42 protein-coding genes and 5 tRNA genes are annotated in these 42,957 nt (G+C 33.8%); 20 read left to right on the top strand and 27 right to left on the bottom strand.

The genetic code is table 11. The annotated features are described in order from the left end of the window. The 22 genes from CCZ01_RS07105 to CCZ01_RS07000 all read right to left on the bottom strand — a co-directional run. Positions 1-713: hypothetical protein (locus CCZ01_RS07105; RefSeq protein ID WP_112052524.1), on the bottom strand; the 713-nt coding region annotated here is incomplete at its 3' end. After that, positions 706-1,419 carry a hypothetical protein gene (locus CCZ01_RS07100; RefSeq protein WP_112052523.1) on the bottom strand — a complete coding sequence of 238 codons (714 nt, stop codon included), beginning with the start codon at positions 1,417-1,419 and terminating at the stop codon, positions 706-708. The genes CCZ01_RS07100 and CCZ01_RS07105, both read right to left, overlap by 8 nt. 93 nt (positions 1,420-1,512) lie before the next feature. Continuing rightward, the gene (locus CCZ01_RS07095; protein ID WP_112052522.1) at positions 1,513-2,187 is read right to left on the bottom strand and encodes a hypothetical protein; all 675 of its coding nucleotides are present in this window, start codon (positions 2,185-2,187) and stop codon (positions 1,513-1,515) included. Next, complete coding sequence (locus CCZ01_RS07090; protein ID WP_112052521.1) at positions 2,180-3,319, bottom strand: bacteriophage T4 gp5 trimerisation domain-containing protein; 1,140 nt, start codon at positions 3,317-3,319, stop codon at positions 2,180-2,182. The genes CCZ01_RS07095 and CCZ01_RS07090 overlap by 8 nt, the downstream gene beginning before the upstream one ends. Beyond that, positions 3,320-4,243 carry a hypothetical protein gene (locus CCZ01_RS07085; protein WP_112052520.1) on the bottom strand — a complete coding sequence of 308 codons (924 nt, stop codon included), beginning with the start codon at positions 4,241-4,243 and terminating at the stop codon, positions 3,320-3,322. It abuts the gene before it with no gap. Positions 4,244-4,551: 308 nt separating this feature from the next. After that, positions 4,552-5,400, bottom strand: coding sequence for a hypothetical protein (locus tag CCZ01_RS10850; protein WP_112052519.1), 849 nt, complete (start codon positions 5,398-5,400; stop codon positions 4,552-4,554). A 2-nt stretch (positions 5,401-5,402) separates the two neighbouring features. After that, on the bottom strand, positions 5,403-6,488 hold the full coding sequence (locus CCZ01_RS07075) for a hypothetical protein (RefSeq protein ID WP_258436967.1): 1,086 nt from the start codon (positions 6,486-6,488) through the stop codon (positions 5,403-5,405). Between the two features lie 156 nt (positions 6,489-6,644). Then, positions 6,645-6,965, bottom strand: a complete 321-nt coding sequence (locus CCZ01_RS07070) for a hypothetical protein (RefSeq protein WP_181566360.1) — start codon at positions 6,963-6,965, stop codon at positions 6,645-6,647. 14 nt (positions 6,966-6,979) lie between these two features. Further along, positions 6,980-7,351: a hypothetical protein gene (locus tag CCZ01_RS07065; RefSeq protein WP_112052517.1), complete on the bottom strand. Its 372-nt coding sequence runs from the start codon at positions 7,349-7,351 to the stop codon at positions 6,980-6,982. Positions 7,352-7,379: 28 nt separating this feature from the next. Continuing rightward, positions 7,380-7,967, bottom strand: a complete 588-nt coding sequence (locus tag CCZ01_RS07060; protein WP_112052516.1) for a hypothetical protein — start codon at positions 7,965-7,967, stop codon at positions 7,380-7,382. Between the two features lie 22 nt (positions 7,968-7,989). Then, positions 7,990-8,595 carry a hypothetical protein gene (locus CCZ01_RS07055; RefSeq protein WP_112052515.1) on the bottom strand — a complete coding sequence of 202 codons (606 nt, stop codon included), beginning with the start codon at positions 8,593-8,595 and terminating at the stop codon, positions 7,990-7,992. A 208-nt stretch (positions 8,596-8,803) separates the two neighbouring features. After that, positions 8,804-10,609: a hypothetical protein gene (locus tag CCZ01_RS10435; protein ID WP_181566359.1), complete on the bottom strand. Its 1,806-nt coding sequence runs from the start codon at positions 10,607-10,609 to the stop codon at positions 8,804-8,806. Positions 10,610-10,773: 164 nt separating this feature from the next. Beyond that, entirely contained in the window at positions 10,774-11,349 is a 576-nt protein-coding gene (locus CCZ01_RS10430; RefSeq protein ID WP_181566358.1) for a hypothetical protein, read from the bottom strand. Then, on the bottom strand, positions 11,350-12,060 hold the full coding sequence (locus CCZ01_RS10425) for a lysozyme inhibitor LprI family protein (protein ID WP_181566357.1): 711 nt from the start codon (positions 12,058-12,060) through the stop codon (positions 11,350-11,352). Positions 12,061-12,203: 143 nt separating this feature from the next. Beyond that, positions 12,204-12,932 (bottom strand): lysozyme inhibitor LprI family protein, encoded by a 729-nt coding sequence (locus CCZ01_RS07040; protein ID WP_112052514.1) that lies wholly within the window; start codon positions 12,930-12,932, stop codon positions 12,204-12,206. Positions 12,933-13,016: 84 nt separating this feature from the next. Continuing rightward, on the bottom strand, positions 13,017-13,580 hold the full coding sequence (locus tag CCZ01_RS07035) for a hypothetical protein (RefSeq protein ID WP_112052513.1): 564 nt from the start codon (positions 13,578-13,580) through the stop codon (positions 13,017-13,019). 80 nt (positions 13,581-13,660) lie between these two features. Then, positions 13,661-14,326 (bottom strand): hypothetical protein, encoded by a 666-nt coding sequence (locus tag CCZ01_RS07030; RefSeq protein WP_112052512.1) that lies wholly within the window; start codon positions 14,324-14,326, stop codon positions 13,661-13,663. A 396-nt stretch (positions 14,327-14,722) separates the two neighbouring features. After that, positions 14,723-15,100, bottom strand: a complete 378-nt coding sequence (locus tag CCZ01_RS07025) for a hypothetical protein (protein ID WP_146745229.1) — start codon at positions 15,098-15,100, stop codon at positions 14,723-14,725. Positions 15,101-15,450: 350 nt separating this feature from the next. Then, entirely contained in the window at positions 15,451-15,879 is a 429-nt protein-coding gene (locus CCZ01_RS07015) for a hypothetical protein (protein ID WP_112052510.1), read from the bottom strand. Next, positions 15,879-16,019 carry a T6SS effector amidase Tae4 family protein gene (locus CCZ01_RS07010; protein WP_112052509.1) on the bottom strand — a complete coding sequence of 47 codons (141 nt, stop codon included), beginning with the start codon at positions 16,017-16,019 and terminating at the stop codon, positions 15,879-15,881. Before CCZ01_RS07010 ends, CCZ01_RS07015 begins: the two co-directional genes overlap by 1 nt. 2 nt (positions 16,020-16,021) lie before the next feature. Then, on the bottom strand, positions 16,022-16,264 hold the full coding sequence (locus CCZ01_RS07005; protein WP_112052508.1) for a hypothetical protein: 243 nt from the start codon (positions 16,262-16,264) through the stop codon (positions 16,022-16,024). Between the two features lie 14 nt (positions 16,265-16,278). Continuing rightward, a complete protein-coding gene (locus tag CCZ01_RS07000; RefSeq protein ID WP_112052507.1) occupies positions 16,279-16,857 on the bottom strand; it encodes a hypothetical protein in 579 nt (192 codons plus the stop codon). A gap of 317 nt (positions 16,858-17,174) precedes the next feature. On the opposite strand from CCZ01_RS07000, the gene CCZ01_RS06995 reads away from it, so the two are divergent. Further along, positions 17,175-18,023 carry a peptidylprolyl isomerase gene (locus CCZ01_RS06995; RefSeq protein ID WP_181566356.1) on the top strand — a complete coding sequence of 283 codons (849 nt, stop codon included), beginning with the start codon at positions 17,175-17,177 and terminating at the stop codon, positions 18,021-18,023. A gap of 56 nt (positions 18,024-18,079) precedes the next feature. On the opposite strand, the gene CCZ01_RS06990 is transcribed toward CCZ01_RS06995, so the two are convergent. Beyond that, the gene (locus tag CCZ01_RS06990) at positions 18,080-19,318 is read right to left on the bottom strand and encodes a TolC family protein (RefSeq protein ID WP_112052505.1); all 1,239 of its coding nucleotides are present in this window, start codon (positions 19,316-19,318) and stop codon (positions 18,080-18,082) included. 137 nt (positions 19,319-19,455) lie between these two features. On the opposite strand from CCZ01_RS06990, the gene glmS reads away from it, so the two are divergent. From glmS to yaaA, 9 genes are all read left to right on the top strand, one after another. After that, a complete protein-coding gene (gene glmS, locus CCZ01_RS06985; protein WP_112052504.1) occupies positions 19,456-21,243 on the top strand; it encodes a glutamine--fructose-6-phosphate transaminase (isomerizing) in 1,788 nt (595 codons plus the stop codon). A gap of 18 nt (positions 21,244-21,261) precedes the next feature. Continuing rightward, a complete protein-coding gene (locus CCZ01_RS06980; protein WP_112052503.1) occupies positions 21,262-23,025 on the top strand; it encodes a GGDEF domain-containing protein in 1,764 nt (587 codons plus the stop codon). 72 nt (positions 23,026-23,097) lie between these two features. Beyond that, positions 23,098-24,510 (top strand): DUF3373 family protein, encoded by a 1,413-nt coding sequence (locus CCZ01_RS06975; RefSeq protein ID WP_112052502.1) that lies wholly within the window; start codon positions 23,098-23,100, stop codon positions 24,508-24,510. 8 nt (positions 24,511-24,518) lie between these two features. Continuing rightward, positions 24,519-24,758 (top strand): hypothetical protein, encoded by a 240-nt coding sequence (locus CCZ01_RS06970; RefSeq protein ID WP_112052501.1) that lies wholly within the window; start codon positions 24,519-24,521, stop codon positions 24,756-24,758. A gap of 68 nt (positions 24,759-24,826) precedes the next feature. Then, positions 24,827-25,513, top strand: coding sequence for an MqnA/MqnD/SBP family protein (locus CCZ01_RS06965; RefSeq protein WP_112052500.1), 687 nt, complete (start codon positions 24,827-24,829; stop codon positions 25,511-25,513). A 131-nt stretch (positions 25,514-25,644) separates the two neighbouring features. Further along, positions 25,645-25,878, top strand: coding sequence for a YdcH family protein (locus tag CCZ01_RS06960; protein WP_112052499.1), 234 nt, complete (start codon positions 25,645-25,647; stop codon positions 25,876-25,878). 27 nt (positions 25,879-25,905) lie between these two features. Further along, positions 25,906-26,760, top strand: coding sequence for a Fic/DOC family protein (locus tag CCZ01_RS06955; protein ID WP_112052498.1), 855 nt, complete (start codon positions 25,906-25,908; stop codon positions 26,758-26,760). Then, positions 26,761-27,132 (top strand): hypothetical protein, encoded by a 372-nt coding sequence (locus tag CCZ01_RS06950; RefSeq protein WP_112052497.1) that lies wholly within the window; start codon positions 26,761-26,763, stop codon positions 27,130-27,132. Continuing rightward, a complete protein-coding gene (yaaA, locus tag CCZ01_RS06945) occupies positions 27,129-27,890 on the top strand; it encodes a peroxide stress protein YaaA (protein ID WP_112052496.1) in 762 nt (253 codons plus the stop codon). The genes CCZ01_RS06950 and yaaA overlap by 4 nt, the downstream gene beginning before the upstream one ends. On the opposite strand, the gene CCZ01_RS06940 is transcribed toward yaaA, so the two are convergent. Further along, positions 27,891-27,975: transfer RNA gene (locus tag CCZ01_RS06940), tRNA-Leu, on the bottom strand. Between the two features lie 141 nt (positions 27,976-28,116). Between CCZ01_RS06940 and glnA the strand changes: the two genes are divergently transcribed. After that, positions 28,117-29,571, top strand: coding sequence for a type I glutamate--ammonia ligase (glnA, locus tag CCZ01_RS06935; protein WP_112052495.1), 1,455 nt, complete (start codon positions 28,117-28,119; stop codon positions 29,569-29,571). A 420-nt stretch (positions 29,572-29,991) separates the two neighbouring features. On the opposite strand, the gene truA is transcribed toward glnA, so the two are convergent. The 3 genes from truA to CCZ01_RS06920 are packed head-to-tail and all read right to left on the bottom strand — an operon-like array spanning position 29,992 to position 32,504. Then, positions 29,992-30,726 carry a tRNA pseudouridine(38-40) synthase TruA gene (truA, locus tag CCZ01_RS06930; RefSeq protein ID WP_112052494.1) on the bottom strand — a complete coding sequence of 245 codons (735 nt, stop codon included), beginning with the start codon at positions 30,724-30,726 and terminating at the stop codon, positions 29,992-29,994. Then, positions 30,727-31,791 carry an LptF/LptG family permease gene (locus CCZ01_RS06925; protein ID WP_112052493.1) on the bottom strand — a complete coding sequence of 355 codons (1,065 nt, stop codon included), beginning with the start codon at positions 31,789-31,791 and terminating at the stop codon, positions 30,727-30,729. Continuing rightward, entirely contained in the window at positions 31,788-32,504 is a 717-nt protein-coding gene (locus CCZ01_RS06920) for a prepilin peptidase (protein WP_112052492.1), read from the bottom strand. The genes CCZ01_RS06925 and CCZ01_RS06920 overlap by 4 nt, the downstream gene beginning before the upstream one ends. 1,115 nt (positions 32,505-33,619) lie before the next feature. On the opposite strand from CCZ01_RS06920, the gene CCZ01_RS06915 reads away from it, so the two are divergent. The 9 genes from CCZ01_RS06915 (at position 33,620) to CCZ01_RS06875 (ending at position 42,503) form a co-directional block, all read left to right on the top strand. After that, positions 33,620-35,317, top strand: a complete 1,698-nt coding sequence (locus CCZ01_RS06915) for an alkaline phosphatase (RefSeq protein ID WP_112052491.1) — start codon at positions 33,620-33,622, stop codon at positions 35,315-35,317. 75 nt (positions 35,318-35,392) lie between these two features. Then, entirely contained in the window at positions 35,393-36,874 is a 1,482-nt protein-coding gene (locus tag CCZ01_RS06910) for a coiled-coil domain-containing protein (protein WP_146745228.1), read from the top strand. Between the two features lie 77 nt (positions 36,875-36,951). Then, the gene (locus tag CCZ01_RS06905; protein WP_112052489.1) at positions 36,952-38,043 is read left to right on the top strand and encodes an NAD(P)-dependent alcohol dehydrogenase; all 1,092 of its coding nucleotides are present in this window, start codon (positions 36,952-36,954) and stop codon (positions 38,041-38,043) included. A gap of 10 nt (positions 38,044-38,053) precedes the next feature. Further along, positions 38,054-38,848 carry a pyridoxine 5'-phosphate synthase gene (locus CCZ01_RS06900; protein ID WP_112052488.1) on the top strand — a complete coding sequence of 265 codons (795 nt, stop codon included), beginning with the start codon at positions 38,054-38,056 and terminating at the stop codon, positions 38,846-38,848. Positions 38,849-38,860: 12 nt separating this feature from the next. After that, complete coding sequence (locus tag CCZ01_RS06895) at positions 38,861-41,992, top strand: efflux RND transporter permease subunit (protein ID WP_112052487.1); 3,132 nt, start codon at positions 38,861-38,863, stop codon at positions 41,990-41,992. Positions 41,993-42,081: 89 nt separating this feature from the next. Continuing rightward, positions 42,082-42,156 (top strand) — tRNA-Gly (locus tag CCZ01_RS06890). A gap of 60 nt (positions 42,157-42,216) precedes the next feature. After that, a tRNA-Leu gene (locus tag CCZ01_RS06885) sits at positions 42,217-42,303 on the top strand. Between the two features lie 11 nt (positions 42,304-42,314). Next, positions 42,315-42,389, top strand: a tRNA-Cys gene (locus CCZ01_RS06880). Between the two features lie 26 nt (positions 42,390-42,415). After that, positions 42,416-42,503, top strand: a tRNA-Ser gene (locus tag CCZ01_RS06875). The last annotated feature ends 454 nt before the right edge of the window (positions 42,504-42,957 follow it).

Below are 42,957 nucleotides of genomic sequence, written 5' to 3'. Positions count from 1 at the left end.
TATGTGAGCTTTTCTATATTTTTTAAGGGTTTTCTAGCCTTGATATATTCTTCATCATCTAAACTAAGCATATATTCTATCAAATGTGGTTTCATAAGTTCATAGATTTTATGAAAAAAAGGATAGTGCTCCATATCTATAAGCATATCGGGGATAGAAAAAATTCCTGTTTGAATCTCTAATCCTTCAAAATATACAATATCGCCAAACAAACTCAAAATACCAAGAACTTTGATTTTACTATATGTGTAAAATTTTCCTAGTGGCAGAGTGATGTTTTTAGTCAAATAGTGTTTGATGATGAGCTTATCTTTGGTAACACAAAGTCCCTTATAATTCAAAGCAATAAATATATTTTTAAGGTCCAAAACAATACTAAGAATGCAAACTATAATAGCAAGAAATTTGCCAAAGGAATTATCTAAGGGTAAAACTAATGGAAACATTATATATATAACAAACCATAACATTGCGATATTTACAATATAATATAATATTCTTTCAAATCTTGCACCTATACTATTTGATTTATTCAACTCCCAAATAATCTCATCATCATTAGAATCTAGCTTGATAAAATCTTGATTGATGAAATCTTGCTTTTTAGATTCTGTATTATTTTGAGATTCTATTTTATTGGATTTTGCATTATCTTTAGAAATTATTTGAGATTCTATGCGTAAGCCTCTATCAATATTCTCTTCATCAGTCATTTTTTGCCTCTTTTCTTAAAGAATCTATTTCATCAAGATATGTGAGCTTTTCTATATTTTTTAAGGGTTTTCTAGCCTTGATATATTCTTCATCATCTAAACTAAGCATATATTCTATCAAATGTGGTTTCATAAGTTCATAGATTTTCTCAAAAAAAGGACCTACATCTATATTACCTATAAGTATATCTGGCACATAAAGGGTATTATTACGATTCCAAGTCGTAAAACCATAATCACAACTAATCACTACAAATGGTGAATTGGCTGGTATATAATAATAAACATAAAAACTTCCAAATTTCCAAATAGTATCTTTGGTAAAGTGATATGTAACAACTATCTTATCTTTTGTTAGATATAACCCCTTATAATTAAAACCAAAGAAAACATCTTTAATTACAAGAAGATAATAAAGAATGAACACTGCTATACCAAGAAATTTACCAAAAGAATTATCTATGGTGAAGATTTTTGGGATAACGAAATATGAGATAAATAGTGTAGCTATAATTCTAATCCCACAATATAAGATTAAACCAATTTTTGACTTTTTTGATTCCCAAACTATCTCATCATCATTAGAATCTAGTTTTTTGGAATCTTGATTGATAGATTCTGTATTGTTAAAATCTTGTTTTATTTCTTTAGGATTAGTGCTAGATTTTATATCTTTAGATTCTAACTCTTGTTTATTTTCATTCATTCATTACTCCTTGTTTATAAATCCTAATTCTCTTCTATAGGAATCCTCTCAAATGCAGGAGAGCAAATACATAAACTTTTGTATATCGCAGTATCACATTGCTTTATCTTGCAAGTTTGATTTGACATCTCTTTCCTCCCTAAGTTTATCTATTTCGTTAAAAGGAATGACTATAAGATATACTTTTTTCTTAAGCTCTAAATAATTTTCTTGTGCTAAGTTTAATAAATATTTTGTATAGTGTTGCTTGATAATTACTTGAAATTCTTTTAAAACATTATCTTCAAATTCGTGTTGAAAAATATCATATTTAATCATTCCATTAAAATCTAAAAAAACTATTGTATCATTCACAAAAAGTGCACCTTGTAAATTATCATTACTTTCATATGTGCAAAAAGTCCCTAAAGTCAATACAATATCATCTCCTCTATTTCTCTCAATAATAAGTTTGTCTTTTGTAATATATATTCTTTTAAAATTTATCGATACAAATATACCTCTTAAAAGTAAAGATATTACAAGAGAAAGAAATAATATTACCATTATCATACCCCAACGAAAAGAAGCGTATTTAAATAATACATAGATATAAAATATTATAAACACAATTCGAGAGATATAAAACCATATTTTTAAAAAACTTATACCTTTCTTTTTTCTCAACTCCCAAATAATCTTATCATCATCAGAATCTAGCTTTGTTGAATCTGCATTTGCTTTGTCTTTTTGAGATTCCCTATCATTATCTTTTATTATCTCACTCACTTTTCACCTCTCCACCTTTGACTACTAAACCATTAGCATCTAATATTGCTTCTACTCCTCCAGCCTTTAAGACTATTTTATCACCTGAAATTGTGATAGTAGCTTCGCCTACTTTATGGGTGATTTCATTTCCTGCTTGTGTGATACAATCACTTTGTAATTCTAGCGTAGCATTGTCAGCTTGAAGCGAATATTGCTCCTCTACATTGTGCTGCATAGATTTTGAGCTAAAGGCTGTATTGTCTTTGACATTAGTTGAAAGATTTTGTTGCACATCTATAAATATTTCCTTTTCCACATTCTGTGTGAAACTTCCTTGTATGTGAATCTGTGATTCTCCTCTCACATTCTCTATTCTTTCTCCATGAATAGATTCTATTGTATTGCCTTGTATAGTAGTCTCTTTATCCCCTCCTACATATTCACTACTATTCTTTGCTACTCTTAATTTATTATCTATTCCTATATTAAGAGTATGACTTCCTCCTACTATGGTATCTTTAGAGAGTGCTACATTGGTGAGATATTCTGCTCCTACTCTTATATCTTTTACTCCTAGTATTTCTTGTTTATGATATTTGTTGATAGATTCTGTGTAGTTGCCTTTGACTTGAGAGTCTTTATTATGTTTAATCCTTTGAGTAAAGTTATGCTCTATTATCTCATCATAATCTCTTTGTGCATGAAGATAGATTTGTTCTTTGTCTTTGATATTAGAGAGAGTAAGTTCATTGATACCAGATTCTATGGTGTAATTATGAGATGATGTGAGAGATGATGTAGGGGTATTAGAATCTGTCTTATTATTTATCTCTTCTTTTGTGGAAGTTGTATTATTTATAGATTGCCACGAATCTTGAGATTCTTGCAATGATATTTGAGTAGTATGAGAATCTCCACTATTGTTTAATGATGAAGTATTATTCTCTTGTGTATTATGAGATTGCAGTGATGAAGTAGGATTATTGATAGTCCTTGCACTCAAACTTGTCTTATGCTCATCTCCCTTAGGATTTATAAGAGGAGGATTACTCACATTATACAAACTAGAACTAATATAGGGCTTATCTATATCATTTTCTAAATAGCTTATAATCACTTCATCTCCTACTCTTAGAGCATGAAAACTCATTCAAAATCCCCAAGAAAGTTGAGATTTGTGGATATATCCTTCTACCCTCTTGCCTATTTTTTCTGTAAAATATACTTGATACCAGCCATTTATTGGCAAACCTTTTGTGTAGAGTTTTTCTATAAATTTTACTTGTGTATTATTGTCAAGATATATTTGTCTTTGATTAATCCAAGATTCGCTTGGAATATATTTATCTTCTAACTTGTCATATTCCCAATACATAGAATCTGCAAGCTTAGCATTAGGATATTGTATTGCTATTTGTTTGATAATGTGAGATTCATTATTTGGCTTTTCTCTCACATTTACATACATATCTTTTGAATAAGTGTAGATTCTATCATCACTTGGATTATCAGAACAATATTTTGGTTGATATTGTGCTTTATATTCTGCACATATATTTTTGCGTTCCTTTGCAATCTCTTCATCTTCTTTATGGGTGGTTGCGAGTGCTTTTGATATTGTGATAATCTGCATTGAAATAGGTTTATCTATCCTTGCAGCCGTCCTTATTTGTATCTTTATAGGCAAAATAAGATAAGATTTGTCTTGTAGCCACTCTTTTATGTTTGGATATATGGCTTCAATCTTGTTGTATTCTATGGGTAAAATATGATTCATGCCATTATTGATATGCAGAGTTAAGAATCCTTTATCAGTGTCTCCACCCTGCATTTCATCATCATGGGTAATATAAAAAGCTACACCATAATCAACATTAGAGCAATTTATAGCAAAAGAATGAATCCCGCAAGGTTTTTTTGTAATATATAAAAATCCTTTCACCATTTGATAAATATAAGGCTGATTGATAGGTTCAAATAAAGTGATATAGTTTATTTCATGTGGATAAATATTTTTAATATATCTGGGTATTACTTTTTGCAAATTTTGCTTTTGAGATAAACTAGAATTCATAGTATATGCTCGTAAATATATTACCTTTATTTCCTTGTTGATACCATATCTTTCTACCCAGCCACTATCAAAAATAGAATATTTTTCTCCCATGTTAGAATTGGCAGTATTACTATCTTTTTAAAAAGATTTTTTCTCATAAAATTCTATATTTCTATACATAAAGCTATCATCTCTAGCATAAAGATTTACAACTATAACACATAATAAACATAATAATAAAGATTTCATAATCACTCCTTGTCTTTTGTGATTTGCTCTGTGATTTTGATGATAAAGTTTTTCATCGCATTCCTTTATCATTTCTCTTATCTCGCACAGCCATAGCTCACTTGGCTTTCATGTATCACGCCATAGATTGTCTTGCTTGTGTCTTTAGATTCTGGTGGGATATAGGCGACTTTTAGCCATTTAGGATTTTTAGTATCCCGCCCTAATTCTAAAATCAAACCCTTGTTCTCTGCACTTTCTATTGATTTACACAAGTCTCCCATTTCATCTTTTTGTATCGCTCTTAGTATCTTACCATTTGGGGATTCTCGTAGGTTGATATAAGAATCTTTGGAAGCGTAGGATAATATATATTCGCTTGGAAGAAATTGCTTAGCTATATACCACTTTCTTATACTGCTTAAAACCTTTACATCATTGGCAATGGTCGCATAATATGGCGTATCAGCTTCACTATCTAAAGATTTGTGAGTAATATAGTAATTTTCCAAAGTTAATATTGCGCGTATTGCTATCCCACCTAAGATATATTCATCTATTGGATTTAATTGATTTGGTAAAATATTATAGATTTGCAAGAAACTATTTTTTTGAAATGAGACATCTTTTTTGAGTGTATCATTTAAAAATATAGCTGTATTAATAGCTGTATTATCATTTGCAAAAAGTCTAGGTAAATCATTTGGAATATCTGGAAAAAATACCAAACGCCAATAAAAATCGACTTCATCTTGATACATTTGCCATTCAAGTATTCCACTTAGTGTTACTTTCCCTCCATAATATATTTTTCCCTCTGTTTCTTTGTCTTTATATAAGGTGCTATTATAAGAAATTTGACTTGATAGCATATCTTGAAAGTGTGCCTGATACACACTAGCATACATAATACTAACAATAAAAAATATAGAAACCACTAAACGCATTGTTACTCCTTTTCTGGTGGGTAAGACTCAATTTTATCTTTTTCTTGAATCTTGATAATAAAATTCTTAATTGTGCTTTTTGATGGATTGTTTGTGCCAAGAGCATAGTTTTTAAAAGATTCTGTATCATGTTCAATAAGAGTTATATACAATTTTGCAACGGCATTGACTGTGCTATTCCTATCTTTTGCTATCCATCTTTCTTTTTTCCATTTCAACTCATTTGTTGGCAAAAGACAACCTGTACTCCACTCGCCTGTATCACCATAATGAATTAAAATTCCATTTCTGCTTGTCCCTATCACACTATTTTTACTATTTTTAGGTTTGAGTTGTGGGACGATATGAATATGTTTTGTCCCAAAAGTTTTCCTATTATCTTTATTGTGTTTGCAAGTTGCAATATTGCAATATAACTGCTCTATGTTTATATTTAAATTTTTCATTGTCTTTTGCAAATCGTCCAAATATCTTTCTTTATTGTTCGGATTTTCTGCCATCAGGGCTGGACTATCAATATTTGATTTTTTCCAAAATACCTCATATTCTCCCGCTGGTATCCTTATGTCTCCACCAGCTATTTTTTGTTGCTCTTCTGCTGTCCTGCTTTTCTTTGGATTATAACCCGCTGGTTCTATAATATAGCCTTTTATATCTTTACCTTCTGAATCTTTAACTATTTCATCATCTAACTTTAAACTAAACTCACTTATAGTAGCCCAATACTTAAAATCTTCATTGTTTGGACTATACTCCCATTTCCTCACAACCTCTAGCACCATTAGTCCTGTGCCACCCTCCACCTCCAATCTCACCCTATCAAACCCAAAGCTTTGTTTGTATTGTAATAGTATATCAGCAAATTGAGAGAATCTATCATCAAGAAGTATTTCGGGATTAATGATATTTTGTGTATTGTGGTTTGTGATAGTAGCTACAATATCATTTTTAGAATCTAATACATTGAGTGTATAGTGTTGTTGTGCTAAAGGTATGGGTGGGAGAGAATCTATTTCTATTCTATACTCTTTAGATTCTTTAATCATTTCTTTTGGATTACTAAGGCTTAGAGAATCTAACTTAAACACTTTATCTCTCTTTCTCTCCCCATACTCTACTATCATTAATTCTTTGCCATTAAATCTTAAAGATATAGGAAGGCTACCCTAAGACATTGATATATTTTAGAGCTAGGATTATTCTTACAAGATAGAATCTTTGGGTATGCAAACAAAATTCTTTTATCATTTTGCCTCATATTCCCTCAAAATCTCTATAATTTTCTCATAGTTTGCTATCGCTTCTTTGTCATTTTTAGCTTTAGCTTCATTGAGTTTTTTGGTGGCGTATTCAAGGGGTTTGTATTCATTATCACTATTTTCATCGCTTACCCAGCCATTTGTAGCCGAGCTTATATTGTTCTTTAAGAGAAATTCCAACACTTGTGGCAAAGCCCTTTTGATAGATTCGTCTTCAAATGTTGGAGAACCAATGATACCATTAAAAAACTTCATTTTATGGTCGCGAGTTTCTAACTCATCAAATATCTGTTGCAATCCTACCATATCGCATTTGGCAATCATATCGATAATAGCATAGGAAGTGTAAATGAGTATGCTTTGTTTATCGCACCATTATCGCTCCAAGTATAGCCACTATAGCGTCTTGCCCATTCATTATAAAGCGTAGATTCGCCATTGATATTACATTGAGAATCTTTGCCATCAACAATTTCTATCTGTGCAGTTTCTAGCTTTGAAGTAGTATTGCGAGATTCTGCACTTTTAGGTTTCATATTTATAGATTCTATAGAATCTAGCGTTGTGGTTTGGGAAATCGCATTATTAGATTCTACCTTTTGTGTTTCTGTGGCGTTGTGTGAATCCTTATCACACGCTATAAATCCTAATGCGATAAATCCCACACACAAACTTAATGCTAATCTTTTCATAGAATCCCCTTAAATAAAGACTTAAAAATTAATATTTGCTTTCCTTATATTTTATCAATAATTCATAAAAACTATACTCATCATTTGATATTTTTCCCTTGTGTCGCGCAACCTCGCTATGCAATAATTCCAAATCTTTGCTACTTGCTTGATTATCCAAGCTAAGGGCGTAGATTCCCAGCAGGGCAAAGGGCAAATGATGGCGCATATCCTCAAAATACGCCACACCCTCCGTATGCTCTGCAAAAAGCATATCTTTGATAGTCGCAAATGCTCTAAAATCCTTTGCAAATACTAGCCCAAGTGCCTTGATAGTCGCAAAATGTGGAGCTAATTGCTCAAGCTCAAATTCATCATCGATTAACGCATTAAGCTTATCTCGCACCGCCTTATGCCTAGCCTCATCGCGCAACAATCGCCCCTCATAAGCTTCATTAAGAAGCGAAGTGTAGTGCTCGCATTTGCTTTGATAAAAGTCTGCTTGCATATCATCTAGTCCGCAAGTTGTGGCAATGAGAGATTTTAAAATCTGCGAAGCGATTAAATCTTTATCTTTTGCGTGAGATACGCTGATAGCCAAAAGAAATATGATAAAGATTCTAGTTAAAATATTCATCGATAGCCTCCTTAAGAAGGCATTACTTACAATGCCCTGCATTGCGAGAGATTATGTTTTTAAGCCCTTGTGGGAATGCGTTTGGATTCTGTGCTATCTCATTTTTAGCCACGCAGATAGTATCCAAATAACCGCTATTGACATAATCCGCAAGGAGCGATACTATCATTTTGCCATCTCTATTTTCATTATTATCGCCCTTTGGCAACGCCCAATTTGTCCTCACAAAATATCGCATACTCTCGCGCCCCTCACTCTTAGTAATAAAGATAAAACTAAGATTGAGTATATCCTCGATAAATCTAAAATGCGGGTCATACCAGCCTTCCTCCTCTTCAGGCACATATCCAGCAGAATCTACGCGATATTGCGTGTGAAGCGTGGTATTTTTCGCACTCTCGCATTCTTTGGTATCGTTTGACTTATAGCATTGATAGGATTTCTTAAGTGCGTGGAAGCTTGAGCTGCAAGTATCCAAATCAATAATGCGATTGGCGCATTCTCGCTCTTTTGCGCTAAGGTTCGCGATAAGATAATCTATATCGCTTTGTGTGAGCTTAGATTCTGTAGCGTATAGCACACTATGACATAGAAATAGAATTGCAAACAATGCGAGTAGATTTTTCATAAGATCTCCTTTTAGGCGAAATATTTATTGATAGAATTTTTAATGGCATTTGCTAATTTATCCTGATAATCTTGTGAAATTAATAATTCTCTATAGATATTAGGAAGGTTTATCTTGCTTGAAGTTGATAGATTGTATGCTAGTGGTTGTTTTAAATCTTTGTCTTGATAGAGAGTATAAGAATACCCTCCTATACCTTTTCTTTTGTCTAGTCTATATAATAGATTCTATCGTGTATATTCTTGTCGATACGAAGAGCTTGTATATTGTATTGTCCTTGTATTTCTCCATATTCTATGATATGAAATGTATTGTTATGACTATATTTTAAAGATAAAGGATAGGCTATCCTAAGACATTGACATACTTTAGGGCTAGGACTACCCATATAGGCATAGATATAGAGATAGTTTGTCTTAGTTATATTAAAGTATTCTTTTAGAATCTTTACTTGATAGGTTTCTCCTGTAATGCCTTTATCTATCTTAAACATTTTATGACTACTTGGATTTTGTGGTGGATTTTGAGAATCTGTAAGGATATAAGCCCACTTGGTTTCATCTTTATCTTCTTTGCTTGGATTATCTTTATTATGCTTAGCTTTAAGCATGACTTCATCATTAGGTTTATAATACATAGCCTTGCCTGCTTCATATACTATTTCTTTGACACGAAGTGTTGTTGGTTTTGTTTGCAAGGGTGTTTTGCTCGTTTTAAGCTTAGCATCAGTTATGATGTATCGTTTAGCAAGTTTAGCTAACTTGTTGATTTGGAAATTTGCATTAGCATTATGTGTGCATTCTGCTATGCTTTCATTATCATTCTTTATAGCTTCAGAATCTATCACTATGTGAGAGCTTAGATTTCTTTGAGAGACTTCATCTTGTTGTGGGAGATTGAGTGTGAGAGAAAAAGTAGCACTATAATCATCTTTGATGATTCGCTCTAGTTGTTGTTTGTTTTCACAATCATAGAGATAGAGTTTGTCATCTTTATTTAACCCATAGAGATTGAGATTTTGCACGATAACTTCAAAGTTACCCTCATGAGAACAATCTGTATTATGCGGAGTGGTATCATCTGCTAGGTGGAGGCTTATTCCAAAGTATCTTTGTTTGCAATCACTACCTAAGATATAGTTGATATTATCCTCTCCTATCTCATCTTTGGCAAAGTTATGTATTTCTATGAAATCATTGGTATTATTTATTTTGTCATTATAGATTCTAAGTATCGGGGATATGAGATGAGAATTATCATCACTATGAGGAGCTTTCTCAAATATATATGTTTCTTTGGTATCACCCATATCACCTATGGCTTTAAGTGTATTATCGTTTTCTTTTTTCATTGATTGTTTTGAGCCAAGCAAGAGATGAACTATGATATTATTTGTTGTATCACTCTTTGCATAGAGTATTTCGCTATTGCGTGTATCTATACCACTGACATCAAGCTTTGCCCCTTCAAATACGACAATACTTAAGAATGTATTACTTGGTTGTTTGAAGCTATAAGTGGGAGTGTTATTGCTAGAATCCCTATTTGACTTAAGGCAAATGATAAGAAGTGCTGTAAGTTTTCTTGTATCACCTCTTTCTTGAAGGGCGATAGTTAGGTTTTCACAATCTCTCGTATCTGCTAAGACATAGATATTCTCTAGTGCGTATTGAGATATAGTGCCTTTAGCAAAGGTGAAGTTGATATAGTCGAGGTAGGGGGAGAGGGTAGTGGTGATATTTGTAAATTCCTCATTGCTCACATACGAATAATAATTTTCTGCGGTAGTGTGGTATTTATTGTATTCGCCTGATAGTGTTGTAGCAATTCTATCAATCGCTGTGCATTCACTATAAGTTTGCAAAAAAGATAGATAAGTATAGCGATTAGGTAAATTTAATCCTCTAGCAGTATTTGCTTCTTTGAAATTAAAATTAAGATAAGAAAATATATCTATACTTGTAGAAAAATATTCTATATTATTATTTTCATCTTTGTTGTTTAATCTAAACATGGCGGCTTCTTGAATTCTGCGACGATAGTAGGTATATGTTCGTTTATGAATATAATATCTGCATATATCAGCATAATATCGTATAGAAAACCATGCTAAAAACCTATTCTTTTTTTGCAAGGCTTTTTTTAACAAAATAAGGTCTTTGGTTGATGTCGATTTGTCTAATTGAGTAAATCTTGCTGGGCTTTGATAATAAATTGAAAGCAAAGGGATAAATTCTTGCGGATTGATTGCTTGTGTTTGACTAGTTGATTATTTCGATTTTCTGCATTATTATTATAAATAGCGATATTGTTTTGCAAAATAGTGTTTATATCATTTTGTAAATTTTGAATTATCACCACATTGCGTCTAGGGGATTCTTGAGAACTATTGGCTTGCAGATTATTATCCCTTTTATATTCATCAATCTTGTTTTTTATTTCTTGAGAGGCTGTATTGATAAGAGTTTGCATTGACTGGCTTGCATGGGTGAGTAATGAATTGATATAGCGTTTTACTTGCGGTTCTGTATTAAGATTTGTTTGAGTTTCTAGCATGCTTGGTGTAAGAATACCGCATTTATACATTAAAATTACTTTTCTCCATTCTATTACTTCAATATTGAATCCTATACCAATGGTTGCAATCGTTTTACTATCAGTATAAATATATTTCCTTGCTCCTTCCACTAACCTTACCAAAGTAAGCAATCTTATTTCAAAATCATTATAGCTTTGATTAGTCGTTTTTAGCATTTATTTTCCTAGTAGTTTGTTGAGCTTCGTATCCACTCTAAAAGCTTTGTCAAGTTTATTGTAATATTCTCTATGCTCTAGCGCAACCTCATTATAATCTGAATCTACAGACATTCCACCTGTGGTAACCCAATTAAATCTTTCTGCACTAAAATTAAAAAATTCTAAAATAATATTTTTATGTTTAGCATCAAAAAATCTATCATAGAGATTATAATAAGCAAGATTTGCTATGATGTCATATCTCCCGCTACTATAATAAGGATTGCCATCTGGATAATCCTTTTCTATAAACTCTAATAACTTTTGCTCCCCTAGCATATTATAGGCGATATACACTAAGGCTTCCAAATAAATATCTTTTATGCAAATAGGAAGCTCTTTATTCTCGATATATTCTGTATTTCTCAAAGATGAATAATAACAAGCTTTTGAGTTTCTAGCTTCCATCACTTGCCTATTAAAAGCCTTGAGATTCTCTCTTGTCTCTTTCCCTTGTGGCGTATCCTTTAGGATAGCTTTGAGTGTGGTAAAATAAAGCTTAGAATACAATCTATCTAGCCTCGCTAATTCACTATCGCTACAAATCATCTTTTCTATCTTTGTGGTGGCTTTAGTGCAATCAAAGCTAGGCTTTGCTTCATTTGGGCTTTGTGCAAAGGCTAGATTCACACATAGGCTTAATATCGCAACAATCATAAAGTATCTCATACAATCTCCTTGTTTGTAGTAGTAATTTTCTTAAGTATTTCTAAAATATCTTGTTTTGTGATTTAGATATTCAAAAGCAATTAAAACTCTAGCACATTCTTTGAGATAATCATTATAACTTAAAATTTGCGTATCATAAAGCATTATTTTTTCCTACGATATGGCTTATTGATGACAGGCTCTGCACCTACGCCACAACCAAAATCACAATCACTTGGTGTTTGCGTGATAAGCTTCATTGTATTGCCATTTATTTGTGCTTCAATTTGGCATTTGTTATCGCTACCCTCAAAATATAGTGTCGCTACATTTTTTACCCCTCTTTTTAGTGTCATATTAGACTCGCAAATATGCAAATCATTAAACTCGCTTTGTTTAAGCTCCGCATAATACGCAACCTCACAATCACCACTTTTATCACAATATCCAATATCAAATTCCCCTTCATAAAGATTATATGATAAGCTCCAGATTCCAGCCCACGCATTGCTCTTCGTATCGATATAACGCTCTAAGAATCTAATTCTATCCTGCAGACTTTTAGCGATACACTCTTTATCATCTCTGCAATCTTGATACGCCTTTATCCACGCTCTTTGAGTATTAAGAAGCTCTTTTCTAGCTACTTTATCAAGGCTTTTTCTAAGCTTTGCATACTCCTTTGCCATTGCAGAATCTAGCCTAGATAATTCACTATCGCTACAAATCATCTTTTCTATCTTACTCTTCGCCTTAGCACAATCAAAGCTAGGCTTTGCTTCATTTGGGCTTTGTGCAAAGGCTAGATTCACACATAGGCTTAGTGTTGTAAAAATCAATAGAATCCCTCTCGCTTTCTCTCTTGTAAAAGTGTGTATTTGTCTATTATCCATTGTTACCTTTCTGCTTTAGTATATTGTTATTTAATCATTTGATGATATATGCCATTTTGTAGCATCTTGATAGGCTTTTTAAGTTTACCCACTCTTCACCTCTCCACCCTTGACTACAAGTCCATTACTATCTATCACTACTTCTACACCACCTGCTTTTATGATGACAGAGTCTCCTTTGGCTATGATTTGGGTTTCGCCCACTTGGTGTATAATTTGATTTCCTGCACTTACATTACAATCAGATTCAAAGAGTTGTTCTGTATTATCTGCACTTATAGATAATTGTTCTTTGCTTTGTATGTGAGTGTTTGTATCGGAGCGTATATCAACAGCACCATTGCCTGTTAGGGTGTAGTTTGATTGGATAAAGGTATTTATATCTTTATTGACACTTATATCCAAACTTCCCTCCACTACCTCTACCTTATTACCTCTCACATTCTCTATTCTCTCTCCATGAATAGATTCTATTGTATTGCCTTGTATAGTAGTCTCTTTGTCCCCACCTATATATTCACTACTATTCTTTAATACTCTTAGTTTATTATCTATCCCTATATTAAGAGTATGGCTTCCTCCTACTATGGTATCTTTAGAGAGTGCTACATTGGTCAGATATTCTGCTCCTACTCTCACATCTTTCATACCTAGTATTTCTTGTTAAGGATTATTGATACTCCTTGCAATTAAGCTTGTCTTATGCTCATCTCCCTTAGGTGTTACACTCATCTATTTATCTCCCCAATCCACCTTATAATATTCCCTTTATCATCTATCTCTACACTTAAATCTTTATATTTCTTATAGAATCTAGGGGATAGAATCTCATTGAAGTATTTTGTGCCTTTTTCTGTCCTTGCGACTAAAATATTGTATTCACTCCAAGATTCTGGATTGTCCCAAGAAGCATAATCTATTGTATGATAATTATCATCAAATTTTCTTAAAAATTTTTCTTTATAAAAGAAATTATCCCTAAAATATATCCAAGCTTGATATTTGTCTTCTTTGTAATAGGATAAATTAGTAGGATAATCTATTCTGCTTCTATCATCGTCCCATTCACACAAAAAATCAATATATCCTGCTAAGAAGAGTTGCCCAATGATATGGATATATTCGCTTGCAAGAGTTGGCTTATACAAGTTTAAATCGACTTCTGGAATCTCCCAAAAAAGTTCATCGCATTCAAATCTATCTCCATAGCCATAAGAATCACAATAATAACACAGTCCACTAAGCTCAAAAAAATCTAAAATATCTATTTTTGTGATATATGGAAACTTTAAAAGTAACTCAATTTGTGTTCGGTATTTTCCTAGAGTGAAATTATAGTTTGGAAACAACTCCACACAATTAGTTTTGAAATCTTGAATAACTTTGTATCGCACAATATCTCCTTATTCTATATGAATTTTGATATTAGTTTTTGGATTTCTGCTATTAATATCAATATCTCATCTGCTACTTTATTTGTTAAACTTTCTTTTATATCCTCTAAACTTCTTGTATCAGATTCTATAAGAGATATTGTGCGTTTCCAAGTATCATTTGCTAAGTCTTTCATATCTTGCCAAATTTGTTCTAAACTATTATCACGCAGATAAATATATACATTGCTTAAAATCCAAGTTGCTAGATAAGATACAATGAGACTGCCTATAATTTTAAGTCCAGCAAGAGTTCCAATTACACCTATACCAATAGTAACCCCACCTAATACTATCTTTTCACTTACACTTAATTCTTCATTGCTTATATTTAATGCTGCCCCTTTTATCCCGTCTTTAAAAGTAAATAATAATCTTTATATACATTGGTGCTGCATTTGTTGCTATCGTGCTAATCGTAGAATCTAACATACTTAGAGTATTTAAAAGATAGGTTGTTAAAGCATTTTTATCTTTTAAATAAAACCATAAAATACAATAAATTATAAAAGTAATTATATAAATAATATATAAAAATATCCAAATATTATTATTTGATTTTTGAATCACAAAAACATTGAAAAATACAAAAGAAATTACACCAATAATAATACTAATATCATACATAATAACATTAACAATATTATTCCATTTTCGCTCCCTCTCACTTCCCAAGCCATTAAATAGTAATGGGTCAAACCTTTTAGTAGTTTTATGAGAATCTTGCTTCATCATCGCTCCTTTAGAATCTGTATTATAGCTTACATACTCCCCTAATCCCTATCTTGTTTTTCTCTCTCTCACTCACTCTTCACCTCTCCACCTTTGACTACAAGTCCATTAGCATCTAATATTGCTTCTACTCCACCTGCTTTTATGATGACAGAGTCTCCTTTGGCTATGATTTGGGTTTCGCCTACTTTATGGGTGATTTCATTATCAGCTATTGTTTGTATAGTGCTTTGTGCAATGATACCTAATGAATCAGATTCTATATTGGCAACATTTCTAGCTTAAAAAGAAAGTGTTTGAGATTCTATACTTTTTGATTCTATGTGGTAAGTGGCTCATTTGTGATTCCTAAGTTATTTGCAATGTTTGCTAACTATTGTTTCAAGTCGTTCTTGAAATTCCTTATTCTCATATACCCCATAAAAACAATTATTCACTTTCCCCAAAGAGTCGAAAGGCAAATATTCTTTGTCTAAATATGTTTTAATTTCTTCTAGTGGTTCAATGCCACATGTCTTTACCATATTGTCTATATGGCTTGGATTTTCTATTTCTTTTCTTTCTTTACATTTAGGCATGTGGTGCATTTTTCGCTCATTGGAAGTGTAACCCAAACAATACATTAAAGCCCATCTTTTGTAGTATTTAACAGGATCTTTTGTGAATCTATATCTTTCAAAAGATATAGATTCTGAATATGCTTTGGTCTCATCATAACAATAACTTCGTCCTAAAGATGAAATTGGTGCAATCAATAACAATATAACAAAAAAATTTTTCATTACTCAATCCCCCAAAAATAAAGCTTTTTAACAAAAATAGACTCTCTACTATCAGGTAAATGACTGCTTTTGTCTATAAAACTATCATTATCCCATAATGTTATGTGTCCCCAAGCATCACCCCAACCTTCTATTTGCATAGTTATAATACCATTTTTGCCTTTTTAGATTCTTGTGGAATCTCTTCTGCAAGAATAAAGGCTATATCTTTATTACTCTTTGTATCTTTTATAGAGAGGTTAGATTCTCTAAGTTCTAGTATATAGCCTATCTCACTCTTTAGATTCTCATTTAGATAGTGGGTATCACAAGAGTGTGAGAGGGTGTAGGTGGTGTTGGTGTTTGAGATTCTATACTTTTTGATTCTATGTGGTAAATGACTCATTTGTGATTCCTAAGTTATCTACAATGTTTGCAATGTTGTAGCTTATTTTCATATTTCTCTTGCATTTCAGTAATATAATATATAGCTCTAGGGTAGCATTCTGGTAATAAACAAGCTAACTCTATATAACACATATCGCCACTATCATCACTGCGAGGACATAGATACCATTTTTTCATAGAATCTTTTATTTGCTCTTGGGAGCTAATGTTTGTCTTTAGTGTTGTTTTGCCACCCATACTTTCAAAATCCCAAATTCTACCAAGCATTTTTACCTTACCTTTATAATCACATTCGCCCACCAATGTAGTATCTTCAAAACTATGATGCAAATGTGGTATATGCAGATAAAGATATTTTTGCATTTGCTCTTTTGTTTTTTGGTTTACACATTGTGATTTTGTGCTATTTTCTAACCCCATTTGTAATACCTCTATTGTTATGTTTCTGTTTTTTAGTGGTATATAATCTAACCTATAAAACAAAGGCAAATCTTCTTTTCTAAATTTTTCTACCTTAATGTTTTCTATTTCTTGGGCATAAAGGAAATGTGTTATACATATTAGTACATAAAATACACTACTCTTTTTCATATAATCCCTTTGCTTCGCCTCTTACTTTTTGTGGTGAAATATTATTTATACTTTAATTATTGGGTAATACACATATTGTGTGATGATGAGGGTTGCGACTGATTCTTATAATGGTGCATTAGTTGTCGTAATTGTCCGATATGTTCTTTATGTAGATTCATTCTAAATTCCTTTGTGTTGTATCGTGCTATTTTATTCATAAAAATTTTAAGTATGAATAAAATCAAATAAACATTGGTGAAGGTAGAAGAAATCGTATTTTGAATACAAAATTTGTTATAATAATGACTGAAGAATTCAAGACTTTAAGGAATAGAATGCGGTTATTTTTGCTAAATTTATGCTTATGTTGTGGATTGTCTGCTGCAAATTTTGTCAATGGAATTGCTTTTTTTGTTAATAATGAGCCTGTAACTTTATTTCAACTTTATCAAGTTATGCAGGGTGCAAAGGTTAGCCGTGAGGAGGCAATGGAGCTTTTAATTAGCGAAAAATTACACGAAGAGGAAGCTAAGAAATTTAATATCCAGATTACAGAGATTGAAATTGATGAAGAATTACAAAGGATTGCACAAAGATCAAACCAAAGTGTCGACCAGCTAAAAAGTATAATTTTAGCAAGAGGTGTTGCGTATTCTCATTATCGCGATGAAGTTAAAAAACGTGTTTTACAGAAAAAACTTTATTCAATGATTGTTACAGAAAATATTGAGCTTGCTGACGAAAGTGAACTAAAAAGTTATTATGACCAACATCATAATGATTTTATTGTTCCAACGCATATTTCCATTGTGCGATATTCAGCAAGTTCTCAGCCACTTTTAGAACAGCTCGTGAATGCAAAACGTTCTATCAGTAGTATTCCAGTTGCACCAGATGGTGTGTTGAGTGCTCCTGAAGTTGTAGAAACTGCTAAACTTAATCCTCAATTGACGGCTTTATTGATGAATGTGAATGTAGGGAGTTTTACACCCATTTTTAATATTGGCGGTGAATATGCGACCTTTTTGGTTAGCTCTAAAAGTGGTGGGGTGCAAATTCCTTTTGAGGAAGCAAAAAGAGATATTTTTGCACGTATTATGATGGAGAGAGAAAATACTGTGATTAAGGGGTATTTTGATAAGTTACGTGCTGTGGCAAAAATAAAAGTTTTACGCCTCGAGTAGTTTAGGATTTTTATGTGATTTTTTATTAGATTTTGCATAATTTTTCACATTGCTGTTTATTTTTCTTCTAATTCAGTGATGCGAATAATTCTTGCGATAGCTTGAGAGATTCCGTATCGGTTAATTAAAAGATTAGTTTTTGCTTGTGTAAGCAAGAGTTCCGCATCTAAAAAGTTGCTTGTCGTTTCGATTCTTTCTTTGTAGCGATTAGAGGCAATGCGGTAGTTTTCTTCCGCCTGTTCTAAAGCTTCTTTGGCAACATCATAAGCACTGATTGCGAGCGTGTAGGATTCATAAGCACTCAAAAGTTGCAAGTCTAATTCTTCTTTGAGTGCAGCAATTTGTGAGTTAAGAGAAAGCATATTAGAACGTTTAGCTTGAATATCATTGGTTGTAGAAAAACCGCTAAATAGGTTCATTGATATTTCTAATTTTGCACTCGTTTGGCTTTGTGTATTGGTATTTTTCTGGGAAAAACTTTGTTCACCAACAATATCTATGCTAGGATAATAATCGCTTTTAGCACCTTCTATGATATATCTTTTGGACTCTAGTTGTTGTTCTAATGCTTTGAGTTCTGAACGAGAATAGAGCATAATATCTTGCAAAGATTCAAAAGTTTTAATGGAGAGATGAAAACGTACTTCTTCTAAGTCATTAATGTGGAACTTTTCACCAATATAACGTTCCAAGTCCTTTTGCATATAAGTGAGAGTGCTTTTTGCAGAAAGAAGGTTTTGTTTTGCGTTGCTTAACTGCACTTCAACCTTGAGGACATCATTTTTGGGTACGATGCCTACGCGATAAAATTCTGCAGTCTCTTTATGTTGTTGCTCTAAGAGTTTAACGGATTCTTCTGCCACAATTAGTTGGTGTTTTTGTTGTAAAAGCTGGATATAAGCAGTTTTGATTGCTAAAATCAAATCTTGCTTTGTCGCTTTCAATGTGTACTGTTGGACATTTAAAAGGGAAGTCTGACTTTCTAAATTATTTATATCTGCAAAGCCATTAAATAAATTATAACGCAATTGCAATGTAGCAATATTGCCACCTCTGATAGAATTTGAATCTTCTGTATTTTGAACTTGTATATTTGCATCAAGGGTCGGATAATATAGCTGACCTTCAGCAATTTTAAGATTATATTCAACTTCTTCTAGGAGGTACTCTTGTTCTTTTAGTGTGTGGCTTTTGGTGAGAGCAAGAGAAATGGCTTCTTGAATATTCAACGCACACAATGGCGTGGGACATAAGTTAACAATAAAAAAGCTGATAACAAAAAGAAACTTTTGCATTGCAATGAAATCCCCAAGATTTTTTCGGCTATTATAGCATTCTATGGTTAATTCCTTCAATTTATGGAAAAATTGCTAAAATTAATCAAAATAAAGCAATTTTTTGCCATAATGGCAAAATTTTTTAGGAGTTTTGCATGTGTGGCATTGTTGGATATATCGGTGAAAAAGAGAAAAGAAATTTTTTATTAAGTGGTTTGAAAGAACTTGAATATAGAGGGTATGATTCGGCAGGAATTGCTGTTTTAAAAGGGCAGGATTTGCAAATTTTTCGCTCTGTGGGAAAGCTTGTTAATCTTGAAAATTGTTCTAAAGATTTTGAGTCTATCGGTTTTGGTGCGGGTATTGGGCATACAAGATGGGCGACACATGGTAAACCAACAGAAGCAAATGCACATCCGCATACAGCAGAATTTTCAAGTGTTGTACATAATGGGATTATTGAGAATTATAAAGATATTAAAAAAGATTTAGAAAAAAAAGGTAATGTTTTTCGCTCTCAAACAGATACAGAAGTGATTGTTCGACTTTTTGAAGAGTTACTTAGTCAACACAAAGAACCTTTGGAAGCCTTTAAAGCAACTATTCAGAATTTGCAAGGAGCTTATGCAATTTTATTAATTACAAAACAGGCAGAAGGGCAGATTTTTTATGCGAAAAAGGGTTCTCCTTTGATTATTGGTAAGGGTAAAGATGGTGTTTATTTTTCTTCTTCTGATGCCCCATTGATTGGATTTGTGCAAAATGTTTGTTATTTAGAAGATGGAAGTATAGGTGTGATGGACCAGCAAAAATTTGATGAATTACCTTTTGTTCGCCCTTTTAATATGAATAAGCTTTACGCCCAAAAAGAGGGTTATCGTTACTTTATGGAAAAAGAAATTTATGAGCAACATAAGGTTTTGCTAGAAACAATGATGGGCAGAATTCAGGGCGATAGCATTCATTTTGAAGAGCTAAACCCTTCTTTTTTTGAGGGTATTGAACATATTGTTCTTTGTGCTTGTGGGACAAGTTATCATGCGGCGCTTGTGGCGAGTTATTTATTTGAACGATTGGCAAAAATCAAATGTAATGTTGCAATTGCAAGTGAATTGCGGTATAGAGAACCTATTTTTGGATGCAATGAGCTTTTTGTTGTGATTTCTCAAAGTGGTGAGACGGCTGATACTTTGGAGGCATTGAGACAAGCCAGACAGGCAGGATTAAAAAGTCTAGCTATTTGTAATGTTGATAATAGTTCTATTGTCCGAGAAGCAGAAGTCAGCATTCTTACGCGAGCAGGAATTGAAAAAGGTGTGGCAAGCACTAAAGCGTTTGCAACGCAGGTGATGGTGTTATGGCTTCTTGCGTGTTCTATGGGGCAAAAAAGAGGTGTGTTAGGTTCTCAGCAAAGTAAGGCACAAATTACTTCTATGATTAAATCTGTGCAAGCTACAGAGGTGAATGAACACTTACATGATCGTTTGCGTCGAATTTGTAAACGTTACTTACACGGGCATGGATTCTTTTTTATTGGTCGGGATATTTTTTATCCTTTAGCTTTAGAGGGTGCATTAAAGTTAAAGGAGATTAGCTATCTTCATGCGGAGGGCTATCCTAGCGGAGAAATGAAGCATGGCCCAATTGCTCTTGCTGATAGTGAGTTATTTACCATTGCATTAATGCCACAACATTTATTGTATGAAAAAATCAAAAGCAATGTTGAAGAGTTGGCTGCAAGAGATGCAACAATTTGTGTGATGAGTGCTACAGAATTTGATTTGGCTGATGATATGCTTTTGTTGGAACAAAGAGAAAGCTATATGGAAGAATTTTTTGAAATGATGGTGGCATTGCAGCTTTTTGCTTTGGAGGTTTCTATACGATTGGGAAATGATGTGGATATGCCCCGCAATTTGGCGAAAAGTGTAACAGTAGAATAGGCCTTAAAAGGAGAATGAGTGTTTAAAAAAGTTGGGTATAAATTCTTTTTCATTCTCATTACCACTTTAGTTTTGTTTAGTTTTTTTGTTTTAACAACCATTGCATTGAGTATCCGGGAAGTAGGCATACGAAATGCTAAACAAAGTGCGTTTACAATAGCAGAGATTGTTCACAAAGAGTTGAATGCTTCCACAAATATTCAATTACAAGAATACTTAAATCGTCTTTTAGAAAACCCTAAAATAAGGGGTATTTGGATTGATACGATTGAAGAAAAAGATAAAAACCCACTCCTTAAAAAGGTTTTTGCGACAAAGAAGCGACAAAGTCGAGTCATTGAACATTTTTCTCAAATTTATGTGAGTGTAAGTTTGCCACACCTTTCAGAATCTAATGAGGTACAATTTGTTATCTCTGTTGAATTTGATGTGAGTGAAATCCGTTCGCAGTGGTTAGAGATGATTGTGCTAGTTATTTTTTTAGTTTTATTTTTTATTGGTGCTACCCTTTTTATTTTACGGCAACTTTTTGCACCTTATCGTAAATTTTATGACGATTTGCAAGAAATTGTTTTAGATACACAAAAAGGGTTTTATGAAAAACGTATTCAGACTAAACTGCAAGATGAGGTGGGTGATATTGCACATTGGATTAATGGAATAAATGAAGGTGTGTCTACCATTGCAAAAAGTATTGAAGCAAGAATCCCGATTCTTATCAATTATAAAAAAGAATATTATAGTCAGAGCCTGTTGGAACGTATTGAGGAAGTGATGAGCGATCTTGTTGACTTATATGAGTTTAAAAAAGGTATTGAGCATCTTGATGACCGTAATGATATAGAGCAAATGATTATTTCCCTATTTAACCAGTTTCATATTTATGAATTTATAATTATTGAAATTATAGGCGAGAAGCAACGGTTAGTGCATCCTTTGAACGCAGTGGGAATTTTTGAAAAATATCAGCAAATTATAAATAAAAAATCGATAAGCAGTAAGCAGTTACTTTATGAATCTGAATATGGCGTAACTAAATTTTTTAAAGAGTCAATTTCTCCCACAGAATCTTGTATTATTGGTTTATTTGAAATTTCAAATAAAATTCGTTGGAATTTGATTTTTATTTTCGAAGATTCTAGTGTGCAAGAGGATTTTATACAGCATTTGACCACATTTTGCAACTATTTTGATGCTGCAAGAGCATCATTACAGGCACGTTATTTGACAGATATATTAAAGGAGAATTCACGCAAGGATCCATTGACACAACTCTATAATCGTACCTTTTTAGAAGAATATAGTGCTTCTGCAACTTCTCAAGCTAAACGCATTAATGTTAGTTATGGTGTTTTGATGGTGGATATTGATTTTTTCAAGAAAGTGAATGATACTTATGGGCATAATATTGGCGATAAGGTGCTTGTTGAATTAGCACGAGTTTTTACGCAAAATATTCGTGAGAGTGATATAGCAGTGCGTTATGGTGGTGAAGAGTTTTTAATCTTATTGTTTAACTCTAATAAAGAAGGTTCTATGCATGTAGCACAAAACATTAAGAAACATTTTGAAGAGATTATTTTTGAGAGCGATAATGGTGAAAAATTTGGCAAGACGCTTAGTATAGGAATCTGTTTGTTCCCTAATAAAGCACAAAGTATTGCATTGGCGATTAAATATGCAGATATTGCACTCTACCGAGCAAAGGAGGGTGGACGCAACCGGATTGTTGAATTTATGCCAGATATGCTTCCAAAGGATTTTAATCCTACAAAAGTATAATCATTCTGTTTATGGTAATCGTGATTAAAAAATGTTATAATGTAGGCTGATTTTTAAGAACAAGGAGTGTAGATGGCTTTTAAAAGATATTTTGCGTTGCCTATGGTATTTGCAACCTTATTGTATGGTGCTGACCCTAGAGATGCACAAATTGCAGATCTTAAGAAAAAAATTGAGAGTATGCAGGATTCATTAGGAGAAATGGAAGAGAGAATTGACCAAAATGAGCTTTCTTCTACACTAAACAAGGTTAAATTTGGTTTAGAGGTTTCAACAAGTGCTTCAAATTTGAATTTTAAAGACAAAGATACTGCCTACCATAATAACGGAAAAATTGCTAGTGAAGTGCATTTAAATATGGCTGCAAGAACAGAACGTTTAAATTTTACCGGAAGATTATCGATTGCAAAAAGTTGGGGAGATATGGGGTGGAATGGACTCCCATCAGAGCTTGAAGCAGGCAGGGGGTTTGAGAGCGGACCTGTTGTGTATTTAGAGAGAGCTTTTGTAGACTATATGATTCTTGAGGGCTTAACAGCGACAATTGGACGGCAACCAGGAACAGACGGACCAGGAAGTAATTTACGTAATAATTCTGCAAGGATGTCGACTTATCCGGCGTTGCTTGTGAACGTATTAGGCGATGCACTTGTATTTACTTATGCACCGAAATATTTTGATACATCAGCATTAGCCTTTAGAGTTGGTTATTCTAAGATTTATCAAGGTGGAAATAGTGGTGGAAATTATTTTACCTTTAATCAAAAAGATAATGATGCAGATTTGTTGTTTGTGGGGGCAGAGGGTAAGTTACCACTTGGATTTATGGGGGATAACCTTGCAATTCTAAGTTATGTGCAGATTTTAAATCATACATTACCTATCGAGACAGGGGCTTTAAATTTAGGTCCTGTAAATTTGGGTAATGCACAAGTTGCAAATGCATATTTTGAGAATAATCGTTTCTTTGGGTTGCCACTGAATTGGTTTATTGCGGGTGGATTTTTTAAGGGTTCTGCTGCAAATCAAGATGATGTTGTACGTAAAATAACAAATGGTGCAGTAGGCGGTAGGGAGCAACTAGACCAGATCGTTTCTTCTGGTTTGGGTGGTGCTGAAATGGCACAAGCACAAGCCGTTGCGAATGCTTTAAGATTTAACGAAGAAAGTGCGTACGCAGTTCATGTAGGTGCAAGATATGATTTACCTTTTGATTTTAAATTGGGTTATGAATTTTTCCATGGGAGTCAATATTGGTATGCACTCAGTCGTGCTAGCATTAATGATCCATTAGATTTTAGAAATACACGTGGAAATGTGCATGATATTTATCTAATTTATCAACTTGATTTTTATCAATTTTTGAGGGCAAGTTATACGAATATTCATAATAAATATTCTAATAATGGGTTACCATTCGGGGGTGCATTGCCTGTTGACCGTACGAATGAAGTATTTATGCTAATGTATAATGTGAAGTTTTAGGAGGAAGTATGAATAAAATATGTTTAGTTTTTTTTCTAGTAGTACCTTTCTCTTTGATGGCAAATTGTTCTGCGTTAGAAGAGAAATATTCTGCACCTAAAGCCGAAAAAAGAACGATTGCACAGCTTAAAAGATGGGTTGGTCGTAAGGTTGATGATAACAATGATGCAGAGGCTTTATTGCAATGTTTGATTGCAAGAGCTGCTGATAATCCAAATAAAAGGCAAGTTGCTGGTGGAAGTTTCTAACTTAAGTGTTGTTTGAGATTGAGGACTTAAAGGAATATGTAACATTTTCAGAGGTTATAAGGATCGATATGAAAATAGGTAGAATTGATTATATCAATCTCTTGCCCTTCGATGTTTTTATTAAAAAACAGCCCTTAATGAATGCTTCAAAGAAGTTTATGGAGTGTCGAAAAAGTTATCCTAGCCGCTTGAATCAAGAATTTAAGCGGCGACGCATCGAGGCTTCTTTTATCTCTGCAATTGCAGGTAAAGGAAAAAAGGTTACAAAGGCTGGGATTGTCGCCAGAGGATCGGTTTTGAGTGTGATTGCGATTCCTGATGAGGAAGGCAAAGACTATCAATCCGCAACTTCCAATGCACTTCTAGAAGTTTTAGGGGTAAAGGGACGCGTTTTGATTGGTGATCGTGCTTTGCAGTATTATTCTCAAGGGAAGGAGCATATTGATTTGGGGGAGGAATGGTTTAAACGTCATCGTTTACCCTTTGTTTTTGGACGCTTTTGTTACAATGCTAGAGCAAGTTTATATGAAATGTTGGCGAATCGGTTTGTTCAAAAACCTATTAAGATTCCCTTTTATATTTTGGATAAATATGCAAGGGAACGTTCTGTTTCGCGTGATTTGATTAAACGGTATTTAAAAAATCATATTTTTTATAAAGTGGACAAGAAAGAATGTTTAAGTTTGAATAAATTTTATTTTGAAGAAAGAATGTCCTGTTTGTATAAGATTTCTAAAAGTAAAAAATTTAAATAAATAATAAGATTTTTGTATTAAGTTTCAAAAATACCCAAGTGCCATTGTTTATTCTATCAATTTGTGGAAATCAACTACGATTTATATTTTTTTGTTATAATGAGGTCATGAATTCAATTAAAGGAGAAATAATGTTGCATGAATATCGCGATGAAATTAGTGAGCTAAAACAAAAAGATGCGCATTTTGCGAAAATTTTTGATGAGCATAATGATTTAGACCAGCAAATTAAGGATGCTGAAGAGGGGAGAACCCCAATGGATAGCTATGCTTTAGAGACCCTCAAAAAGAAAAAATTAGCACTGAAAGACGAAGCGTATTCCATGGTGCGCGAGTTTATTAAGGAGAGAGATTCTAAAAAATAGCGTATTTAATTTGTGTTTGGGGCATAAATGCAGGATTGTTATAGTCTAAAAGAGAGTCTATCATTACTAAAAGAATATACTCTGTTGCAAGAGGAATTTAATCTCTTGCGGTTAGTGATTGTTAATCACGCTATTGATGGACTTTATGCGAGTGCACAAGATATTCGTGAGATGGTTGATATTGTGCGTACCCCGAGCGTACTTCAAGCTGTTATTACTAGGCGATTAGAGGCTTTTATGCAAAATCAAAAATTGCAGAATTATCTTTTAATTTTGCAACCTTTGTTTTGTGCGAAAGATAATTCTTTTACTCAAGATTTGTTACGAACTTGTACATTTCAAGTATCAAGCCTTATTGAACTTCAGCAAAAAGAGAAAGCATTGACATTGAAACGGGAATTGGCTTTTAGGATGCAGCCTGTGGTGGCAGATTTTAGCTATCAATACCTTAAACAAATCCATTTTGCATTGTTTCGTGATGTTTATCATTGGGCTGGAAAAGATCGCTATGAGATGGATTTATTAGGGCAGTTTGGAAAAGGTGATGATGTTTTTTGTATGGGTTCTTTGTTGCCAAAGGAGGCAGTTGTTCTGTTTGGAATATTAAAAAATGATGATTTTTTTAAGGATTCTAACCAAGAAGAATTTATACGAAAAATAACTTTTTTTGCAGCAGATTTATATGCCCTACATCCATTTAGGGAGGGTAACGGTAGGGTTTTTCGCATTTTTTTATCAGAGCTTGTTGAATTCTGTGGATATAGGCTTGAATGGAGCACAGAATCGACCAGATTAATTTCAAGTGCTTTTTCGGCAGCACATCAAGGTGATTGCCAAAAATTGGAGAATCTTTTAAAGAAACAACTGAAAAAGGAGGGATAAATGTTTTTTATAATTATTCCTATCTCATTTTTTTTGGGAATTTATGCTATTTTTTATGAGCGTCGTTTGCGGGAACGCAATAGGCAACAAATAAAACTTCAATTGTCAGTGTTTGCACAATGCTCCTCTGAAGGAGAATATTATAAAAATTTAGAGAATTTTTTACACCATAGTGGCTACTCTTTAGATAAACAAGATGAAAGGCTTTATATAACTAAAAAATTATTCCATATTGGTTATTTTTTAATGGGATTATCTTGCTTTGGCGTTGGTGCAATTTTTTATCTTATTTATTTTTATTTTTTTGCAAAATCTTCTTTAATTATTGAAGTACCTCATTTTCAATACTCTAATACAGGAGAAATAGAATGATTGTACTTTTTAGCCCAAGTGAGGGTAAGTTTTTTTTAGATTATAAAACAAAAACAAAATGTTGTTTGGATTTTCAAAGTTTTACCTTTCTTGGGAGTAATAAAGAGTTGCGTGAGCAAATCATTCGCCAATACATGGATTTTCTGAAGACAGCACAAGAGAGTGAAATTTTAGAATTATTTGGCTATAAAGAAATTGACCTTGATGTTTTAAAATTGTCACAAAATTTACTAGATTCACCAGTTATTGAGGCTATTCGGCTTTATAGTGGTGTGGCATATGAATATTTGGATTTTGAAAATCAGATGAAAGATATTCAGAATCTATTACTTGAACGTGTCGTTATTTTTTCGAACCTTTTTGGTCCCCTAAAAGGTGGGGATTTTATTCCTTATTATCGCCTTCAACAAGGGAAATTTATTGGAAATCTTAAGGAATATTATGCACAGTTTGCGGAAGAATTGGATAATTGGTGCGAAAAAGAGGATATTTTGGATTTAAGAGCTGATTTTTATAAAAAACTTTATCAACCTAAAGGTAAGATTTATTGCCCTGTTTTTTATAAGAATGGAAAAAAACTGAGCCATTATGCAAAAGCTTACCGAGGTTATTTTTTGCACCTTGTTGCGAGAAAATTTTTAGTAACAAGTGCAAAAGGGTGGGATTTGCTTTCATTTGAGATACCGGGTGTGCGTCAAAAGGGTGTCAATGAAAAAGAGGGAGTCATTTTGATTGACTACGAGATAGAACAAGAGTGATGGTGCGGAAGAGAGGACTTGAACCTCCATGCCTTGCGGCGCTAGATCCTAAGTCTAGTGCGTCTGCCAGTTTCGCCACTTCCGCGTAAATAGTCAGAAATTAAGACGGAGAGAATTATACTCAATAATTCTTATTTTATTCTGAAGAGCATAAAGTTTTACATTGTTGCATGTTTTGTGATACAATAAACCCATAGAATCTAACATTAGAACAAGGATTATTTTAATGAAAAAACATGAAATTGATAAGAAGGCAGTGGCGGAATTTTTTGCTTTTTGCAAGGAGCATGAGGTTAGATTTGTAGATTTTCGTTTTACAGATATTAAAGGAATTTGGCATCATGTTTCTTTTAGTTTTTCGGCGATTGATGAGGGTAGTTTTGAAGGGATTGCTTTTGATGGTAGCTCTTTTCCTTTTTGGCAACCTGTCGATAAGTCAGATATGATCCTTATCCCAGACCCAGTGCGTTATTTTATTGATCCATTTACTGCTGATACAACCGCTGTTGTTTTTTGTGATATTTGGGATATTTATAAAGATGAGCCTTATGAGAAGTGTCCGCGTAGTATTGTAAAACGTGCGATGAAATATATTCAAGAAAGTGGAATCGGTGATGTTGCTTATTTTGGTCCTGAAAATGAGTTTTTTATTTTTGACTCCATTAAGATGAAAGATGAGATTAACTGCCAATATTATGAGGTTGACACAGAGGAAGGAGAATGGAATCGTTCCACATCTTATGAGGTGGATATGTTGGGCAAAGGCTCAAATATTGGGCATCGTCCAGGTACAAAGGGTGGTTATTTTCCTGTTCCGCCTGTCGATTCTCTGATGGATATTCGTGCGGAGATGGTGCAAGTTTTAGAGCAAGTTGGTTTGGAAACTTTTATTGTTCATCATGAGGTTGCACAAGGGCAGGGTGAAATTGGTGTAAAGTTTGGAGATATGTTAGAAGCAGCAGATAATGTTCAGAAACTAAAGTATGTTGTGAAAATGGTTGCACACTTGAATGGTAAGACTGCGACTTTTATGCCCAAGCCTCTTTATGGAGATAATGGAAACGGAATGCATGTGCACACTAGTATTTGGAAAGGAGGTAGAAATCTTTTTGCAGGTGATGAATATGAGGGTTTGAGTTCGATGGCTTTGCATTATTTGGGTGGTGTATTAAAGCATGCAAGAAGTGTTGCTGCATTTACAAATGCTTCTACAAATTCTTACAAAAGGCTAATTCCCGGATTCGAAGCACCGAGTATTTTAAGTTATTCTGCTCAAAATCGCAGTGCAAGTATTCGTATTCCGTACAACAGTGGCGAGAAAGCAAAACGAATGGAGTTTCGTTTTCCTGATAGTTCTGCTAACCCTTATTTAGCATTTTCCAGCCTTTTGATGGCAGGGCTTGATGGCATTAAGAATAAGATTGACCCAGGTGCACCTATGAATATTAATTTATTCGAATTAACACTTGATGAAATTCGAGAAAAAGGTATTAAGCAACTTCCACATACGCTTAGATCGGCTATTGAGGAAATGTTGCTAGATAAAGAATATCTTAAGCAAGGTGGCGTTTTTTCGGAAGAATTTATTCAGACTTATAAGGCATTTAAATTTGAGACAGAAATTTGGCCGTGGGAAGCACGACCACACCCTTTTGAATTCATCACAACTTATAGTTGTTAGCTCTAAGAAAGTAACAAGTGAGAAATAGATAGTCAGTGCACAAGTGAAGATAGAGTTTATTAGGGGTAATAAGACTTGATTTGGTGTGTGGAATTAGTTATTCTAGAAAGGGACTAAACCTTCTAGTGCTTGATATTCCTACATTTAAACCCAAAAGGGAGATTGATGAAGATTAGATGCCAGAAATGTGCTTTTACACAGGAAGTAAATGTTGGCTTTTTGTTAAGACAATAGTCAACTTTTGCCTGTAAGGGGTTTTTGGGTATGGGTAATATTTATGGGTGGGGTTGCTCTTCCTGTTTGTTTGGTGATTGTTGCTTGTGAGGTTGTGATTCTTGTTTTGTAAGAATAAATCACAAAATGGATGATTGATAAAAATCATCGCTATGAAATATAGCTCTTGTGATGGAAATCAATACCCTAGTTTTTTTCATAAACAATCCTTGCGAGATACAAACCTTGTGGTGGAGCTAAGAATCTTGAATGTGTACGTTTTGTTTGGAGTTGCTCTATAATATGTTCTTGGGTAAGTTTGTTTTGGTCAAGTAGAATCAATGCTCCCATAATGAAACGAATTTGAGAATGCAAAAAACCTTGAGATTTAAAACAAAAAATTGTGTGATTTTTATGGGTATAAAGTTGTGTCTCAAGTTTTCTTGTTGTGCAAAGAGAGGGCGTAGATTTTGAAAATAAATAAAAATCGTGTTCCCCATTAAAGAGATTCAGGCCTAATTTCATTGTCTGAAAAGACTGGATGTGGTAGAAAAATGTATAGCGAGATGTAAAGGGCGAAAGTGGTGGTGGGCTAATGATATAGCGATAAAATCGCTCTTTCACTTTAAAACGGGGGTTAAAGTTAGGCTCAACAATATCTAGAGATTGAATATAAATAAAAGGAGCAATTTTTTTATTTAATTCTGATTTTAAGCTGGTAAGGCAAGATGGAATGTAGGGTGATGTAACACTAAGAACATTCCCTAGTGCATGTACGCCTTTGTCTGTTCGGCTAGCGGCTTGAATTTTTCCAAAAACCCCCGCACTCTTAAAAGCTTTTTGGAGATTACCTAAAACGCTTTGATGATGCTTTTGAAATTGTGAACCATAAAAAGCACTGCCGTCATATTGTATGATCGCTTTCAATCGAACTTCTGCCAATTAAAAAAACCTTGCGATGAATTGGCGAAATAATAAATAACTTCCAATGCTCCATAAGAAAATTGTTGGAAGAATTCCATGTATAGGGAAATATGTTGAAACGATATGGACACAACCATAAAAGAAAGCAACTGAAAAAATAATAAAAAAGTATGTATAGGGATGCATAAAACGTGGGTGCATTACACCAAATAAAGGGATGAGAGGAATGGATAATATTGGAAATAGAGAAACAAGAATATATGTTGCAAAATTACGCAAAACTTTTGCACCTTCCCTGGCTTTGCGGTCATTTTCAAGTGTATCTCTTTCAATATATGCATTATTCATACTCGCCCAATAATCCCAAATGCTATTGTGTTGATAATTTGTTGAGATATTTAAACGCGTAATGAGTTTTTCATAATCAATTCGTTCAATCATTTTTTCTTTACCTAAATATGCACTTCCATTAGAAACACTGATTTCAAAAATAGAATGGTTATTGATGAGTTCAGCACTATCAGCGACAATAAAAACTTCTCCCTGCAAACTTTGTTTAGAAAATAAAACCACTTCTCCATAGCGATTATTTTCAAAAGAATTAATATAGACGAGCCAAGAGCCTAGTTTTTGTGAAAATTCTGATGGCTTTAAGTTAATATCAATATTTTTTCTTTTTTCATTCAAAAATTGTTGGTAAAATTGATTTGAAGCTGGAATAAGAATAAAGGAAAAGATAAAAAGTGTGGCAGAAAGTATAAGAGATAAAGGAAAGAAAAATCGCAAAAGATAGTGCGATGAAAGCCCTAAGGAAAATAGTACAGGCAATTCATATTCTTGAGAAAGACGTGAAAGAGTTATTACTGCTGCAACAAAGAATGTGATAGGTAGGGCGAAAAATAACATAACAGGTAATGTATAGAAATAAAGTTCAAAAAATTCTAAAAAACTCATTTTTATAACAGCTGTTACGCTTGCAACGCGAATAAATAAAATAACAGAGGAGATAAAAAATATTACAAAAAATATGGGAAAGAAAATTTTTGCTAAGTTGATAAGAATAAAATTATTAACGATTCTCATTGAGATTGCCCAAAAAATAAATAAAAGGTTGGAAAAAACAAGAAGGGGAGCAGGGCAATTTTTTGCTGTTTTTTTATGAGTAACCAAATAAGAGCCAAACAAGAGCTAGACAGTAAAATTAGATTAAATAAATATAAATTATTAATAAGTATAGCAGTGGCGGCCAGGACAACAATATCCCCCTCACCTATAACTTTTTTATGCAAAATAGCTTGCAAAAAGATACTAAGTAAACAAATAAAGCCAATAATAGCCAAAGGTTCTATTAGAGAATTTAAAAAGAATTCAGAATTGAAATATAAAAAAATACATGAAAGCAATAAGACAAAAAATAAAATTTCGGCATGAACTTCTTGATGGAATGCGTCAATGAGGGTGGCGATAAAGAAAGATGTAAAAAATAAAAAAATTAAAATTGTATTGACTGAAAAACTATAAAAATAAAAAGAAATACAGGCTAAAATCATAATACAGCATTCTGTAAAAGGGTAAATCCAAGAAATACGTTGATGACAAAATGCACAACGTCCGAAAAGTAAAAGATAAGAAAAAAGGGGGATAAGGTGATGAGGTTGCAGAGATGTTTGGCATTTTTCACAGTGTGAAGGAGGACAGAAAATGCTTTGGCGATGTGGAACGCGCGTAATGATTACATTTGCAAAAGAGCCAAAGCAAAGCCCAAAGATAATAACTAATATCCATTCAAACCACAAGATAATTTCCTTTAGTCGATATATAGAATTTTAAACCTCATAGGCAAGTTTGTCAAGCAATGTTGTAATATTACTATTTTTTAATCTTATTTTTTGCTTAAAAATAATCTGATCAATATAAAAATTCTACCTCAAACTAAATAGATATTAATAGGTTCTTGAAATGTAATGTATGCCATAAAAATCCCAACAATAGGAATAAGATATAAGCACACTTATCCTAAAATCCTCAATATTTTTAAGCAGGCATTCCAAGACAAACAACATAATGCAGATGCAAAAATCCCTAGAAAAATGAGATTTAAAAGATTTTCTATGCACTGGAAACATTAATCCAAATTCTATTATTAGAGTTTTGATTTTTAGGTATAATTCCCTAAAGCATTTCGGTCTTTCTCTTATTGAAACGCCTTTTGACAAATTTAGCCTCGCTTAACTTAGTTATTATTTTTTATCATTTAATATTTATAAAATTAAATGATAACCGATTTTATATGGGATAACCAATGATGTGAATGCGATACTATACAGAAAAAATTATGTGCGTAATGGTAATGGGATGATTTCCCTTAAATCCAGAACAAAACTAGCAAGAATACAAAGCAAATCCCCAAGTAGATAAACCCCAAAAGAGAAATTCTCATTAAAATGACGAGCATTGCCCTAGTGAAGGCAAAGACGAATCTTAAGAATTTTTTAGTCTTTTAGCATAGAATATACCAAGCAATGTTACATTTGAAGTGGTTGTAATTTAGGGCAATATTTTCTATAAATAACTACCGCTTAATCCAGTAAATGCAAATAGGAGTAAAATTCTAGAAAGGCAGATAATAGCAATTAAAAATGTATGAAGAGAATTTCATCTACATAAAAATTAGCTAACAAGGCTTTTGTAGATATAAATTGCTACCCCAAATAAGAATCGTAAAAATCGCTAAACTATACCCTATAAGGAGATGATATTTTTGCAAATTCTACTCTATTAAATCTTGAAGATAAGCGATTATGGCAAATTTTTTGGAATGGAATTTTGACAAAAACTTAACAAAAAACCATAATAGAAATTTACAAAATACCCTTATAATTTTCGATTATGATTCAGCAGGAGGCAATCAATGTTGAGAATAATCTTTGCATTTTGTGTGTTTGGTGGTTTGTGTTTTGCATGGGAAATGCGGATTTTACCTATCAATCAAGCTAAATTCCTAGTTGGGCAAAAGTTTGATTTTTTAGTTGAAATGAAAAATGCTCCTAAAAACCCATTAGCAGTTAGTATTAATGGAGTAAAAGCGGAAGAATTTTTTCGGAAAACTCCGTATATTTGGGAGGAAAATGGTATTTTATCCTACCGCATTAACGAGGTTTCTTTTGAAAAAGAAGGTGAATTTGTCATTAAAGCACAAAGTGGACAGGTAGAGTCGCTTGTTCATTATGAAGTTGTGCAACCACAAATCTCTAAGAATGCAAAAAATGTTATTTTATTGATTGGCGATGGTATGAGTTTGCAGGCTAAGCAAATGGCTAGAATTCTTTCTAAAGGGATTGTTGAGGGTAAATATAAAGATGTGTTAGCAATGGAGAATCTTGATAGAATGGCTTTAATCACGACTTCAGGTTATGATTCTCTAACTACAGATTCAGCTAATAGTGCTTCAGCGTATGCGACGGGGCATAAGAGTGTTGTTGGTGCTATTGGCATATATGAAAACGCGACAAAAGATCCATTTGATGATCCAAAAGTTGAGAACTTAACCGAAATTCTTAAACGTTCTAAGAAAATGCAGATAGGGATTGTTACAACTGCAAGTGTTACAGATGCGACTCCAGCAGCGTTTATTTCCCATACAAGGCAAAGGTTTAATTCAAATCGTATTGCTCTTGATTTATTGGAATCTGCTCCTGATGTTTTGTTAGGTGGTGGGCTTAGATATTTTATCCCAAAAAGTCAAGCAAATTCCAGACGTGACGATGAACGCAATTTGATTCAGGAACTTAAAGATAAGGGTTATAATGTTGTTTTTAATCAAAAAGAATTATTATCTAAAAGTAAGTATTCAGATAAATTAGCCGGATTTTTTCATTATGGTAATCTAAATGTTTTTCTGGATAGAGAGATTCTCAAAAATGATAAAGTGTTAAAAGATTTTGATAATCAACCTAGTTTAGTTGAAATGACAGAAATTGCACTGCAGAAATTAAGCCAAAGCCCAAACGGGTTTTTTTTGCTTGTTGAAGCTGCAAGCATTGATAAACAGTTACATAATATGGACTGGCAACGTGCGACATATGATACAATTGAATTAGATAAAGCTGTTGCTAAGGCAATGGAATTTGCAAAAAATGATAAAAATACGCTTGTGATTGTCGTAGCTGACCATGCACATGGGGCTAGTATTACTGGAACATATCATGAAAAGGATGGCAAGACCGGACGTGAGGCGGTAAGGGTTTATGGTCGTGCTGTTTTTCCAACTTTTGAGGATAAAAATGGAGATGGATACCCAGACAATCCAAACCCAGAGGTAACCTTAGCTGTGCAATATGCAAACCACCCTGATTACAAGGCAAATTATCATTTGCGTGAGATTCCTGTTAGCCCAACTAAAAGGGAAGGACATAAATATATTGCAAATCCTCATTCAAATGGTGAAGAGTATAAGGGTAATATTCCAGAATCAGAATTGGAGGAAGTGCATGCAGCAGATGATGTGATTTTGATGGCTGATGGCGTTGGAAGTGAATATTTTAAGGGCGTTATGGATAATACGGAAGTCTTTTTTGGAATTATTCGAGCGTTAGATGTAGAATTATAGCAAGTTGCTAATTAAGATTTTGTGAGTATAATTGTTCTAAAAGAATTAGAAACAAATAATGCTTCAATAAGGAAAATGATGAATACTATTCGTATTAACATTAGTAGAGAATCTGAAGAATCTGTGCGTTTGATTGACTTGTGGCAAACACCCATTTCTGCTTTGAGGGTGTTTTGGAATGGTGATAATCAAGAATATGAAGAGTTTTTTGAAAAATATCATCTTACATGGGAGGAAACAAATAGTATTTATGAGACAAAGCAACAAGCTGCCGATATTTTAGAAAGGTTGGCACAGATTTTTAAACAAGATATTGCACAATTTGATTTTCGTCTTGCGACTGCTTTGAAGGGTCGGGGGTTAACTTCTATGCAGGAAGTAGAAATTGCGACATTGCGTTTTGATATGCAAGAATGTGATTCTGAGTGTCAAGAGATATTGCAAGATATTTTCTTTCATTGCACGACACGTTCCTTCTTAGATTTTAGGAGGATTCAGGGTTTTGAATTAATCTTAAATTATAGTCGTCGAGGTTATTTTGACGAGGGTGAACGTATAGGTATTTATACGGCAAGAAATGCCTATAATTTGAAAGATGGTATCAAAAATAGTCGCGATATTAATTTTATTTTGAGTGGTTTATGTTTAGAAATCGCACAAAAATTACCCCATTGTCAATTTTTATATACTTATGTAACCGGTGTTGGTGCAAGTATTGACAATATTGTTGCAGCGGCAGATATTGTGCAAGCAAAGCAAAATCGATTAGCCATCAAAGAAAAGGCAAAAGAAGAATTAAGGGCACAAAAAGCAAAAACAAGAGATTCTTTAGCGGTAGAATCTTTAGAGCAAAAGTTAATGCAGGCATCAACAACGCAATTCAGAATGCAGTTAGAAGATTCTTTTGATGAGTATTTTGAAAAGGGCTTTGAATATTATAATGCTAAAGAATTAGAAAAATTCCATATGCGATTGCAAAAAGCAAAAGAGAATGCGAAAGAGGCATATACTTATATTCGTACACAGATTGATGAGGGGTTGAGCTTGAAAGAATCTCTTGATTTGGTGAAACAGAAATATCGCGATGAGGATACTTTAAATCTTGCAAGTATGCTTATCGCACGCGATATTCTTGAAATTTCGAAAAAAGAAACACAAATTGCAAATCTTAAAGAAGAATTGACTTTAAAAGAAAAGGAATATAAAAAATTGTATGAACAAATTGCTAAGATGGAGCAAACTATATCAAGTTTAAGAGGTAGTTTGAGTGAAAAAGTGAATGAATTTAATCTTTACAAAGAAAAAGCAAAAGAAGAATTAGAAGATTTTGCACAAAAAGCAAAGCAGGCTGTTCAAGAGGAGTTACAACAGTTAATTCAAGAAAAGGAGGAGCTTGAGATAGAGTCAAGTGAAAATGCAACTTTAATTGATCGTTTAAATGTTGAGAATCAATTATTGAAGGAAAATCTAAATAAATTAGAGCAACATATCAAAGAATTGCAAATTGAAAATCGTGATTTATATGCCTTTAAAATAAACCATCAAGACTCAATGTAAGTGGGTACTCGGATACTAATTCTTGCATTCTTAGTGATGATTTTGTATAATTTTCAAAAAACCCAAAAGGAGCTAAAATGTTATTGCAGGATAATTTACAAGAAGTAAAAGAAGGGAGAAGAATCACCGCAAAAGGCTACGCTGTTAACCATAAAAACGACACTTTTAAGCCATTTTTATTTTCGCGTCATGCCTTGGGTGAAAATGATATTTTGATTGAAATTTTATTTGCTGGAATTTGTCATAGTGATATCCATTCTGCACGTAGTGAATGGCGTCAGGGTATTTATCCAATGGTGCCAGGACACGAGATTGCAGGAAAAGTTGTTGCAGTGGGTAGTCAGGTGAGTAAATTTAAAGTTGGTGATTATGCGGGCGTGGGTTGTATGGTGAATAGTTGTGGTGAATGCGAGGCTTGTAAGAGAAGTCAGGAGCAATTTTGTCAGAATGCAAAAACAATTTTTACCTATGATTGTAAAGATTGTTTTCATGATAATGAACCAACTTATGGCGGTTATTCTAATAATATTGTGGTCCATGAAAAATTTGCTGTGAATGTTCCCCAAAATGCACCTTTGGAGAAAGTTGCTCCTTTGCTTTGTGCAGGGATTACAACCTATTCTCCTTTAAAATTCAGCGGAGTTAAAAAGGGCGATAAAGTTGCCGTTGCAGGATTTGGAGGACTTGGTGTGATGGCGATGAAATATGCGTTACAGATGGGTGCTGAAGTGAGTGTTTTTGCACGCAATGACAAAAAAAGAGATGAGGCAATTCAGCTTGGTGCAAAAGCACTTTATGTAAGCACACAAGAATGCAAGGAACGTTTCAATTTTCTTATTTCTACCATTCCAACAGGCTATGATGTGAATAGCTACATTGATTTACTAGAATTTGGTGGTGAAATGGCGATTGTTGGACTTCCGCCAGTGGAGCTTAAAACTCATATTGATTTAACGCGTCTTGTTTTTGCCGCAGGTAAAAAGGTTTATGGTTCTTTGATTGGTGGAATGAAAGAGACACAAGAAATGCTTGATTTTTCTTTAAAGCACAGGATTTATCCAGAGACAGAAATTATTGGAGTAAATGATATTAACCAGGCGTATGAGAATCTCACGAATGGAAAGGCAAAATTCCGTTATGTGATTGATATGGCAAGTTTACAAAACTGAAAGGGGAACTATGCGTTTGGGTGTGAATATCGACCATATCGCAACTTTAAGGGAGGCAAGGAGAATCAATGAGCCAGAACCACTTGAAGCTATAGCGTACTTAAGGAATGCAGGTGCTAATCAAATCACAATTCATTTGCGTGAAGATAGGCGACATATTGATGATGTTGATGTTGCAAAAATTATTGAATGTTCCCCTCTGCCCGTCAACGTAGAATCTTCAATTCAGCCAGATATCATAGAATATCTTTGTTCTTTACGTCCACACTCTATCACACTTGTCCCTGAAAAAAGAGAGGAAATTACGACAGAGGGTGGCTTAAATCTTAAGGTTAAAACAGACCAAATTGCAAAAATTATTCAAATAATTAAGCAAGCCGATATTCTACCTTCATTGTTTATTGACCCACATTCAGAGATGTTGCAATTAGCCAAGCAAATTCAGTGTCCAAAGGTTGAGTTTCACACAGGACGATACGCTAATCTTTTTTTGATGCTACACAGCAATCTTGCCTTAACAAAACATAGCATTAGGGAGTTTGAACTATCGCGACAAGAGTTGCATACGCTTTTAACGCAAGAAATTAAAAATCTTGCACAAATGGCTAGGGAGGCAAAGGATATTGGCTTGTTTGTTGCAGCGGGGCATGGATTGAATAAAGAAAATTTGAAACCGATTATTTCAATTGCTGAAATTCAAGAATTAAATATAGGGCATAGCATTATTTCAAGAGCAGTTTTTGTGGGGTTGCAAAGAGCAACAGAAGAGATTATTGAGCAGTTTAAATATCCAAAATTTTATTAGCAAGAATGTTAAATGATTGAAGAATATATTCGCCGTCCTGTTGTTGTGATTGTGGGTATGATATTGCTTGTATTATTCGGTTTTATGGCATTAATGACAATGCCTTATCAACTTACTCCTAAGGTAACGCGTCCTATCATCAGCATTTCTACAAGTTGGAGCGGTGCAACTCCTTATGAAATTGAACGCGAAATTATTGAACGGCAAGAGAATGTCTTAAAAGGTTTAGATGGTTTGGAGAGTATGGAGTCGCGTTCGCGCAATGGTAGTGGACGTTTAACTTTAGAATTCTCTATCTCTACACCTTTAAATCAAGCAATGTTGGATGTAAGCAATAAACTTAGCGAAGTGAAGGGCTATCCTGATGATATCGACCGCCCAATTATTCGTGCAACAGGAGAAGATGTTGAAGCTGTTGTTTATATGATATTAAAAACGATTAATTCTGATGAAAATGTGCGTGAGTACCGCACTTTTTTTAATGAAGAAATTGCCGCCTACTTTGAACGTATTCCGGGTGTTGCAGAAGTAGATATGCCCGGTGGTGAAGACCGTGAGATGCATATTATCCTTGATTCTCAAAAACTTGCAGCCTATGATTTAAGAATTTCAGATGTAATCAATGCCCTTGAGAATGCAAATATCAATATTGCAGCTGGAACAATGAACTATGGGCAAAAGGCGTATCGTGTTCGTAGCGTAGCAGAATATAAGACACCAGAGGCTGTCGCTGAAACAATTGTTTGGGGCGATGGACGTCGACGCATTAAAATCAGTGATATTGCGATTGTTCGTGCTGGTTTTGAGAGTCCTAGTACTGTAACTTTGCATAATTTTCAAACAAGTCTTGGTGTGGGTATTAAACCGACAAGCGATGCAAATACACTTGAGTTGACAAATGCTGTTGAAGAGGTTTTCCATAAACTTAATAATGGGATTTTAAAGAACAATGGGCTTTATCTGGAATGGATGAGTGACCAGAGAGATTATATTGTTGAGGCAATTAATCTTGTTCAAAGTAATATCTTGACGGGTGCAATTCTTGCTTGTTTGGTTTTATTTGTTTTTTTACGTTCATTGACTTCTACTTTAACAATTGCTATCGCAATGCCTTTGAGTATCTTTGGCACATTTATGGTGATGGCATCTTTGGGACGCACCCTGAATGTAATTTCTATGGCGGGGGTTTCTTTTGCGGTGGGTATGCTTGTTGATTCAGCGATTGTTGTACTTGAAAATATTGAGAGACATAAAAGTTTAGGTAAAAATTCTTTGGAAGCTGTGCGAGATGGTACAAAAGAAGTGTTGGGAGGATTAATTGCCTCTGTTCTCACTACTATTGCTATTTTTATTCCTGTGATTACAATAAAAGATGAAGCAGGACAACTTTTTAGGGATATTGCGATTACTGCAAGTGCAGCAGTATGCTTCTCGCTGTTTGTTTCTATTATTGTGATTCCAACATTAAGTTATCAAACACTTCTGATGCTGGATAAAATAAAAAATAAAAAAGAAAAATCAAAAACAATCGGTAAAATTATTTCTGATAAAATCATATCTTTTGGAAATATGCTTGTAGAGATGATTATGTTTTTTGTACGATTAGCAATGAAGAATCTTTTTTCGCGTTTATTAACTATTGTTGCATTCACACTTTTTTCTTGTATTTTGAGTTATTTGCTTTTTCCTAAAATGGAATATTTGCCTAAGGGTAATCAAAACTTACTTGTTGCAAGGTTGAATCCACCGCCTGGCACTTCTTATGAAGAACGTTTGAATGTAGGAAGAATGATTTTTGATTACACAAAGGATTATTTCGAAAAAGAAGGCTTTGAGGGAAATGCAACAATCCCTGCCATCAGCCAACTTTATTTTATTGGAAGTGAAAGCACGATGCGTTTTACTGTTCGTAGTAGTGACCCTAGTCGTCCGGCTACATTAATTCCTTTATTGCGTGAAAGTATGGCGAATATTCCAGGTATGAGTGGCTCTGTGAGTCAGCCGGGTGTATTTGCAAGAGGTGGTGGAGGACGAGAAATTGATGTGGATATTAGTGGTTACAATTTAGAATCTATCATCACAACTGCACAGGTATTGCAAGAGAATATCCAGAAATTTTTAGGAGAAGGAACGCAGATTCGTGCAACTCCAAGCCTTGAAGTCTTGTATCCAGAGATTAATTTTTATCCGATTAGTGAGCGATTGAAAGCTGTTGGTTTGAGTGCAAAAGAGTTCGGAATCGCTTTAGATGTGCTGATGGATGGGCGTAAAATTTCTGAATATAAAGAAGAAGGGCGACAAAGTATTGATTTGATTCTTAAGGCACATTCAGAGATTCTAAAAAGCCCAGAGGAATTGTATAATGCTTCCATTTACACACCTGATGGCGGTATTGTCCCTATTTCCAGCCTCTCTATGCAACGTTTGGAATATGGAACTTCTGAAATTCGGCATTTTGAACGCAACCGTACAATTACATTGATCGTGTCTCCTCCAGAGCATATACCATTAGAACAAGCAATGGAGATTATTCAAACAGAAGTGCTAGATTCTTTAAAGGCGGAGAATGCCTTAGGTGATAACCAGATTCATTTAAGCGGAAATGCGGATAAACTGACAAAGATTCGCCTTGCTTTGCAATATGGATTTTTGCTTGCCGTGTTGATTATTTATCTCTTGATGGCAGCTTTATATGAACATTTTATTTATCCATTAATTATATTATTTACCGTTCCTTTAGCGGTTGCAGGAGGTGTGTTAGGAATTTGGCTTGTAAATTATTTTCTTGTGCCACAATCTCTTGATGTCTTAACAATGCTTGGCTTTATTATTCTGGTAGGGATTGTTGTCAATAATGCGATTTTGATTGTTTATCAGTCTTTGCATAATGTGCGACTATATGGAATGGCAGTTAAAGAGGGCATTATTGATGCGGTACGCGTAAGGATTCGCCCTATTTATATGAGTACTTTGACTTCTTTATTTGGAATGTTGCCTTTGGTTGTTGCACCAGGTGCTGGAAGTGAAATTTATCGTGGACTTGGTGCTGTGATTCTTGGTGGATTGGGATTTTCAACTGTTATTACAATTTTTGTTATTCCTTGCCTACTCTCTTTCTTCTTGAAAGCAAAAAAGAATCAATAAGTATATTTTTATTTTTTTGTATAATATTTCTTTAAGAATTTTTATGCTAGAATCCCGATTCTTTAGTTGTTCCAGATTCAAATTTTTAAGCGGGAGTAGCTCAGTGGTAGAGCACAACCTTGCCAAGGTTGGGGCCGCGGGTTCGATCCCCGTCTCCCGCTCCAAAAATCATCAAAACTTTCCAAAGATTCAATGAGGTAGATTGTGTTTTTAGAAAGTTTTATGCCCGAGTGGTGGAATGGTAGACACAAGGGACTTAAAATCCCTCGGACATTGTGTCCGTGCCGGTTCAAGTCCGGCCTTGGGCACCATTATTTTAGAGGGCGACATAGCCAAGTGGTAAGGCGTGGGCCTGCAAAGCCTTGATTCCCCAGTTCGAATCTGGGTGTCGCCTCCAGTGATTATTTGATATTGTTTGTAGTGCGGGAGATGGCTGAGTGGTCGAAAGCGGCGGTCTTGAAAACCGTTGAGGGTAACACCTCCGGGGGTTCGAATCCCTCTCTCCCGGCCATGCTTCTCAGTAGCTCTTTGCCTTGATGATTGCTCCTAGAATTTTCTATTTTTCTTTCTGGTTTCTAGATATTTTGGAATACAATGCCCCTATCAGCTTAATAGAGAGTTTTTTAATGAAATGGGTAATAGTTGCAAGATTTACGATGAGTCGAAATTCATATCATCAATATATAGGCTATCTTTAAAATTTTAAAGCCATAAGATAATAATTAATATAAGTTGACAAATATTACAAGTGTAGGTAACAGATTTAGTGTTATTCCTTTAAAGTGCCTATTATAGGAGTCTGTAAAAGGCTTTAATAAAAGTGTGCCAATTTTGTGACAATTTAAGTTTCATTTAAAGACTAAAATAGAGTCTATAACCTTTATAATAATACACTCAACCCTTAAAAACTCTCTATAAAAAACATATTTTTGCCACTTTCATTTTTTGCCATTCCTATACTATTG

Origin of the sequence: Helicobacter monodelphidis (genome assembly GCF_003288845.1) — a bacterium.
In the GTDB taxonomy this organism is placed as follows: Bacteria; Campylobacterota; Campylobacteria; order Campylobacterales; family Helicobacteraceae; genus NHYN01.
This window is presented reverse-complemented; position numbering and strand designations above follow the sequence as displayed.

Bases quoted from the DNA above. Each gene is read 5' to 3' on its own strand.
- CCZ01_RS10430 (WP_181566358.1), bottom strand. From the start codon at position 11,349: ATGCTAAAAACGACTAATCAAAGCTATAATGATTTTGAAATAAGATTG.
- CCZ01_RS07035 (WP_112052513.1), bottom strand. From the start codon at position 13,580: ATGAAAGATGTGAGAGTAGGAGCAGAATATCTGACCAATGTAGCACTC.
- CCZ01_RS07065 (WP_112052517.1), bottom strand. From the start codon at position 7,351: ATGAAAAGATTAGCATTAAGTTTGTGTGTGGGATTTATCGCATTAGGA.
- CCZ01_RS07040 (WP_112052514.1), bottom strand. From the start codon at position 12,932: ATGGATAATAGACAAATACACACTTTTACAAGAGAGAAAGCGAGAGGG.
- yaaA (WP_112052496.1), top strand. From the start codon at position 27,129: ATGATTGTACTTTTTAGCCCAAGTGAGGGTAAGTTTTTTTTAGATTAT.
- CCZ01_RS06965 (WP_112052500.1), top strand. From the start codon at position 24,827: ATGAAAATAGGTAGAATTGATTATATCAATCTCTTGCCCTTCGATGTT.
- CCZ01_RS07070 (WP_181566360.1), bottom strand. From the start codon at position 6,965: ATGGTAGGATTGCAACAGATATTTGATGAGTTAGAAACTCGCGACCAT.
- CCZ01_RS06910 (WP_146745228.1), top strand. From the start codon at position 35,393: ATGATGAATACTATTCGTATTAACATTAGTAGAGAATCTGAAGAATCT.
- CCZ01_RS06915 (WP_112052491.1), top strand. From the start codon at position 33,620: ATGTTGAGAATAATCTTTGCATTTTGTGTGTTTGGTGGTTTGTGTTTT.
- CCZ01_RS07060 (WP_112052516.1), bottom strand. From the start codon at position 7,967: ATGAATATTTTAACTAGAATCTTTATCATATTTCTTTTGGCTATCAGC.
- CCZ01_RS06970 (WP_112052501.1), top strand. From the start codon at position 24,519: ATGAATAAAATATGTTTAGTTTTTTTTCTAGTAGTACCTTTCTCTTTG.
- CCZ01_RS10850 (WP_112052519.1), bottom strand. From the start codon at position 5,400: ATGCGTTTAGTGGTTTCTATATTTTTTATTGTTAGTATTATGTATGCT.
- CCZ01_RS07090 (WP_112052521.1), bottom strand. From the start codon at position 3,319: ATGAGTTTTCATGCTCTAAGAGTAGGAGATGAAGTGATTATAAGCTAT.
- CCZ01_RS06925 (WP_112052493.1), bottom strand. From the start codon at position 31,791: ATGAGAATCGTTAATAATTTTATTCTTATCAACTTAGCAAAAATTTTC.
- CCZ01_RS06895 (WP_112052487.1), top strand. From the start codon at position 38,861: ATGATTGAAGAATATATTCGCCGTCCTGTTGTTGTGATTGTGGGTATG.
- CCZ01_RS06955 (WP_112052498.1), top strand. From the start codon at position 25,906: ATGCAGGATTGTTATAGTCTAAAAGAGAGTCTATCATTACTAAAAGAA.
- CCZ01_RS07100 (WP_112052523.1), bottom strand. From the start codon at position 1,419: ATGAATGAAAATAAACAAGAGTTAGAATCTAAAGATATAAAATCTAGC.
- CCZ01_RS07025 (WP_146745229.1), bottom strand. From the start codon at position 15,100: ATGATGAAGCAAGATTCTCATAAAACTACTAAAAGGTTTGACCCATTA.
- CCZ01_RS06990 (WP_112052505.1), bottom strand. From the start codon at position 19,318: ATGCAAAAGTTTCTTTTTGTTATCAGCTTTTTTATTGTTAACTTATGT.
- CCZ01_RS07085 (WP_112052520.1), bottom strand. From the start codon at position 4,243: ATGAATTCTAGTTTATCTCAAAAGCAAAATTTGCAAAAAGTAATACCC.
- CCZ01_RS06995 (WP_181566356.1), top strand. From the start codon at position 17,175: ATGCGGTTATTTTTGCTAAATTTATGCTTATGTTGTGGATTGTCTGCT.
- CCZ01_RS10435 (WP_181566359.1), bottom strand. From the start codon at position 10,609: ATGTTTAGATTAAACAACAAAGATGAAAATAATAATATAGAATATTTT.
- CCZ01_RS07015 (WP_112052510.1), bottom strand. From the start codon at position 15,879: ATGAAAAATTTTTTTGTTATATTGTTATTGATTGCACCAATTTCATCT.
- CCZ01_RS07005 (WP_112052508.1), bottom strand. From the start codon at position 16,264: ATGAGTCATTTACCACATAGAATCAAAAAGTATAGAATCTCAAACACC.
- CCZ01_RS06950 (WP_112052497.1), top strand. From the start codon at position 26,761: ATGTTTTTTATAATTATTCCTATCTCATTTTTTTTGGGAATTTATGCT.
- CCZ01_RS06900 (WP_112052488.1), top strand. From the start codon at position 38,054: ATGCGTTTGGGTGTGAATATCGACCATATCGCAACTTTAAGGGAGGCA.
- CCZ01_RS06975 (WP_112052502.1), top strand. From the start codon at position 23,098: ATGGCTTTTAAAAGATATTTTGCGTTGCCTATGGTATTTGCAACCTTA.
- CCZ01_RS07000 (WP_112052507.1), bottom strand. From the start codon at position 16,857: ATGAAAAAGAGTAGTGTATTTTATGTACTAATATGTATAACACATTTC.
- CCZ01_RS10425 (WP_181566357.1), bottom strand. From the start codon at position 12,060: ATGAGATACTTTATGATTGTTGCGATATTAAGCCTATGTGTGAATCTA.
- CCZ01_RS07010 (WP_112052509.1), bottom strand. From the start codon at position 16,019: ATGCAAATAGAAGGTTGGGGTGATGCTTGGGGACACATAACATTATGG.
- glmS (WP_112052504.1), top strand. From the start codon at position 19,456: ATGTGTGGCATTGTTGGATATATCGGTGAAAAAGAGAAAAGAAATTTT.
- CCZ01_RS06960 (WP_112052499.1), top strand. From the start codon at position 25,645: ATGTTGCATGAATATCGCGATGAAATTAGTGAGCTAAAACAAAAAGAT.
- glnA (WP_112052495.1), top strand. From the start codon at position 28,117: ATGAAAAAACATGAAATTGATAAGAAGGCAGTGGCGGAATTTTTTGCT.
- CCZ01_RS07055 (WP_112052515.1), bottom strand. From the start codon at position 8,595: ATGAAAAATCTACTCGCATTGTTTGCAATTCTATTTCTATGTCATAGT.
- CCZ01_RS06905 (WP_112052489.1), top strand. From the start codon at position 36,952: ATGTTATTGCAGGATAATTTACAAGAAGTAAAAGAAGGGAGAAGAATC.